Source organism: Methylocystis heyeri, assembly GCF_004802635.2.
Taxonomy (GTDB): Bacteria; Pseudomonadota; Alphaproteobacteria; order Rhizobiales; family Beijerinckiaceae; genus Methylocystis; species Methylocystis heyeri.
This window is the reverse complement of sequence record NZ_CP046052.1, coordinates 3,237,266-3,292,257: the sequence shown is the minus strand read 5'-3', so window position 1 is coordinate 3,292,257 and position 54,992 is coordinate 3,237,266. Positions and strand designations below refer to the sequence as shown.

At 63.7% G+C, this 54,992-nt stretch carries 55 protein-coding genes and 1 tRNA gene (1 of these 56 cut by a window edge); 40 read left to right on the top strand and 16 right to left on the bottom strand.

What is annotated here, in order from left to right; translation table 11 throughout:
• A protein-coding gene (locus H2LOC_RS14980; RefSeq protein ID WP_136497780.1) for an SH3 domain-containing protein crosses the window boundary here: on the bottom strand, positions 1-74 show its beginning. The gene continues 469 nt to the left of window position 1, outside the view; 74 of the gene's 543 nt are visible here — the first part of the coding sequence; its start codon is at positions 72-74; its stop codon lies beyond the left edge, outside the window.
• Positions 75-382: 308 nt separating this feature from the next.
• On the opposite strand from H2LOC_RS14980, the gene H2LOC_RS14975 reads away from it, so the two are divergent.
• The 8 genes from H2LOC_RS14975 (at position 383) to smbP (ending at position 5,399) form a co-directional block, all read left to right on the top strand.
• Positions 383-1,378, top strand: coding sequence for a 2-hydroxyacid dehydrogenase (locus H2LOC_RS14975; protein ID WP_136497779.1), 996 nt, complete (start codon positions 383-385; stop codon positions 1,376-1,378).
• 57 nt (positions 1,379-1,435) lie between these two features.
• Complete coding sequence (locus tag H2LOC_RS14970; RefSeq protein ID WP_136497778.1) at positions 1,436-1,918, top strand: META domain-containing protein; 483 nt, start codon at positions 1,436-1,438, stop codon at positions 1,916-1,918.
• Positions 1,919-2,010: 92 nt separating this feature from the next.
• Positions 2,011-2,352 (top strand): hypothetical protein, encoded by a 342-nt coding sequence (locus H2LOC_RS14965; protein WP_136497777.1) that lies wholly within the window; start codon positions 2,011-2,013, stop codon positions 2,350-2,352.
• 260 nt (positions 2,353-2,612) lie between these two features.
• Positions 2,613-2,951, top strand: coding sequence for a cupredoxin domain-containing protein (locus tag H2LOC_RS14960; protein WP_136497776.1), 339 nt, complete (start codon positions 2,613-2,615; stop codon positions 2,949-2,951).
• Between the two features lie 19 nt (positions 2,952-2,970).
• Positions 2,971-3,813 (top strand): FTR1 family iron permease, encoded by an 843-nt coding sequence (locus H2LOC_RS14955; RefSeq protein WP_136497775.1) that lies wholly within the window; start codon positions 2,971-2,973, stop codon positions 3,811-3,813.
• Between the two features lie 230 nt (positions 3,814-4,043).
• Positions 4,044-4,475 carry a hypothetical protein gene (locus tag H2LOC_RS14950; protein WP_136497774.1) on the top strand — a complete coding sequence of 144 codons (432 nt, stop codon included), beginning with the start codon at positions 4,044-4,046 and terminating at the stop codon, positions 4,473-4,475.
• 64 nt (positions 4,476-4,539) lie between these two features.
• Positions 4,540-4,938: a DUF6460 domain-containing protein gene (locus tag H2LOC_RS14945; protein ID WP_136497773.1), complete on the top strand. Its 399-nt coding sequence runs from the start codon at positions 4,540-4,542 to the stop codon at positions 4,936-4,938.
• Between the two features lie 122 nt (positions 4,939-5,060).
• Positions 5,061-5,399, top strand: a complete 339-nt coding sequence (gene smbP / locus H2LOC_RS14940) for a small metal-binding protein SmbP (protein WP_136497772.1) — start codon at positions 5,061-5,063, stop codon at positions 5,397-5,399.
• A gap of 222 nt (positions 5,400-5,621) precedes the next feature.
• Here smbP and H2LOC_RS14935 read toward each other — a convergent pair whose 3' ends face one another.
• Positions 5,622-6,101, bottom strand: coding sequence for a hypothetical protein (locus tag H2LOC_RS14935; RefSeq protein WP_136497771.1), 480 nt, complete (start codon positions 6,099-6,101; stop codon positions 5,622-5,624).
• Between the two features lie 107 nt (positions 6,102-6,208).
• Positions 6,209-7,477, bottom strand: a complete 1,269-nt coding sequence (locus tag H2LOC_RS14930; protein ID WP_246206846.1) for a TIGR03808 family TAT-translocated repetitive protein — start codon at positions 7,475-7,477, stop codon at positions 6,209-6,211.
• A 103-nt stretch (positions 7,478-7,580) separates the two neighbouring features.
• Here H2LOC_RS14930 and H2LOC_RS14925 point away from each other — a divergent pair, with 103 nt between their 5' ends.
• Complete coding sequence (locus H2LOC_RS14925) at positions 7,581-8,045, top strand: GIY-YIG nuclease family protein (RefSeq protein ID WP_136497769.1); 465 nt, start codon at positions 7,581-7,583, stop codon at positions 8,043-8,045.
• A 70-nt stretch (positions 8,046-8,115) separates the two neighbouring features.
• Positions 8,116-9,600: a histidine--tRNA ligase gene (gene hisS / locus H2LOC_RS14920; protein ID WP_136497768.1), complete on the top strand. Its 1,485-nt coding sequence runs from the start codon at positions 8,116-8,118 to the stop codon at positions 9,598-9,600.
• On the opposite strand, the gene H2LOC_RS14915 is transcribed toward hisS, so the two are convergent.
• The 3 genes from H2LOC_RS14915 to H2LOC_RS14905 form a co-directional block, all read right to left on the bottom strand.
• On the bottom strand, positions 9,597-10,625 hold the full coding sequence (locus H2LOC_RS14915) for a hydantoinase/oxoprolinase family protein (protein ID WP_136497767.1): 1,029 nt from the start codon (positions 10,623-10,625) through the stop codon (positions 9,597-9,599). The two genes, hisS and H2LOC_RS14915, sit on opposite strands and share 4 nt — an antisense overlap.
• Positions 10,626-10,764: 139 nt before the next feature.
• A complete protein-coding gene (gene fae / locus H2LOC_RS14910; RefSeq protein WP_136495176.1) occupies positions 10,765-11,274 on the bottom strand; it encodes a formaldehyde-activating enzyme in 510 nt (169 codons plus the stop codon).
• Positions 11,275-11,363: 89 nt separating this feature from the next.
• A complete protein-coding gene (locus H2LOC_RS14905; RefSeq protein ID WP_136497766.1) occupies positions 11,364-12,257 on the bottom strand; it encodes an NAD(P)-dependent methylenetetrahydromethanopterin dehydrogenase in 894 nt (297 codons plus the stop codon).
• Positions 12,258-12,674: 417 nt separating this feature from the next.
• On the opposite strand from H2LOC_RS14905, the gene rpmB reads away from it, so the two are divergent.
• Together rpmB and H2LOC_RS14895 are read left to right on the top strand one after the other, a co-directional pair.
• Positions 12,675-12,971 (top strand): 50S ribosomal protein L28, encoded by a 297-nt coding sequence (gene rpmB / locus H2LOC_RS14900; RefSeq protein ID WP_136497765.1) that lies wholly within the window; start codon positions 12,675-12,677, stop codon positions 12,969-12,971.
• Between the two features lie 287 nt (positions 12,972-13,258).
• A complete protein-coding gene (locus tag H2LOC_RS14895) occupies positions 13,259-14,038 on the top strand; it encodes a cellulose biosynthesis protein BcsS (protein ID WP_136497764.1) in 780 nt (259 codons plus the stop codon).
• Positions 14,039-14,074: 36 nt separating this feature from the next.
• On the opposite strand, the gene H2LOC_RS14890 is transcribed toward H2LOC_RS14895, so the two are convergent.
• A complete protein-coding gene (locus H2LOC_RS14890; RefSeq protein WP_162009780.1) occupies positions 14,075-14,719 on the bottom strand; it encodes a TetR/AcrR family transcriptional regulator in 645 nt (214 codons plus the stop codon).
• A gap of 175 nt (positions 14,720-14,894) precedes the next feature.
• On the opposite strand from H2LOC_RS14890, the gene H2LOC_RS14885 reads away from it, so the two are divergent.
• From H2LOC_RS14885 to H2LOC_RS22020, 12 genes are all read left to right on the top strand, one after another.
• Positions 14,895-16,010 carry an HlyD family secretion protein gene (locus tag H2LOC_RS14885; protein WP_136497762.1) on the top strand — a complete coding sequence of 372 codons (1,116 nt, stop codon included), beginning with the start codon at positions 14,895-14,897 and terminating at the stop codon, positions 16,008-16,010.
• Positions 16,007-17,590, top strand: a complete 1,584-nt coding sequence (locus H2LOC_RS14880; protein ID WP_136497761.1) for a DHA2 family efflux MFS transporter permease subunit — start codon at positions 16,007-16,009, stop codon at positions 17,588-17,590. Before H2LOC_RS14885 ends, H2LOC_RS14880 begins: the two co-directional genes overlap by 4 nt.
• Before the next feature lie 26 nt (positions 17,591-17,616).
• Positions 17,617-19,098: an efflux transporter outer membrane subunit gene (locus H2LOC_RS14875; RefSeq protein ID WP_136497760.1), complete on the top strand. Its 1,482-nt coding sequence runs from the start codon at positions 17,617-17,619 to the stop codon at positions 19,096-19,098.
• A gap of 668 nt (positions 19,099-19,766) precedes the next feature.
• Positions 19,767-20,801, top strand: a complete 1,035-nt coding sequence (locus tag H2LOC_RS14870; RefSeq protein ID WP_246206845.1) for a D-alanine--D-alanine ligase family protein — start codon at positions 19,767-19,769, stop codon at positions 20,799-20,801.
• Positions 20,798-21,883: an ABC transporter substrate-binding protein gene (locus H2LOC_RS14865; protein WP_246206844.1), complete on the top strand. Its 1,086-nt coding sequence runs from the start codon at positions 20,798-20,800 to the stop codon at positions 21,881-21,883. The genes H2LOC_RS14870 and H2LOC_RS14865 overlap by 4 nt, the downstream gene beginning before the upstream one ends.
• Positions 21,871-22,569 carry a GTP-binding protein gene (locus tag H2LOC_RS14860; protein ID WP_136497758.1) on the top strand — a complete coding sequence of 233 codons (699 nt, stop codon included), beginning with the start codon at positions 21,871-21,873 and terminating at the stop codon, positions 22,567-22,569. Before H2LOC_RS14865 ends, H2LOC_RS14860 begins: the two co-directional genes overlap by 13 nt.
• Complete coding sequence (locus tag H2LOC_RS14855) at positions 22,566-23,588, top strand: ATP-binding cassette domain-containing protein (protein WP_136497757.1); 1,023 nt, start codon at positions 22,566-22,568, stop codon at positions 23,586-23,588. Before H2LOC_RS14860 ends, H2LOC_RS14855 begins: the two co-directional genes overlap by 4 nt.
• A complete protein-coding gene (locus H2LOC_RS14850; protein WP_136497756.1) occupies positions 23,570-24,127 on the top strand; it encodes an NAD(P)H nitroreductase in 558 nt (185 codons plus the stop codon). The genes H2LOC_RS14855 and H2LOC_RS14850 overlap by 19 nt, the downstream gene beginning before the upstream one ends.
• A gap of 34 nt (positions 24,128-24,161) precedes the next feature.
• Entirely contained in the window at positions 24,162-25,634 is a 1,473-nt protein-coding gene (locus tag H2LOC_RS14845; RefSeq protein ID WP_136497755.1) for a Rossmann-like domain-containing protein, read from the top strand.
• A gap of 146 nt (positions 25,635-25,780) precedes the next feature.
• Positions 25,781-26,173: a hypothetical protein gene (locus tag H2LOC_RS14840; RefSeq protein ID WP_136497754.1), complete on the top strand. Its 393-nt coding sequence runs from the start codon at positions 25,781-25,783 to the stop codon at positions 26,171-26,173.
• Positions 26,174-26,739: 566 nt separating this feature from the next.
• Positions 26,740-27,057 carry a hypothetical protein gene (locus H2LOC_RS14830; protein ID WP_136497753.1) on the top strand — a complete coding sequence of 106 codons (318 nt, stop codon included), beginning with the start codon at positions 26,740-26,742 and terminating at the stop codon, positions 27,055-27,057.
• Between the two features lie 37 nt (positions 27,058-27,094).
• Positions 27,095-27,547 (top strand): glutaredoxin family protein, encoded by a 453-nt coding sequence (locus H2LOC_RS22020; RefSeq protein WP_343040032.1) that lies wholly within the window; start codon positions 27,095-27,097, stop codon positions 27,545-27,547.
• Positions 27,548-27,871: 324 nt separating this feature from the next.
• On the opposite strand, the gene H2LOC_RS14820 is transcribed toward H2LOC_RS22020, so the two are convergent.
• Both H2LOC_RS14820 and H2LOC_RS14815 read right to left on the bottom strand, forming a co-directional pair.
• On the bottom strand, positions 27,872-28,069 hold the full coding sequence (locus tag H2LOC_RS14820; RefSeq protein WP_136497752.1) for a Nif11-like leader peptide family natural product precursor: 198 nt from the start codon (positions 28,067-28,069) through the stop codon (positions 27,872-27,874).
• A gap of 284 nt (positions 28,070-28,353) precedes the next feature.
• Positions 28,354-28,428: transfer RNA gene (locus H2LOC_RS14815), tRNA-Gly, on the bottom strand.
• Between the two features lie 227 nt (positions 28,429-28,655).
• Here H2LOC_RS14815 and rplS point away from each other — a divergent pair.
• Entirely contained in the window at positions 28,656-29,042 is a 387-nt protein-coding gene (rplS, locus tag H2LOC_RS14810; RefSeq protein ID WP_136497751.1) for a 50S ribosomal protein L19, read from the top strand.
• A gap of 175 nt (positions 29,043-29,217) precedes the next feature.
• On the opposite strand, the gene H2LOC_RS14805 is transcribed toward rplS, so the two are convergent.
• Positions 29,218-29,703 carry a bactofilin family protein gene (locus tag H2LOC_RS14805; protein WP_136497750.1) on the bottom strand — a complete coding sequence of 162 codons (486 nt, stop codon included), beginning with the start codon at positions 29,701-29,703 and terminating at the stop codon, positions 29,218-29,220.
• Positions 29,704-30,212: 509 nt separating this feature from the next.
• On the opposite strand from H2LOC_RS14805, the gene H2LOC_RS14800 reads away from it, so the two are divergent.
• The gene (locus H2LOC_RS14800) at positions 30,213-31,661 is read left to right on the top strand and encodes a DegQ family serine endoprotease (RefSeq protein WP_425487343.1); all 1,449 of its coding nucleotides are present in this window, start codon (positions 30,213-30,215) and stop codon (positions 31,659-31,661) included.
• An 82-nt stretch (positions 31,662-31,743) separates the two neighbouring features.
• Here the strand turns inward: H2LOC_RS14800 and H2LOC_RS14795 are convergent, their stop codons facing one another.
• The 3 genes from H2LOC_RS14795 to H2LOC_RS14785 form a co-directional block, all read right to left on the bottom strand.
• Complete coding sequence (locus H2LOC_RS14795) at positions 31,744-32,454, bottom strand: DUF1345 domain-containing protein (protein ID WP_136497749.1); 711 nt, start codon at positions 32,452-32,454, stop codon at positions 31,744-31,746.
• Between the two features lie 14 nt (positions 32,455-32,468).
• Entirely contained in the window at positions 32,469-33,401 is a 933-nt protein-coding gene (locus H2LOC_RS14790) for a polyprenyl synthetase family protein (RefSeq protein WP_136497748.1), read from the bottom strand.
• 497 nt (positions 33,402-33,898) lie between these two features.
• Positions 33,899-34,645 (bottom strand): YebC/PmpR family DNA-binding transcriptional regulator, encoded by a 747-nt coding sequence (locus tag H2LOC_RS14785; protein ID WP_136497747.1) that lies wholly within the window; start codon positions 34,643-34,645, stop codon positions 33,899-33,901.
• Positions 34,646-35,200: 555 nt separating this feature from the next.
• Between H2LOC_RS14785 and H2LOC_RS14780 the strand changes: the two genes are divergently transcribed.
• The 8 genes from H2LOC_RS14780 to H2LOC_RS14745 all read left to right on the top strand — a co-directional run bounded on the left by H2LOC_RS14780 (position 35,201) and on the right by H2LOC_RS14745 (position 43,061).
• Positions 35,201-35,533 carry a YidB family protein gene (locus tag H2LOC_RS14780; protein WP_136497746.1) on the top strand — a complete coding sequence of 111 codons (333 nt, stop codon included), beginning with the start codon at positions 35,201-35,203 and terminating at the stop codon, positions 35,531-35,533.
• Between the two features lie 396 nt (positions 35,534-35,929).
• Entirely contained in the window at positions 35,930-36,928 is a 999-nt protein-coding gene (gmd, locus tag H2LOC_RS14775) for a GDP-mannose 4,6-dehydratase (RefSeq protein WP_136496784.1), read from the top strand.
• Between the two features lie 11 nt (positions 36,929-36,939).
• Positions 36,940-37,929 carry an NAD-dependent epimerase/dehydratase family protein gene (locus H2LOC_RS14770; RefSeq protein WP_136497745.1) on the top strand — a complete coding sequence of 330 codons (990 nt, stop codon included), beginning with the start codon at positions 36,940-36,942 and terminating at the stop codon, positions 37,927-37,929.
• Positions 37,926-39,347, top strand: coding sequence for a glycosyltransferase family 4 protein (locus H2LOC_RS14765; RefSeq protein ID WP_136497744.1), 1,422 nt, complete (start codon positions 37,926-37,928; stop codon positions 39,345-39,347). The genes H2LOC_RS14770 and H2LOC_RS14765 overlap by 4 nt, the downstream gene beginning before the upstream one ends.
• 188 nt (positions 39,348-39,535) lie before the next feature.
• A complete protein-coding gene (locus H2LOC_RS14760; RefSeq protein ID WP_136497743.1) occupies positions 39,536-40,072 on the top strand; it encodes a hypothetical protein in 537 nt (178 codons plus the stop codon).
• A gap of 225 nt (positions 40,073-40,297) precedes the next feature.
• Positions 40,298-41,206, top strand: coding sequence for an outer membrane protein (locus tag H2LOC_RS14755; RefSeq protein WP_136497742.1), 909 nt, complete (start codon positions 40,298-40,300; stop codon positions 41,204-41,206).
• 216 nt (positions 41,207-41,422) lie between these two features.
• Complete coding sequence (locus H2LOC_RS14750) at positions 41,423-42,424, top strand: adenosine kinase (RefSeq protein ID WP_136497741.1); 1,002 nt, start codon at positions 41,423-41,425, stop codon at positions 42,422-42,424.
• A 181-nt stretch (positions 42,425-42,605) separates the two neighbouring features.
• On the top strand, positions 42,606-43,061 hold the full coding sequence (locus tag H2LOC_RS14745; RefSeq protein ID WP_136497740.1) for an FKBP-type peptidyl-prolyl cis-trans isomerase: 456 nt from the start codon (positions 42,606-42,608) through the stop codon (positions 43,059-43,061).
• Between the two features lie 172 nt (positions 43,062-43,233).
• Here H2LOC_RS14745 and ubiB read toward each other — a convergent pair whose 3' ends face one another.
• The 3 genes from ubiB to H2LOC_RS14730 all read right to left on the bottom strand — a co-directional run bounded on the left by ubiB (position 43,234) and on the right by H2LOC_RS14730 (position 47,199).
• Entirely contained in the window at positions 43,234-44,799 is a 1,566-nt protein-coding gene (gene ubiB, locus H2LOC_RS14740; protein WP_136497739.1) for a 2-polyprenylphenol 6-hydroxylase, read from the bottom strand.
• Positions 44,800-44,929: 130 nt separating this feature from the next.
• Positions 44,930-45,703 (bottom strand): bifunctional demethylmenaquinone methyltransferase/2-methoxy-6-polyprenyl-1,4-benzoquinol methylase UbiE, encoded by a 774-nt coding sequence (ubiE, locus tag H2LOC_RS14735; RefSeq protein ID WP_136497851.1) that lies wholly within the window; start codon positions 45,701-45,703, stop codon positions 44,930-44,932.
• 83 nt (positions 45,704-45,786) lie between these two features.
• Complete coding sequence (locus H2LOC_RS14730; RefSeq protein WP_136497738.1) at positions 45,787-47,199, bottom strand: L,D-transpeptidase family protein; 1,413 nt, start codon at positions 47,197-47,199, stop codon at positions 45,787-45,789.
• Positions 47,200-47,404: 205 nt separating this feature from the next.
• Between H2LOC_RS14730 and H2LOC_RS14725 the strand changes: the two genes are divergently transcribed.
• From H2LOC_RS14725 to H2LOC_RS14700, 6 genes are all read left to right on the top strand, one after another.
• The gene (locus tag H2LOC_RS14725; protein WP_136497737.1) at positions 47,405-47,743 is read left to right on the top strand and encodes a hypothetical protein; all 339 of its coding nucleotides are present in this window, start codon (positions 47,405-47,407) and stop codon (positions 47,741-47,743) included.
• A 387-nt stretch (positions 47,744-48,130) separates the two neighbouring features.
• The gene (ychF, locus tag H2LOC_RS14720) at positions 48,131-49,228 is read left to right on the top strand and encodes a redox-regulated ATPase YchF (RefSeq protein ID WP_136497736.1); all 1,098 of its coding nucleotides are present in this window, start codon (positions 48,131-48,133) and stop codon (positions 49,226-49,228) included.
• Positions 49,229-49,426: 198 nt separating this feature from the next.
• On the top strand, positions 49,427-51,034 hold the full coding sequence (locus H2LOC_RS14715; protein ID WP_136497735.1) for a L,D-transpeptidase family protein: 1,608 nt from the start codon (positions 49,427-49,429) through the stop codon (positions 51,032-51,034).
• Positions 51,035-51,333: 299 nt separating this feature from the next.
• The gene (locus tag H2LOC_RS14710; protein ID WP_136497734.1) at positions 51,334-53,145 is read left to right on the top strand and encodes an ABC-F family ATP-binding cassette domain-containing protein; all 1,812 of its coding nucleotides are present in this window, start codon (positions 51,334-51,336) and stop codon (positions 53,143-53,145) included.
• A complete protein-coding gene (gene mutM, locus H2LOC_RS14705) occupies positions 53,145-54,005 on the top strand; it encodes a bifunctional DNA-formamidopyrimidine glycosylase/DNA-(apurinic or apyrimidinic site) lyase (RefSeq protein WP_136497733.1) in 861 nt (286 codons plus the stop codon). The genes H2LOC_RS14710 and mutM overlap by 1 nt, the downstream gene beginning before the upstream one ends.
• 270 nt (positions 54,006-54,275) lie before the next feature.
• Positions 54,276-54,935 (top strand): hypothetical protein, encoded by a 660-nt coding sequence (locus H2LOC_RS14700; protein WP_136497732.1) that lies wholly within the window; start codon positions 54,276-54,278, stop codon positions 54,933-54,935.
• Positions 54,936-54,992 lie beyond the last annotated feature (57 nt).

The window sequence follows — 54,992 nt, the reverse complement described above, 5'->3', positions numbered from 1 at the left end:
GGAGCGACGAGGCCCGCGCCGAGAATCAGAGTGGAGAGGAAGGCCCTGGCGGCGCCCGTTGCCTGCGCGAACATGTCGTCTGATCCTTATATGCAGCGCCGGCCGGCGTCCGGGCGCTCCGGCTGCATGCGCCGGCGTTGGTCGGGCGGTCTGTGGGACCGTCTTGTGGGCGTCGGCCGCCTTCCGCGAACAGGGCGAAAGCGGAGCGGCGTTCAAGCTCTTTCTTTTTCGCCCATCGCAGTTAAGGCAGGGTTGAGACGGTCCTGTCGGGCAGGGGCGCGACACCCCCGAAGCGCCGCCGCGGCCCGGAAAATTGGCGTATCGGAAACGCAGGTTTCCTGATACGAGAAGAAAGAAACTCATCTGGGAGACGGACGCGCAGATGGCGAAGAAGAAGCCGCTTGTAGTTGTGACACGTCGACTCCCCGAGGTCATCGAAACCCGCATGTGCGAGTTGTTCGACACCCGCCTCAACGTGACCGACCGGCCAGCGACCCATGAAGAACTCGCCGAGGCGATGCGCACGGCGGATGTGCTGGTTCCGACCATCACCGACCGCATCGATTCCGGTCTCATCGCGCAGGCCGGCGAGCAGATGAAGCTGATCGCCAATTTCGGCAATGGCGTCGATCACATCGACGTCGCTTCGGCGCTTCGCCGCTCGATCACGGTCACCAATACGCCAGGAGTCCTGACCGAGGACACCGCCGACATGACCATGGCGCTGATCCTCGCGGTCGCGCGCCGGGTGGTCGAGGGCGCCAACGCCATCAACGACGGCAGCTGGTCGGGCTGGTCGCCGACCTGGATGCTCGGCCGGCGCATCACCGGCAAGCGCCTCGGGATCGTGGGCATGGGACGAATCGGGCAGGCTCTCGCCCGCAGAGCCAACGCCTTCGGGCTGTCGATACATTACCACAACCGCCGCCGCGTTCCCGTCGAGATTGAAGAGCAGCTCGAGGCGACCTATTGGGAATCGCTCGACCAGATGCTGGCGCGGGTGGATATCGTCTCGATCAACTGTCCCCATACGCCGGGGACCTATCATCTTCTCTCGGCGCGGCGGCTGAAACATCTGCGCCCCCACGCCATTCTGGTGAACACCGCGCGCGGGGAGATCGTCGACGAAAACGCGCTGGTGCGCATGCTGGAGACCGATGAACTCGCCGGCGCGGGACTCGACGTGTTCGAGCACGAGCCCGCCGTATCGCCGAAGCTGCTCAAGCTCGCCAGGGGCGGAAAGGTCACGCTGCTGCCCCACATGGGCTCGGCCACGATCGAGGGCCGCATCGACATGGGCGAGAAGGTCATTATCAATATAAAGACTTTCATGGACGGGCACCGGCCGCCGGATCGCGTCCTGCCGAGCATGTTGTGACGCCCGCACGATTTTTAAGAAACTGATCGCCGATCCTCGGCCAAAAGGGACCCCCTGATGAAAAAACTGCCGACAGCGCTCGCGGCGCTCGCCTGTGTTCTCGTCTTTTCCTTCCCCGCCGAGGCCAAGAAAAACAAGCCGGCGCAGGACGATCAGGGACAGCAGAAGGACGAAAACGCGGAGAGCGGCGCCATTCCGCGTTATCAGCCCTTCCCTCATAATCAGAGCTTCACGCTCACCGACATCAACGGTAAGGCGCCGCCCAAGGAGATCTGGCTGCGGATCGACTCGACAGGGCGCGCCACGGGCTCTTCCGGATGCAAGAATTTTTCGGGCATTTTCGTCATCGGCCCCAACCGCCTCGGGCCGCGCGCCATGCCGGCCTTCACCGAGTTGACCTGCGACCAGTCCGCGCAGGCCTATGAGCGCGAATTCTGGGGCATCCTGCTCAGCGGCCCCTACTGGGACACCAAGGGCGACGATCTGATCATGAAGGCGTTCAAGGGCGGCGGCTCGATGCGCTTCACCCGCTCGATGTGATTTGTCTTCGCCGCAAAAGCCGGCCTGCTTTTGCGATGAGAACGCGCGCCCCGCGATTTCGCGCCGGGCTGCAGGAATTCGAGGAGTTGTCGATGAGGCTGCGCGAAGGGGCTATGCTGGCGGCGGCGTTTTTTTCCTGCGTCCTCGGTGGCTGCAACAGCGCCAACCGGCCCGAGCCCGGCCCGGCCCCGGCGAGCCCGAGCGCAACGCCTTCGGATTTGAGGCTGCCTGAGGGGGCGGGCTGCGGCGGCGCCATAGCGCGCTATCGCGCCATCATGGACAACGACCTCTCCATGGGCCATGTCGACAAGAGCGTCTACGACAAGATTCAGAGCGAAATCGGAGAAGCCCAGTCCGCCTGCGCCGCAGGGCAGGACTCGAAAGCGGCTGCGCTCCTGCGCGCGAGCAAGGCGAGGCACGGCTACCCTGCCTAGCTTTTGGGCGAACGACTCGCGCTGGAAAGATGCGCGATAAGTCGAGACGAAAAGATTGCAGTAAATCAGATTGGAAATCGTCCAGATTAGATTCGTTGACCGCTCTGTACGGCCTGATAGCTTTCGACCGTGAGCCGGTCGAGCCCGCGTATCGTCCGGAAAGCTTCGGGCCTTGCGACGCCCATGCTCGCGATCTTAACGATTTCACGCCTTAAATGATCGGCATGGGCGTGGATTCTCAGCCTTTGGAGAGCGCAAAGATGTCATATTTGGCGAAAATATATTTGATCGGCGCGGGTCTTGCTTCGATGGCCTTCGGATCGGCGCTCGCTCAAGAGGCGAGCTTGAGCGTTTCGATCAAGGACCACCGTTTCTCCCCGGCGGAAATCCATGCTCCCGCCAACACGCCGATCGTGCTGACCGTGAAGAACCTGGACCCGACCCCGGAAGAATTCGAGAGCAAGCCTTTGCGCGTCGAGAAGGTGATCGCGGGGGGCGCTGCGACCGCCATTCGCATTCGCCCGCTCGGTCCCGGCAAATATCGCTTCTTCGGCGACTATCACGAGGACACGGCGGAAGGTTTCCTTATCGTCGAATAACCGCAGGACAGGAAGGCCAATGCTGGGTGCGCTCATAATCGTCTTTCGCGAGGTCATCGAGGCGGGCCTCATCGTCGGCATCGCGCTGGCGGTCACGCGCGGCGTGGCGGGTTCGCGAAGCTGGATCGCGGGGGGCGTCGCCGCGGGCGTCGCCGGCGCGCTTCTGGTCGCCGTCTTCGCGGAGCAACTCTCCGCCGCGGTCGCGGGCCGCGGGCAGGAACTGTTCAACGCCACAATTCTCGGCCTCGCGGTTCTGATGCTGGCCTGGCACAATATCTGGATGGCGCGCCATGGCCGTGAACTGGCGCAGGAACTCTCCGACGTCGGCCGCGCCGTGGCCGCGGGCGACAGAACCTTCGTCGCGCTGGCCGTGGTGGTGGGCGTCGCGGTGCTGCGCGAAGGCGCCGAGGTGGTTCTGTTCCTTTACGGCATTCTGGTTTCGGGCGAATCCGGCATGAACGTCGTTCTCGGGGGCTTCGCCGGGCTTGGGCTCGGGGCCTTGCTCAGCGTGCTGACTTTCTATGGATTGGTGGTCATTCCCCCGCGCCGCCTGTTCGCCGTGACTTCGGTGCTGGTGACGCTGCTGGCGGCCGGCCTGGCGTCGCAGTCGATTTCCTTCCTGCAGCAGGCGGGCGTCGCCACGGCCCTGTCCCAGACGATGTGGGACACCTCGTCCATTCTCCCTGACAACAGCCTGCTCGGGCGGGTGCTGCATACGCTCGTCGGCTATTCTGACCAGCCCTCCGTGATGCAGGGTCTCGTCTATGCGGGGACTGTCGCCGCGATCGTGTTCGCGACCAGATTGGCCGCGCCCGCTCCCCGTCCGCGCCCGCCGGCCGCGATAGGAACCCCCGCGGAGTAGAGTGTTTTCGAGCGGAGCGGATGCCGGTTCGCGCGAAGAAAACGCCATCAAAAAACAAAACCCGGAGTCTTTCCGGTTCTCTCTGAACCGAAAAGACTCCCGGCGCCGACCCGCCATTGACGAGGCTGGAGGCCTTCCCCATCTTTGCTGCTGCTGCGTTGGAGCGCGTTCGGATCCATCCAACGCGCTCCTGGGCCGCCACATGCTCCAGCCGGGAAAGGATCGCCGTCATGCAGAGGTGGCTTCTTGCGTTGCTCTTGGCTTTTCTCATTTGCGGCGCCGAGGGAACCGCATTGGCCGAGGCGCCTTCGCCCGCGCCGCAAGCTTCCGCGCCCTCGCAGGAGGGCCGCTTTTCGATGAGTCCTACGCAAGGGGGCTTCCTGCGCCTCGACAAGGAGACCGGCGCGGTTTCCTTCTGCGCCGTGGAGAACGGCCTGTCCCTGTGCCGGATCGGCGCCGACGAGAGAAGCGCGCTCGAAAACGAAATCGCAAAGCTGCGTCGCGAGAATGCGGAACTCAAGGCTGCGGCAGGCCAGGGCCAAGGCGGATTTTCGCCGCTGCCGAAAGAAGAAGATTTCGAGCGCGCGATGTCCTTTACCGAGCGCTTTATGCGTCGCATGATGCGGCTGTTCAAAGAAGAATCGAACGGCGAGAAAAGCTGAAAGCAGCGCTCGTCTTCAAAAACGAATTCCAGGTGAACCATTCCCTTGGCCGGCAGGAGCCTCGATGAGCGATCCCAATCCTTTCGCCAACTGGCCGCATATCGACCCGCCGCATCGGGACGCCGGCGCCGAGGACGGCCGCAGGCTTCTCGAAGACCATCCCAGGACGGAGAGAGACGACGAAATGGCGCGGAACAACGCATTTGAAGATTTCCTCGGCGGCTCGCCGGGATCCGTCTTCGCCAGGCTTTTTTTCGTTTCCCTCGTCGTCGGCGCTTTGCTGATGTGGCTGGACATCCGCCCGATGGACATTCTTCGCGGGGTTCAGGATTTCTTCAACCGCATCGCCGCGCTCGGTTTCGGCGCAGTTCGGGAACTGCTGAATTATCTGCTGGTTGGAGCGGCGATCGTCGTGCCGGCCTGGTTCATTCTCCGCCTGATGAGCATGGGTTCGCGGCGCTAGGCAGGGCTTTCCCACGCAACTTTGGCTGCGTTCGCGCGTTCCGTCTTCACCCTCGCCGCTTCGGCGGCGGGGAAGAAGAAGATGCGGCGGGCGTCGTCGAGCGCCCGCATTGGGAGAGAACCATGAATCGTAGATCTGCCGTTTTCGCCTTCGCCCTTGGACTGGCGTTCGTTTCAGCTCCTCGTTTGAGTCTCGCCGCGGAAGACCACGTAGCCGAGGCGATCACCCATACCAAAGAGGCTATTTCCACCGGCAAGGCCGGCCATGCGGATCAGCTGGTCGCTCACGCCAAGGCCGCATTGACGCACGCCGAAGCCGCGGAAAAGGCCAAGGCCAATCCGCATGTCGCCGAGGGCATAACCCACCTCAAGGCGGCGGTCGAACATGGTGAAATGGGCCACGCCGATATCGGAACGACCCATGCCGAAGAGGCGCTCAAACACCTCGAAATGGCGAAGTAATACGAAATCCGCTCGTTTGGAGCGGCATTTCGTATTCGTTCGCCGCAAAAATCGATGCCGATCGGTGATTTTTGCGGCGGTCGCTTTTGCGGATCGCGAAGCGATCTCGCGGAAGCCGTATAACAGGGTTTCCGGCCGATCTTGCGCCTCATCCCAGAGGCGCTTGTCGGGTCAGCTGCAGACGCTGGACGAGCCGGGCTCTTCCAGCGTCATCCGAAAGCTTTAGCCTCTCATGGAAAGCTTGCGGAACTCGTTGTCGGCGTTGGTCACGAAAACATGGCCGAACTCGGACTTCGTCCACTCGACCTTTTCGGCCGGAAGCGAGGCCGCGATTTTCACGACGTTCAGCGGAAAGCCGGCGGTCGCGGACACGCTGTCGAGCTTGATCTCTCCAGAGCCGGGGCCGATCGAAAAATCCACCACGGTCGCGCCGTCGGCGGAGGAGGCGCGCGCCCAGCCCGGCGTTCCGACATTGACGGCCAGAACCGGGGCCTCGGCGAAAGCCGGCTTCAGCGCCCCGTCGGCGTCGTCGGGAGCGAAGGCGGGCGCAGCGAATGTGAAGGTCGCGAGCACCGAGCTGCGAGTGACGGCGTGGTCGGCGCTCGGCGGCCGGCCGGTCGAATAGATCACGAGCTTCCCGCCGTCGAGCGCGGCTTTGATCTGTTCGATGGTCGCCGAAGCGAATTGTTCAGATAATCTCATTGACGTTCTTCCTGCACTTGCGAATGCTGCCTTTGCGACAAATTTCCTCGTCGCGAGGGCGTCGCAACATAAAACGCAAGCGCTGTGCCGTCGGCTTCCTGACGAAATCACTCCACGCTGTTGTCCCGCAGGATCAGGCCGGGCCAGATTTTGTCGCCTTTTGGACCAAGAAGATCGTCGCCGATGAAGCTCGGCCCCGCCATGGCGCAGATCGCGGCCTTGCGCGAGGCCGTAATCTTGTTGCGCACGATCATGCCGGTTCCGACGTTCCGTCCGGTGGCGAAGCCGACGCCGTAATCGGCGCCGACGACTTCATTGTCCTCGACCCGGATATTCTCGCGATAGCCCCCGAGAACGATCCCGATCCAGGCCGGCCCACGCACCAGATTTCCCGAGATCGAGCAGTTTTTTTCAGCCAATATCCCCACCTGCCAGAACATCTCGGGGCCGAATTCCCTGTCGGGATGGGTTTCCTTAAGTCCGAAGATGCGGTTGCCCGAAACGACCGCGACGTCGGTGCCCTTTTCGGCGTTGGCGACGGCGATGCCCCCGCCCGCGTCCTCGATGAGATTGTTGCGGAACTCCGAGCGTTTGGCGCCGAATTCGGCATACATCGCCTTTTCCCCGAAGCTCCTGCACTGATTGCCGACCACGACGACGTCATGGCCGGCGTTGTTGCGCACGGCGGTATAGGCGCAGCGATCGATCCGGTTGTTTTCGACCCGCACCGATCCCGAGCCCCAGATGCTGACGCCGTTGCCATAGGGGCCGTCGCCGCCCGAGAGGTTATGGATGTCGGCGATGGCGTTGTCGCGGATGCGCGAGCCTTCGAAACTTCCCGCCTGCGTGGTCCAGACCATCACGCCATTGTCGCCGCATTCGCGGACCTTGTTGCCGGCGATGTCGACGCCGAGGCCGTCGAGCGAATGATAGCCCGCGTCGCGCACGCGCTCGATGAGGTTTTCTTTGAAAATCCCGCCGCAGCGCAGCAGATTGACGCCGTGGCGGGAGGAATTGCGGATCGCGCAGCCGGAAACGGAAAGGCGTACGACATCGCTGAAATCGAGCAGGCCCCGGCCTTCTTCGAGGGACGCGCCGCCCCCGTCGAACGAGACGGCTTCGAGCGTGAGACGGTCTGCGTCTCTGCAATAAAGCAGGGGGCCGGGGCCGACGAGCCGCAGCGTCGAGCCGCCGCGGGCGCCGATCAGGATCGCGCCCGCCGGCAATTCCAGCGAGCGGATCGTCGTGACGCCGGGAGGAAGGCGCACGGCGCGGCCCAAGGGAGCGGCCTCCCGCAGCCGCGCTGCGAGGTCTGCGGTCGCCTCGGCGGCGCGGGCGGCGACGGGCGCGGCGACGACGCTCAGGGCTCCGCCCAAGAAGAGGCGCCGGTTAAGGCAAGTTGGGGTTTGCTCCATCGAAGGATTGTATCGGCGCGCTGCAAGGCGTCGAGACCCGAGCAAGGTTAAGGTGAACGGCCAAATGCTGAGCTTCCTCACTCCTGCCTGCGCCCCGACCGAAAAAGGCGCTTATGCGCTGCTGATCGTCCTCGACCAGCCCCTGCTCGCGCGCGCCGGGGGACGTAGCGAGCGGCTTGCGCCGGGACGCTATATCTATTGCGGCTCCGCCAATGGTCCTGGCGGCCTTCGGGCGCGAATCGCCCGCCATGCGCGCAAGGAAAAGCGCGCCCACTGGCACATCGACCAGCTCACTGCCGCCGGCGATCTTCTCGGCGCCTGGGTCGCGCTCGGGGGTTTTGAGTGCGTCCTCAACGCCGAGCTCGGCGCGCTGCCGATCCCTTTCAAAGGCTTCGGCAGTTCCGATTGCCCGCATTGCGAAAGCCATCTGCGATTCTGGCCCGCCGGCGCGGCGCTTCCTTCACATTGGCAGCGCTCCAGGAGCAGATTCGTCGCCAGCGTGATTCCATGCGAGGGCAAAGCGCGGTAGGAAGAGCGCCAATTCATGGCTCGCCTTTAAAGCGGCGAGCCGAGAGGCCATGACGCTCTGGAACCAAAGAATGTCCGACGCAAAGCAAAGAGTGGAAGCCCGCAGCCCTCGCGGCCTCGCCGACCGCGACGCCGGCGAACTCGCCGCCACCGGGAAAATGCTCGAGGCGATACGCTCCGTCTATGAACTCTACGGCTTCGAAGCTCTGGAGACGCCGGCGATCGAATACACCGACGCGCTGGGCAAATTCCTGCCCGATCAGGACCGGCCAAACGAAGGCGTGTTCTCCTTCCAGGACGACGACGATCAGTGGCTCTCCCTGCGCTATGATCTGACCGCCCCGCTCGCGCGTTATGTGGCGCAGAATTTCGACGCTCTGCCCAAGCCCTACCGCTCCTATCGGGTCGGTCCGGTCTATCGCAACGAGAAGCCGGGGCCGGGGCGTTTCCGCCAGTTCATGCAGTTCGACGCCGACACCGTGGGCGCGGCCTCGCCCGCCGCCGACGCCGAAATCTGCATGATGGCCGCCGACACTCTGGAGCGTCTCGGCGTCCAGCGGGGCGATTACGTCATCAAGATCAACAGCCGCAAGGTGCTCGACGGCGTCATACAGGCGGTGGGGCTCGACGGCGAGGCCAACGCCGGGCGCCGCCTCGTCGTATTGCGCGCGGTGGACAAGCTCGACCGCCTCGGCCCCGAAGGGGTGAAGCTACTGCTCGGCCCCGGCCGCAAGGACGAAAGCGGCGATTTCACCAAAGGCGCGGGGCTCGATCCCGCCGCCGTGGATACGATCCTCTCCTTCACCGCCGGCATGCAATATAAGGACGGCAAGCCGAGCTTCGATCTGTTCGGCCTGCTCGGCAAGAGCGATGTCGGCGCGCAGGGCGCCGAGGAGCTGATGGAAATCGAGGATCTGGTGCGCGACGCCGGCTATGGCTTCGATCGCATCCGCATCGACCCTTCGGTCGTGCGCGGCCTCGAATATTACACCGGCCCGGTGTTCGAGGCCGAACTGACCTTCGAGACCCGTGACGAAAAGGGCAATCCGGTTCGCTTCGGCTCGGTCGGAGGAGGCGGCCGCTATGACGGGTTGATCGGCCGCTTCCGAGCCGAGAACACCCCCGCGACCGGCTTCTCCATCGGCGTCTCGAGGCTCTATGCGGCCCTGAAACTCGTCGGCAGTCCGATCGTTTCGACAGCCGAGCGGGTGGGGCCGGTGGTGGCGCTGCTGCTCGATAAGGACCGCGTGGCGGATTACCAGCGTATGGTGGGGCAGCTTCGCGCCGCGGGAATACCGAGCGAGCTCTATCTCGGCGCCTCGGGCATGAAGGCGCAGATGAAATATGCCGACAAGCGCAACAGCCCGCTCGTCATCATCCAGGGTTCGGATGAAAAGGCCAGGGGCGAAGTCCAGATCAAGGATCTGGTCGCGGGCGCCCGGGCGGCGGCCTCGATCGCCACAAACGAGGAATGGAAGGCGCAGCGCCCGGCGCAGATTTCCGTTCCCGAGACTGAACTGGTCGAGCGCGTGAAGGAGATTTTGGCCCGGCGCTAAAATTCACCCGCCAGCAGCGCCACCGCGCAGGCCGGCGCGCAGTCGCCGGCCGCGGCTTTCGCCTCCGGCGTCGCCGGAACGAACTCGTCGAAGCTTCGATAAGCGCGTCCCGTCCGCTCGGCCCAGCCCGCGACGAGGCGGCGGCCGATCCCTGCGCCCACGACAGGGGCGCCTTCGACGAAAGTCGCGCGCGAGGCGAGCAGCACGATCTGATCCTCGATCCTGCGCATTTGCACGGTGGCGAAAAAGCGCGCCAGCGCGTCCCATTGGGCGGGCGAAGCGTCGGCGAGGTCGAGCCCGACGAGACGCGCGAGACGCGCCCGGCTGGCCTCGACCGATTTGGGACGCCCGTCGACGGTCGCAACGGTGTCCAGGCCCGGGGGAATGTTTCCGAGGATGCGATGCACGTCGGCGATGGTGGCGAAGCTCTCGTCTACCAGCGCCGTCCAGCGTCCCGCAAAAGGCGCCTGCGCCACTCCCGTCGCAGGGGCGCCGCGCAGCAGTCCGGCATAGGCGAGTTCGCCATGCTGGAGGCGGGTGGCGTCGCTGTCGCCGAGGGCCGAAATCGCTTGGTCGCGGATCGGAATAATGTCCGTGGTCGTCGAGCCCATGTCGATGAACAGGGCTTTTTCGCAATGGCGCGCGACCAGCTCCGCGCTGGCGCGCCAATTGGCCGAGGCGACGGCCGCCGCGGCTTCCGCAAGCTGCGCCTTTGCGACGAAGCCTTTTGCGCCGGCGTAAAAGCGGATTTCGGCGCCGCTCAGCTCATGCGAGAAAATGGCGGCGATAGAGGCGACGCCGCGGGCGCGATTCTCGAAGGCGTCGGAAAGCTCCGCCGTCATGGTGACGGCGTGGCGGGGCGCGGCGCCTATCGTTTGTGCGGCGGCGCGTATCGCCTCTTCGAGATGGGCGAGGCCGAGATGAGGGGCGCAAGGTCGCTGCGTGACGGCCACGATGACGCCGTCCTCGGCGCGCGCGGCCTTCAGATTGGCGCCGCCGATATCCCAGCCGACCACGCTGCTCATGGCTGAACGCTCCCTCTGTTCGCGCGGGCTGATCAAGGAGTCGAAAGAGCAGCCGGGCGAACTAAAAGAAAAGGGGAGCCGGCAAGGGCTCCCCCATAAAATCTCTCGCTCGAGCGATTCCGTTCGAGCGGGAAGCGCCTTAGTGGGCGGCGAAGGGGTGCTTGGCGTCGTTGCGCTTGGCGACGACTTCAGCGGCCTTCGGCTCGCCGCGAACGGCGCGGGCGAGGGCTTCCTTGGTGGCCTGGTAGTTGTAGTCCTGGATCTTGGCGTCGTCGTTGGCGTCCCAGTGGATGAACACGCCGACCGAGATGAACAGGTCGTCGGCTTCCTCGACCGGGATCACGCCTTCGGCGACCGAGTCGGCGACGGCCTTGGCGACGCCGGCCTGGGCCGGTCCGAACATCTGGACGGCCTGCTTGGCGCCCTTGATCGTGACCTTGTTGAACAGGATGGTGTTCGGCTTGGCCAGCAGGTTCGGGGCGACGACCGCGAGAAGGGTCGTGAAGCCGTCCTTGTTGTTCACGAGAGCGTTGGCGAAAGCCAGCTCGGCGGCCGAGCCGCGCGGTCCGATGATCAGGTCGATATGAGCGACTTCGTTGCCTTCGCCGACCAGCGACTCGCCGACCAGCATCTTGTTGATCTTCGCCATGTGCGTTTCCTTTCGAGAACCTCCCGGCCGGCGTTTGTCCCAGCCGGGGAACGCGCCGCAGGACCATCCTGCGACGCGAATCCTTCAAATCATACGAGTTCGCGCGCGAGCGCGAAGGCGTCGCGGAAATCGAGGCAGAGCGGCTTGTCCGAGGTGGTCATTTTCTTGAACAGGCCCGACTGCGCTCCGTATTTGACGTTGCCGATCGCCAGCGCGCCGATGCCGAGCGCGCCATGCGACGAAATCACCTTGCCGTTGTCGTGCAGGCCGCAGCCCTCGACGCCGAGCGGGGGAACGGCGTTCACGTCGGCGGCGATGAGCAGGTTCTTGGCTGCTTCGAGGTCGTCCTTCGAGAGCACCTGCACGCCCGCGCGGGCGGCGCAAAGGGCGATTTCATGGTCGAGCAGCAGCCTGCGCACATGTTCCTGGGTGCTGCCGTCGGCGGCCTTGACCTTCACGCCGAAGCGCGCCTCGATCTCCTCGGCGAGCTTCTGCACGCGCTCGAGGCCGCTATAGCCCACCATGGTCACCTGCGCGCCTTCGAGCGCGGCGATCACGCCCGAGGAATAGCCGACCACGCCGGTCGCGCCGTAGATGACGATGCTGGCGCCCTTGAGGTCGCGCTGCTTCTTGTCGCGCAGCAGCTTCTCGACGCAGGCCACCATGCCGCCGGCGGTGGTGAAGGAGCCGTAGGGATCGGCGAAGAGCGAGACCTCGAAAGGCTTGAGCAGCGCCTTCTTGGCCGCATCCATCATGTCGAGGGCGAGAACGGCGTCGCGGCCGGCGAAGAAAATGCCGGTGCGGAGCGCGGCCGAGGGAGCGCGGGAGAACATGGCGTCCTGCACCAGCGGCACGACCTCGTCGAGCGTCACATTGGTGTAGGGGATAGTGACGTCATAGCCGGCGTCGACCGCCATATTCACGTCGAAGGGGCTCATATGCTTCAACGTGCTGAGCATATGCAGGATAGCTTTGGCGGCCATGGAATCCTCAACCTTTCTGTCGTCTTCGCATCGCGTCCCTTCGCGGCGCGTCGGAAATCTCAATTGAAACAACGCCAAAAAACGCCAATGCCGTCCTTTGGCGCGATGCGGTCATCTGAGCGAAGCTAAGGGCGCCGGGAGCCGATGCCTCGCCCCCCGTATGACGAGGAGGCATAGAACAAAGAACCGCGCCAATGTCCAGAGGATTGTCTCCCGATGTCCGCGTTCCTTCGCCTATGCGCAAAGAAACCGGGCGGGGCGGTTGACGATCCTTCTCTTTGGCGCCTATAAGCCTGCCGCAAAGAGGGCTCTGCTTAGGGCCGGGCGCCCTGTTTCCAGAATTCTACGCCGGACCGGGTGAAAGCGCGTCGCCGCGCCGCCTCTTCCATTGGCGCTATAGACCGAAAGGATAAGAATATGTCCCGTCGTTGCGAATTGACCGGCAAGGGAGTCCAGACCGGCAATCTCGTCAGCCACTCCAACCGCAAGACCCGCACGCGGTTCCTGCCGAACCTCGTCAATGTCACGCTGACCTCCGACATTCTGGCCCGCGCCGTCCGCCTGCGCGTTTCGGCGGCCGCGCTTCGATCGGTCGAGCATCGCGGCGGCCTCGACGCTTTCCTGGCCAAGGCCCGCGACGAGGAGCTCTCGCAGAACGCGCGCGAGCTCAAGCGCGACATCGCCAAGAAGCAGGCGGCCGCAGCTCAAGCCTGACCGCACGGGGCCGCAGGCCTCCGCATGCGGATGATCGACAGGGCCTCGCAGCTTTGAGGAGCGGCGAGGCTCGAGTCGTTTATGGCGAACAGCGCCGAAACGCTTTTTTAACGACGTCCGGCTTTCCGAACAGCGGAAATTAAACCCGCGGGCGCCGGCTTAGTCGAAATTTTACCGCCGAACGCCAATTCTTCCGCCACGGCAATGGGTCGGGCGGCATGCGCCGACGCGCCATGCAGCCGGCTTCGTTTGCGTGCGTTTAGTTTTCCGAGTCGGCGGTTGCTGCGATGAAGGGATTGCCTGGCCTGCTCGCCATCGCCTTTTGCGTCTGGGCCTCTCCAGCCGCTTCTGGAGGCGCCGCCTCATCCCTCGAGATTTTCGATAGTCCGCCGCCGTTGCGGCCCACGCTGGCGCCACAATCCGACCCGGTGCGAGAGAATAGCCGGGCCGAGGCGAAGATCGCTGCTGCCGTCGTCGCGCGCCTAGATCCCGTGAGGCTTCGCACACGGATCCAGAGCCTCGACGAAGCGATTGCGCGGGCGAGCGTCGCGCCGGGGCAGCCGGGCGGTGTCGGAACGGGAGGCCAGGGCCTTCCAGGGGAGTTTTTCACCCAGACCCCTGCGATTTTCGATGCGAACCGTTTTCGTGGCCTCGCCGACCTCGGCGCAGCGCTCGGCAGGGCTTTCAAGGCCGATCCGGAACTGTGGCGCCTCAAACAATATTGGGCCCTGAAAAGCGGCTTTGAAGTCGATTACGCGCCGAGCGCCGAAACATTATTCTATCTGAAGAGCCTCTATTCGCCGGCCTACCACGCCAGTTTTGCGGAAATCAAGCCGGGGTTCTCTCCGTTGGACGGGCTTTTGCCGGCGCCGCCTCTGGGGAAATTCTATCTCGGGCCTTTCGCCGTGCTCGCCGGGCTGAGGCGCGATCAGCCGATGAAGCTCGGGCTTCATTTAACCCTGAGCGAGATCGGATCTTTCCACGTCACCATGGCCTGCGGCTACGCCCGCGACAGGCTCATGGGCTCCGGGGCTTTCGGCTTGATGGAAACGTCTTTCAAATTTTGACCGACGCAGTCCGGCGGCGATTTTTCGGGCGCCCGCTCAGGCCCTTGTCCCGAAATAGCAAAGAAACATGTCGACCGCGGCGTTGACATGAGCCTGCAACTCTTCCTCGCTCGGCCTCGCCATCGAGGGATCGAGGAGGCTGACCAGCCTGTAGTTGGTTGCGACGGCGCCGAGAAAGAGTCTCGCCGCCTCTTTTGGATTCGGGCATTTCAGTTCGCCTCTCCCGGCGGCGTCGTGCAGATAATCTGCAAGCCGATTGAGAGTCGTTCCCGGCCCTTTTTCATAGAGGATCGCGCCCAGGCCGGGGTTGCGCGGCGTTTCGGCGATGGCGAGGCGCACGAGGGCGAGAGTTTCCGGCTCCACCATTCGCCTCGCCAGGTTCAGGCCCAGGCTGAATAGTATTTCGCGGGGAGGGCCTTGCTTTTCAAGGCCGCTTTCCGGGCCGGAGATTCGCGAGGCTTTTCGGCTGACGACCTCGGCAAAAAGCGTCTCCTTGTTCGCGAAATGCCGGTAGAGCGTCTCCTTGGACGCGCCCGCCCGCGAAGCGATCTGTTGCATCGTGCTGTTGGAAAAGCCATGCTCCAGGAAGACCTCTTCGGCGACGACGACCAGCTGGGAGCGTCGCTCCTGGCCCCGTGGGATGCGCCGCGGACCATTATCTGTGGCGAAGGATGCGCTCATGGGCGATCGTTGTTGACTCCAGCGTAACCTATTAGTAAACGAACTGCCTCGTTCGGTTAAGCCCCGTCGCGGCCACTTCAACCGAGAGGGCGTCGTCATTGTGTCGAATTGTCGTTTTGCTGGCAACACTTGGTATTGGAACCGCGGTCCGTTCCGCGGATGAGGCGCATGGTCGATGAGCGAAGCGGGAGCTTCCGATAATTCTCACTCTTCCGCGCCCCTACAGCCGAAAAGCGGGGGCGCCGGGGGCAATGGGGCGCGTCGCCCCCTGGCCCTGACGATCGGTTTCGCGGTCCTCGCCGCCATGGCGGTCGCGGGCCTGTGGTACTGGCTTACGCATCGCAATATCGAGAGCACGGACGACGCCTACACCGACGGCCGCTCGGTGATCATCGCGCCGCGCGTCGCCGGCAATGTGGTTTCGCTCGACGTCGTGGACAACCAGTTCGTCAAGGCGGGCCAGCCGCTGGTCCATATCGATCCGCGGCAATATCGCATCGACCGCGAGCTGGCGGAAGGTCAGCTCGAGACCGCAAGAAATCAAAACGAGGGCCTGCGATTCGCCGCCGAGGTGGGCCAGAAGAACTTCCCCGCGCAGCTCGAGCAGGCGCAGGCCCAGCTCGCCAACGCCAAGGCCGTTCTCGCCCGCGCCCAGGCCGATTACGAACGCCAGCGCAGTCTCTCGAAACAGGCGACCACGCAGCAGGACGTCGACGCCGCGCTGGCGGCGTTCAAACAGGCGCAGGCGCAGGTCAATCTGGCCAACGCCCAGGTCGTGCAAAGCTCGCCCGTGCCGCAGCGCATCGGCGAGACCGAAGCGCAGGTCGGACAATCCAAGGGCCAGATCGAACAGGCGCAGGCGCGCCTCGATCAGGCCGATCTCAATCTGGCCTGGACGGTGATCGAGGCCCCGCAGGACGGCTGGGTGACGAAGCGCAGCGTCGAAATGGGCAATTACGTGTCGCCGGGCCAGCAGCTCTTCATCCTGGTTTCGCCACAGGTCTGGGTCACGGCCAATTTCAAGGAAACCCAGCTCGCGCGCATGCGTCCGGGCCAGAGCGTCAAAATAAAGGTCGACGCCTATCCTTTCCTCGACCTGCGCGGGCATATCGACAGCATCCAGCTCGGTTCGGGCTCGAAGTTCGCCGCCTTTCCGGTGGAGAACGCCACCGGCAATTTCGTCAAGGTGGTGCAGCGGGTGCCTGTGAAAATCGTCATCGACAGCGGCCTCGACCCCCGGCTGCCTCTGCCGCTCGGGCTCTCGGTCGTGCCGGAAGTCTCCTTGCGATGAGCGTTTCCGACGCCACGGGCGCGGCGGGCGCCGCCTGGAAGCCGGCCTATAACCCGTGGCTGATCGCGATTTCGGTGACTTTGCCGGCTTTCATGGAGGTGCTGGACACCACCATCGTCAACGTGGCCCTGCCGCATATCGCGGGCAGTCTTTCGGCCAGCGCCGACGAGGCCACATGGGCGCTGACCTCTTATCTCGTCGCCAATGGCGTCGTCCTGACCATTTCGGGCTGGCTGGGAGACCTTCTCGGCCGCAAGCGCTACTTCCTGATCTGCATCGCCATGTTCACCGTCTGCTCCTTCCTGTGCGGAATGGCGGACAGCCTGGCGCAGCTCATCCTGTTCCGGCTGGCCCAGGGTTTCTTCGGCGGCGGCATGCAGCCGAACCAGCAGTCGATCATCCTCGACACTTTTCCGCCGGCAAAACGCGGCGCGGCTTTCGGCGTCGCCGCCATCGCCACGGTGGTCGCGCCGGTGCTGGGCCCGACGCTCGGGGGCTACATCACCGACAATTCGAGCTGGCGCTGGATTTTCTTCATCAACGTGCCGGTGGGCCTCGCGGCGGTCTTTCTGGTTTCGGCGGTGGTGGAAGATCCGCCCTGGGAGAAAAACAAGAAAAAGCGCGGCATGGACTTCATCGGCCTCGGCCTCATCACCCTCGGGCTCGGCAGCCTCGAGGTCATGATGGACCGCGGCGAGGACGCCGGCTGGTTCGAGTCCGACATGATCAGGCTGATGGCCCTGCTCGCCTTCCTCGGCATTTTCTGCGCCATCATCTGGCTCCTGATCGCAAAGAAGCCGATCGTCCATCTCGCCGTGTTTCGCGACCGCAATTTTTCCGCGGGCTGCGTCATGATGACGGCGATGGGCGGCATACTTTACGCGAGCGCGGTGATCATTCCGCAATTCGCCCAGCAGGTCCTGAACTACACTGCGACCTGGGCGGGGTTGATACTCTCGCCGGGCGGCGTCGTGGTCATCCTGCTGATCCCGGTGGTGGGGCGGCTGATGACGACGATGCAGACCCGTTACGTGATCGCGCTCGGATTCGTGGTCATGGGCTTCGCATTCATTTTTTCGAGGAAGCTCACCCCCGACATCGATTTTGAGACGCTGGTGATGATGCGCATGGCGCAGACGGCGGCGCTGGCCTTTCTGTTCGTTCCGATCACCACCGTGACCTTCTTGACCCTGCCGCGGGAGCTGAACGGCGACGGCGCGGCCCTGTTCGCGATGTTTCGCAATGTCGCGGGTTCGATAGGGATTTCGCTGGCGACCTCTCAGGTGACCGAGAGATCCCAGGTCCATCAGACCTATCTTTCGCAATGGGCGACTCCGCTCAATCCGTCCTACAATGCGCTGATCGCGGGCTATGAGGCGACGCTGCGGGGAATGGGCCGCGCCGCCGCTGTGGCGCATGGCGACGCCATCGGTTACGCCTATCGGAGCTTCCGCCAGCAGGTGGTCATCATGGCTTACTCGGATATTTTTCTCTATTGCGCCGTCGCGGCCTTTCTCGTGGTTCCCCTGTGCTTTCTCATTTCCCCCCAAAGGGCCGCCGCCATGGGAGGAGCCCATTGACGACTCCGGGGCCGGCGAAGCTTCGAATGTTTTATGCCGCGGCCGGCTGCGCGCTCCTTTCGGGCTGCGCCCTCGGCCCCGATTTTGCGCCGCCCGATCCGCCGCTGCCCGACTCTTCTTTCGAGCGCAGCAACGCCTCGCCCCCCGACGCCATTCCGGCCCCGCCCGATCCGCAATGGTGGCGGGCGTTCTGCGATCCACTGCTCACGCGTCTCGAAAAGCGCGTGGCGCAGGACAATCTCGATGTGCAGACGGCCACCATCCGCCTCGCCGAAAGCCGCTTCGAGCGCAATGTCGCGGCGGCGGCCCAGTTTCCCGGCGTCAACGCCAGCGGCAGGTTCCAGCGCGAGCTCTATAGCGCCAACGGCATAGCCAGCCTGCTCGGCGCGCTCATCCCGGGCAACCAGAGCAACGGCGTGAATATCCCGCCGATCAGCGATTACACCGTGGGGCTGGACGCTTCCTGGGAGCTGGATCTCTGGGGCCATGTCAGGCGCCAGGTCGAATCCGCGGAGGCTCAGGCCCAGCAATCGGAAGAAATGCGCCGCGACGCCCTGGTCTCGTCCGAGGCGGAACTCGCCCGCGACTATATCCAGCTTCGCGGCGTGCAGACCCAGATCAAAATCGCCGAAGCCAATCTGAAGGTCAGCCAGGAGATCCAGAGGGTAGCCGAGGAGCGGCAGGCCAAGGGAATCAGAACCGGCTATGAGGCGCAGACCTCGGCGGCCCAGACCGAAAGCGTGCGCGCTCAAATTCCGGCGCTGGCGAGCGACGAAAGCCGTTATGTCAACGCCATTGGGTTCCTGCTCGGCGAGCCGCCCGAAACGCTCAAAGGCGAGCTCGGCGCCGGCAAGCGCGTTCCGCTGGCGCCGCCCCGGACGCCGGTCGGCCTTCCTTCCGAGCTTGCGCGCCGGCGGCCCGACATCAGGGCCGCGGAAGCGCAGCTGCATTCGGCCACGGCCGAAATCGGCGTCGCCGTGGCGTCCTTCTACCCCACGGTGAAGTTGAACGGCACGATCGGCTTCGACGCGCTCAACCTCAAAAAGCTGTTTTGGGGCAGCTCGCTGCAATACAACGCCGGACCCAGCGTCTCGCTACCGATCTTCGACGCCGGCAGGCTGAAGGGAACGCTGGAGCTGAGAAAGGCGCAGCAGCAGGAAGCGGCCGTCGCCTATCAGAAGACCGTGCTGCAGGCCTGGCGCGAAGTGGTCGACGCGCTGGTCGCGCATCGCGAGGAGCTGCAGCGGCGCGCCCGTCTCAAGGCGCAGTTCGACCATGCGCGCGCGGCGCTCGGAATCGCCAAAGACCGATACAAGCAGGGGGTGGGCGATTTCCTGAGCGTCCTCGACGCGGAGCGCTCCATGCTGCAGGCCGCCCAGCAATATGAGACCAGCGCGACCAACGTCTCGCTCGATCTGGTGCAGCTCTACAAGGCGCTCGGCGGCGGCTGGGAGGAAGTCTACCCGGAGGCGCCGTCGCCGGAGCCGGAGATTGTCTCGGCGCTATAGGGCGGATCACACCGTTGGCGGGGCCGGCCCCTGGGTCGTTTTTGCGAAATGGAGCCCGCGCTGCTTCGGCCGCGGTAGAGCCGCGGATCATCATGCGCGACATCGGGCTGTATCCACCCCATGACGTCAGCGATGAGGCGGTCGGATTGGTCATCAGGGCGTCGCCGGCCGAATGGGCGTTGGCGTTCTCGATGAGCTGTCCGGGCGTGGCGTTGAGCGAGCAGGGAATGTCATGAGGAGGCGGCTTGCCCATCGGCCCGAGCGATAACACCTATGGGTTCGATAGCCGCTCTCCTCGTACGTGGGCGTACCTTTTTGAATTCGAAGTTCTCGAAGGAGCATGCGGCGCGAGCGAAGCGCCATCGCCGGCATCGGGCGTCGCAGGCGCTCGCGGCTCGCTCTCCCGTTACGGCGCGAAATCGCTCAAAGCCAAGTGCAGCGCAGAAGTCTCGTCGTTCGCGCCAGAGCGTTTCCATCCGAAGTGGGCGCCGGTTCGGCGTGGGAAACGCGTCAAAACAAAAACTTGGAGTCTTTTCATGTTTCCCGGAAACATGAAAAGACTCCAGGCCGGAGCGCTCGACGCGGGACACCGGTGAAGCGATTCTTCCAAGGCTGGCGCCGCCCTTGCTGTGGTTCGGAGACGTCGAGGCGCAGTGGAGAGGCCGCAAATGCGTGAGCAGCCAACGCCTGATCAACTCTTGCGCCCGCCTCCCGCGCCGAGCACGCGCATTTTTCTATTGGCGCGCTCGGCGCCGCTCGCGCCCGAATATGCGCCTGCGGCTCACTCGGGCGACGGCGGCTATCCCGCCTACTATCATCGCGTTTGGACTGTGCTGAGCGGGCTGGGCTACCGCGTGACCACTTCGAACCATTTTCGCGACCTCTACACGCAGGCGCAATCGATCGATCTCGTTTTTTCGCTCTATAACTGTGCGCCTTTCGACAATCCGGAAATCTTCGTCGCCTCGACATGCGAGTTTCTGCATCTGCCGCATATCGGCGCCAAGCCCAACATCCGAGCGCTCGCCGAAGACAAATGGCTCTCCAAAAATTTTGCGCGCGCCATCGGCATGCCCGTGACGGAAGGCGCGATCTTTGCCCGCCCGCAGGACATGAAGACCGAGCCGCCGTTTCCGGGGCCCTATTTCATAAAAAGCCGCTTCGGCGCGGCCTCGGAGGGCGTGTCGGAACAATCGATGCAAGAAGACTGGGCCGGGGCGAAGCGCGTCGCCGGCGCGTTGTTCGAGCGCGGCGCATCGGTTCTTGTCGAGCAGTACGCCGAAGGCCTGGACGTCACGGTGCCCGTCTTGGGCGGTGCGACTCCAATCTTGCTCGGACTGGTTCATCCGCGGTCGGACCGCCTCGGCGCCATCATCACAGAGGAGCTGAAGCGCGACGATCCCCTGGGTTACGAGCTCTTCGACGCCGGCAAGAAGACAATGAGCTTCTTCGACGACGCACAAAAACTTTGGTCCGCCGCCGGTCCCATGGACTACTTGCGGCTCGACTATCGCTACGATCCAAAGACAGGCAAGCGCGTTTTTCTCGAGTTCAATCTCTGCTGCCACATAGGCCGCAGCGGCGCCATCTGTCTTGCTGCTTCCCGTTGGGGGCTCTCACAGGAAGATGTCCTCGGCCACGTCATCGAGTATTCTCTCGGTCGGCAGGCCCGCCAAGTGGAGACACGGCGATGGGCGCTATGACGCGCGTTCTTCCCGAGCTCGATCTCGATCCGGCGCGACGGATTTTCGGTGATCCGTTCGCGACCGGAAAAAGCCCCCGCAGCCTGGATCTCCTCGCTTCCTCTCCTGTGCCGTTGCGTATGCAAATGCGGGATGATCTAGCGCAGGCGATCGGCGCTCATGTCGCGAACGGCGGCGCGCCCTTCAAATGCTTCATGCCGCTCGGGCAGGGCGGCAGAACGCCGATGGAAGAGCTGCGTTTCATCCGAAAGCTCGATGAATTTCCGAAATTGCTGGTCTCCTCGGAGAACGGCAACGCCTTCAATCGTGCATTCCATGCCGAGCACGTCGAGCAAGACGCCTTCTGCTCGATGCAGCCGGAGGGCGCGGCGCACACCTTCGTCGAGGCTGGACTGATCGACCCGCGCGGGTGGATCGGCGTGTATGCCGTCGCGCCGTTCGTCCTTCTGATCGACCGCCAGCAGCTCGGCTCGCGACCGGTTCCGCACAGTTGGGCGGAGCTCGCCGATCCTCTCTACCGAGGCGCGATCGTCTTTCCGGGGTGGCGCCGGGCGGACGCGCAGGGCTGGCGGACATACAATCATCTCTTCTTGCTCGTGATGCTTCGTCTTTTGGGCGAGTCCGGCTTCTGGAGCCTGCTGACGAACGCGCCGACGCTGATGCATTCGGCGCAGATGCCTCGCCTTGCCGGAAGCGGCGCTTCGCCGGGGGCTGTCTATGTTCTTCCCTGGGCTCAAGCGGCGCTCTGTCCACGTCGCGATCGAACGCAGATCATCTGGCCGCGAGAGGGCGCAATGGCGTTTCCGCTCTGGATGACCGCGCAGCGCGCCCATCGCGATCGAATCTTCCCGCTCGCCGATTATTTCTTCGACCCGGCGACGGCGGATTGGCTCGATCAAAATCTTTATCCTTCGCTTGCGCCACATCGTGGAGCAGGCGTTCCAAGCGGTGAAGGCCTGATTTTTCCTGGTTGGGACTATTTGCGTCATCGCTGCGCCGCGGAGGACTTGAAGAGGGCCGTGGCCCGATTCCATCGGAGCCGTGAGTTCGTCGAACGCGAGGGCTGCAGATGCGCGTCATAACAGTCTCGGGGCCGCCCTCGGTGGGCAAGACCTCGGTCGTGCTGAAAACTGTCGCGGGTCTCGCCGGACGGGCGGGGCCGATCGGCGTCGTCAAATTCGACTCGCTTTCGACCTCGGACGACGCCATCTATGCGAAAGCCGGCCTGCCCGTCGTCACCGGGCTGGCCGGAGGACTATGCCCGGATCATTTCTTCGTCAGCAACATCGACGATTGCTTGACGTGGGCCAAGAAGAAGGAGCTGGGCGTCCTCATCGCCGAAAGCGCGGGACTGTGCAATCGATGCTCGCCTCACATCCAGGGAATACTCGGCATCTGCGTCGTGGATGCGCTGTCCGGCATTCACACGCCGCGCAAGATCGGGCCGATGCTGAAATTCGCCGACATCGTCGTGATCACAAAAGGCGATATCGTCAGTCAGGCGGAGCGAGAGGTCTTCGCTTTCAATGTCCAGACCGCGAATCCGAATGCAATCGTGGTGTCGTTCAATGGCCTGACGGGACAAGGCGCCGCCGAACTGGGCTTTCACCTCGCCCAGGCTCCCATGGTCGAGGGGTTGGAAGGAAGCCGCCTGCGCTTCCCGATGCCATCTGCTGTCTGCCCCTACTGCATCGGCGAGACGCTGATCGGCCCCGATCATCAAAGAGGGAATGTTCGCAAAATGTCGTTTGGAGACATTGCGCAATGAACGACGGACTGCGGGAGCGTCGCGTCAAGGAGCTGGAGGCTCTGCATCCGGAAATTCGCCATCTTTTGAACCGGGCGGATCCCCTTGCGGAAAAGCTCGAGCTGCCTTTTGGCCGTTGGCTCGAGAGCCTCGACCCGGGGCGGCTGAGCGAAGCGGGCCTTGACGCCGAGCAGCTTCGCGCTCGCGTGGAAGCGATACTCTCGCAGGCTCAGGCGTCGCGCCCCGATGCACATGCGGCCTTGTCGTCCCTGACATTGAAGGGGGGTGTCGACAAGGCCGGAAAGCGCGAGGCGCTCGATCTCGAAATCAAGGTCGGCGAAGTGATATGTATCGTCGGCCCCACTGGCTCGGGCAAGAGTCGTCTGCTGGGGGATATCGAATCTCTCGCCCAAGGCGATTCGCCTTCCGGCCGGACCGTCCTGGTGAACGGCGCGCCGCCCGATCCGTCCACGCGGTTCGGGTCGAATCGCCGCCTGGTGGCGCAGCTTTCTCAGAACATGAATTTCGTCGTGGATCTCTCTGTGCTGGAGTTTCTGACGATGCACGCGGCTTGCCGCAGCGTCGGTTCCCCCGCGAGCGTCGTCGCGGAGGTCATCGCCTGCGCAAATGAATTGGCCGGCGAACGCTTCGCGCCGGAGACGGCCGTGACGCAACTGAGCGGTGGGCAGAGCCGCGCTCTGATGATCGCCGATACCGCGCTGCTGTCTGCTTCTCCGATTGTGCTGATCGACGAAATCGAGAACGCGGGGATTGATCGAAGTCGAGCCTTGCAGCTCTTGATCGCGCGTGAAAAGATCGTTCTGATTTCGACCCATGATCCGATATTGGCGCTGATGGGGAACAAGAGAATCGTCGTCGGCAATGGGTCGGTCGTCGACATAATCGAAACGAGCTACCTCGAACGTTGGCGCCTCCAGGAACTGCAGAGGCTGGACGCGTGCATCATGGATGTGCGACGCCGCCTTCGTGAGGGGAAGCGTATCGAGGACGTGGATAGCTCATGGGGACCCCCGTTTTAAACCTGCTTTTGGAACGGCGTTCCTGCTCTTCGCTCGGCGAACCGGCTCCGGACGAGCAGGCTCTCGACGTCATCTTTCGCGCGGCCCTTCGGGTCCCGGATTTTCAACGGTTGCGCCCATACCGTTTTTTAGTCGCCTCGGGCGATGGCCTGCATCGTCTCGGGGCGTTGATGCAGGACGCGGCTCGTCAATCCGGACTTGCCGACGAGATCGTCGACCGGGCCCTTGGCATGCCCAAACGGGCGCCGATGGTCGTGGTGGTGGCGGCAATTCACCGCCCGCATAAGGTCGTGACGCCGTTCGAACAACAGCTCACAGCCGGCTGCGCCGTGATGGCCATGCAGATGGCCGCCTTTGCCCAAGGCTACGGCGGCATATGGCGCTCCGGCTGGCCCATGTTCAACCGAACGCTGCACTCGGCCCTCGGTCTCGCCGAGGCCGATCAAATCGTCGGGTTTCTCTATCTCGGCACTCCGACCGCGGAACCGAAAAACCCATTGCCGGGCGCCGAATGGGCGAGTTTCGTTCAATGGTTATGATTCCGAACTCCCCGAAGGCGGCTATCGCCATCTCATGGACAGCTGCCGAGCGCCCGATCTGAAAACCGATCGCATAGGCGACGGCGAGCTGAAGATCATCACCGAAGTCCGTTCTCTCGATGGAGCGAACGAACCGGCGCCGTCACGTTTGGGAGCAAAGAGCGGTTCGGTTCGGCGCAACCGCATTGGCTCGACGCTTGCTTCAGCTTGCCGGGAAGAGCGTTTCGAGCAGCTGTCGTCGAGCGAAACGGCCCATCCTCGCGCAGCAGCAGGCGAGCATATCATGCAAGACGTCAACGTCTCCCGACGCTCGGCCGTGGAATTTAGGGCCGTTCCGACGCCTTGGATTCGCCCGGGGGTGGTGGTGCACGACGCCGGGCTGCTCGTAGATGCGCTTCTCGAGGAATTTTCTCTTGTATTGCGTTCGCGCGGATTCGACGTGCACGGATATGTGCAGCGTAGCGATCGCGATTGCACCAGGAAGGGCGACGGCTGCTCGATACGCGTGAACTATCGAGATGTCGGATCCGAGAAGATCCTGTCCCTCGAGCGCGGGGCGGTCGCCGCTCTCTTGCGTGAGGCGCGTTCCCGCAATTCCGACCTTGTCGTCTTCAGTCGCTTTTCCGCATGCCTTCCACTCGATGAGGGCGTCGAGCCCGCATTCCAGCTGTTTTCAAAGGGGCCGCCGATTCTGACGTCCATCGCCGGACAGTGCGTCGAGAAATGGCATAGCCGGACGGGGCATGAAGGCGCGCTGCTCGCTCCGGACATCAAATCTCTATGGCGGTGGTGGGGGCCCGAACGTCTCTATCGCGATCTCATTCTTGGAGTCGATGAAAGCGAGGTGCGACGTATCGTCTGCGGCGCGCGCTGGATCATGGTCGAAGGACCGTCGGGAACAGGGCTCGCTTATTTGCCGAAGCATCCCAGAGAACTCGCGTCCCGTCTTCCGCGTCACGCTCGCGAGAGTCTGAGAACCCTCGCGGAGTTGGCTCAGTCCACGGATCCGCTCGACACCGCTCTTGGAGTCGCCGCGATCAATGCGCATTACAATCGAGTCGGTCTCGACGCCAAAGCGGGCAACGGAGCCAAAAAGCTCCGCGATGTTCCCGGCAGGCCGGTGGCGATCGGCGCCTTTCCCGGAATTGACGGGATATTTCCGGATTGCACGGTTGTAGAGACGGATCCTCGTCCCAACGAATATCCATTGGCGGCTTTGGACGCCCTGCTGCCGGGCCGTGGGGCGGCGGTCATAAATTCTTCGGCGCTGATCAATCGTAGCTTGTCGCGCATTCTTCGGCTCGCCGCCAGCCGGGATGTCGCGCTGATCGGACCGTCGACGCCGCTTACGCCCAGGCTCTTCGATTATGGCCTCCGTGTTTTGGGAGGGCTGATCGTCGACGATACGGACGGGCTCGCGAATGCAATCGCATCCGGCGCGCTGCCCCGGGAATTTGGCCGCTTCGGTCGATTTGTCCATCTCGACTGCAGCGAGTCGAGCAAATAAAAGAGGCCCCGCACTCATTCGCATTGGCTGAGCAAACAAATTCGACGGCTCACTTATAAGGGAGTCGCCCGATACGGCATGAGCCGCTTCCAAATCCCCAAACCGAGGCGCTTCGAGAAGGCGCAATCGAAACTATGGAGGACGGCATGCCGCGTTGTCACGAATCGACTTTGCATGGCCTCGGCGGCGAGACCAGGAACGAAGACATCTCGCTCTCAAGATATGTGATCGGGTTACGCCTGCTCGGTCACGATTTCGAGGCGATAGCGCTCGCATTTGCCGACGGAGCGGTCGAAGCCTTGGCGGCTGCAGGATTTCGAGGTCCCATGCTCGACCGCGCTCTAGGGACGTTAGCCGAAGCGATGCAGGAACATGCCGGGGAGCTAGCGAAGGTTTCGGAGAGATCGCCGTCCGTCAAAGCTACGCTAAAGGCTGCGATCGCAGCTGCTGGTCGAACGCGAATGACGCCTGAAATCACCCGGGACGACCAACCGCCGACGCCCGCAGTCAGCCTCGAGGAGTTGACGGTGAAACGGTGAAGTGATCCGAAAGCCGCCGCTCGACGCCACCCCGCTCATCGACGTGGCGATTGGGCGTCGTGCGGCGACTTGCGTTTGGAATCTGTCGGGAGGCGAACGACAACGTGTCGCTATCGCGCGCACTGGCGCGTCGTCTTCGCCTTCTTCTCGGGGATGAGCCCTTCTCTTTCGTCGATTCGGCCTTGGCCGGACGCCTCGGCGAAGAGATTCGTCAATTCGTCTCGCAGGATTTCAACGAGACTGGAAACCATTTGAATGGCCTCTACAGCTTGAGAAGAGCCAAATGGCGTCGGCGCCGCGGGGCGCCTGACGCGCGCCTTCAACTGCCTCAAGCCGCATTCAAATGAAACGCAGCGATGAACTGACAGCCGAGGCGGGACCGAAGCGCAGCCTGCGCGGGCGACGTGTCGGTTCCGAAGGACGGCGCTGAAGCCGAGCCGCATGGCAGGAATTTTGATGAGTTTGAGAAGACCGCAAAAATATAGGCTCTCATGCACAAGCACGACAACGCTCGGCGCGCAATTCCCATACCTCCCATCCGGGCCCGCCCAGGAGAGGCGCTGGCGTTGGATGCTGGCAAAACATTCGATGTGTCTTCGGCGGTCGCCGAGATCTTGGCGCAGCCCGTGCGGTTCGAGCATGCCGAGATCGACCTCGCGTCTTTGTCGTCGCAGATCAGAGGCCGAAGCAAATTGACGTTCCATTACGTCGCCGCCATGACGCGGGCGAACGCCAGGCGGCCGCTGCTTCTGGCGCGGCAGAGCGACGGAAGCCTCATTCTTCTCGACGGCAGACACCGGGCCGCCCGGTCGTTGCAACTCGGATACGTCCAAGCGGCGGCCTGGATATTGTCGCCGGATCAGCTTTCCAAATTCAGCCGCTGAGCTTCGAGCCTCGTCGGGCGTGAGGCGCCGCTTTTCGGTGGGCGACACGGCGTCGAGGGATGGCCCCAGCATTGCTGTTGAAGCGACGGCGCGAATTCTCGTCGCGCGTCCTACCGCCCGCACAGTCCGGGCGCAACGCAGAAAGGTCGAACCCGTGGTGGAAACCGCGTCCAGCTTCATCAAATCACTTATCGACGGCAACGATGTCGTTCTGTTCATGAACGGGGTTCCTTCCCAGCCGCAATGCCCTTCCTCGTCCGCCATGGTGTCGATTCTCCACCGCCTCAACGCGCCCTTCAACCCCGTGAATTTGCTTTCCAACCCGCGCATTCGCGACGGCCTAAAGGAGTTGTCGGACGGATCGGCCCTTCCGCGCCTCTATGTCAAAGGCGACTTCGTCGGCGGCTCCGAGATCGTCAAGGACATGTACGCCGCCGGAGCGTTGACCAAGCTTCTCACCGACAAGGGCATTGCGCATTACCCTGTCTGATCGGGATTCGGCTCGTCGCCGCTCAGGGCGAGCCAGACGGAGCCTGGAACGGCGAGCCCGGGCGCAGCGGACGAAATCGTACGATCGGTTTACGTATCCGTCAGGTTCGCCAGCCTCCGCAGCGCCCTTCGCGAATGAAACCGGTCGGACGGGCGTCATGAGGGATCGCCAATGCGGGGACCAGGCTTGCGTCAGGCGGTTTCTTCGACGCCAACCCGAACGCGCCCGAGGAAGTCACGCTTCCTCATCGCATAGGCGGCGAGACTTGCGCATCCGGGGGGCGTCATTCCAATTCCGTATTTTTTGGGAAAGCGGGGCCGCGCCCTATTTCTCGATCAGATCGTTTTCCCGACAATAGGCTTCCTGACCCCGTTTGAACTCGCTCAAGGTGAATTCGAAGCCTTCTTCGCGCATGGCGGCCCAACTCGCCTCTTCGTCATCGCTCAAAGCGGTCATGCGGGCGCGAAACTCTTCGTCCGAATGCATGCGCTTGATATAGGCGAGAGCGGATTCGACGGACATGTTCAGGCTTCCAGAAACCCACGCGGGGATGATCCTTAAATGGAGCAACATCCGGGCCGCGATCGGAAATGGCGTTTCCAGGACGGAGTCGAACCGTTCTTTCGCTGGGCCGGGCGACCCCTCGAGATCAAGCGTTTCCTCGACAGCTGCGAAAGCGCCGTCCGCGTTCAGCTCGCTGTGGTCGAAGGCGACATCGGAGCCCGATACGATGGCGCATCACGGCAGAAACGACGAAGGCCGCCTCGCGGCGGCCTTTCGTAAGCGCTTGATTCTTTTTTCCGAACTGGAGCGGGCGAAGGGATTCGAACCCTCGACCCCAACCTTGGCAAGGTTGTGCTCTACCCCTGAGCTACACCCGCATCCGTGTCCGGCGCTTCGCCGAAGCGACCGTGGCCGTCTTATGGCCTAAACGAATTTGCTTTGCAACAGGCCGAGCGCAAGTTTTGTGAATTTTATGACGCGGGTCCCCGCTATCGACTTTTCCCTCGGCTTCGTGTAGGGGAGCCCTCTCAACTAAAACAGCGTCCCGAAACGCTCGTCGCCGCGGCTCCGCTGCGGGAAAGACGAAACGGCAGGAGTTGAACTCATGAACATCATCGCCCAGCTCGAGGCCGAGCAGGCCGCAAAACTGCTCGAAGGCAAGACCATTCCGGAGTTTCGCCCCGGCGACACCGTGGTGGTCAATGTGAAGGTCAAGGAAGGTGAGCGCACCCGCGTCCAGGCCTATGAAGGCGTCGTGATCTCCCGCCAGGGCGGCGGCCTGAACGAGAGCTTCACGGTTCGCAAGATTTCCTATGGCGAGGGCGTCGAGCGCGTCTTCCCGATCCATGCCCCGCTGATCGATTCGATCAAGGTGGTCCGCCGCGGCAAGGTCCGCCGCGCCAAGCTCTATTATCTGCGCGATCGTCGCGGCAAATCCGCCCGTATCGCCGAACGCGTCGAGTCCAAGCCGAAAGACGCGGCCAAGAAGTAAAATTTGCGAAAAGCGAAATTTGCGGGCGCGGCGGTTTTCGCCGCGTCTTTTTTTTTGCAAAGCCCGCGGACTTCGCCGGAAATTCGGGCTGCGCGATTTACCTGCGAATTGGGCGGTCCCTTTCGATCGGAAACCGCCCTCATTCACCAGAACTCGATCCAATTCCGCCGTGCGATCAGGCTCTCCTGCGTCGCAGCAGAGCCCGGCTGGTCAGGCTCGCGACACGGTCGCCGCCCTGCGCGGGAGCTTCGTCCTCTTCGATGTCAGCGACGAATTCGGGTTTGCCGACCGGCGGGCGAGAGGAAGCGGGTTTTGTTTCAGCGCGAATTTCCGCCGCCTCCGCCACCCCCGAAAGCACGCCGCCCTTTTCGACTTCGATCTCGCCGTAAACCCACTTGCCTTCGACGCGTCCGGAGGATCTGACGATCAGCAATCCCCGCACGGTGATATCCTCGCCGATCTTGCCGTAGATGTCGGCTTCGGAAACGGAAATCGAACCCGTTACGACGCCCGACGGCCCTACGATCAGCCGGCTGCAGGAGATTTCCCCCTCGACGGCGCCGTCGACGACGACGATATCCTCCGCCTCCACCTTTCCGCTCAGCGAAGCGCCTTCGCCTATGTGGACGACGTTCTTTTCTTCCGGCCTGAATTCCTTCATCTGGATTGATCCCTGTCCGATATGGGTTGGCGTCTGGCGGGCTGCCGCAGCGACGACGGCGCTGTCCGGGCAATGATTTTTTCTTGCGAATCGCCAATCAACGCGACGACGCCGGCGGCCTGACGAAAAGACGACAGCACGGGCTCCGCGCCAGAAACTCTATATATGGCGCGGTCTTACTGCACACACTCGCCCCGGTTCGGGACAATAATATTGCTCTTCGAACCCTGTCAAACCGACGGCCGTCGCCTTCTTTGCGAAGGGATTTTTCGCCCGATTCGGTCGGCTGCGCTCGCAATGGAAGAATGGCCGCCGCCGAAGGCTTTTTTGGGACGCGCCCCGGCGCATTTTCCGCTCCAGCGGCGGCGAGAGACGTGAAAACCAGGTGGGGCGCGCCTTCGACGATCGACCCTGTTCTTATGCGTTGGCGAAGGATTATATAAATGTCGCTTGCGCCGCGGCGCCGCCTCCGCCGGCGACGGGCCGCGAGCTTTCGTCATGGAGCCATGATGCCACCGATTCAGCGAATTGCAGCGAGCGCCGCCCTGATGGCGGCGTTGGGGTTCTTTGTTCTTGCGCCCGTTATGTCGGCTCCCGTCTTCGCGCAGGCGGCGCCCGCGTCGGAACGGACGGCGCCGCAATCGCGCACCGAGATTCTCCTTTCCTTCGCTCCGGTCGCCAAAAAGGCGCAGCCCGCCGTCGTGAACGTCTTTGCCTCGCGGGTCGAGAAAATGCCCACCAATCCACTGTTCGACGATCCGATCTTCCGCCGCTTCTTCGGCGAGGGCGGAGGACCCTCCGGCCGCAACACGGCGCAGTCGCTCGGCTCCGGCGTCATCGTCGATCCTTCGGGACTCGTCGTGACCAACCATCATGTCATCGAAGGGATGACCGACGTCAAAGTCTCCCTCTCCGACAAAAGGGAAATCCCCGCGAAGATTCTGCTGCGCGATCCACGGACCGATCTCGCTGTGCTGAAGCTCGCCGAGGGCGACAATTTTCCGGTCATGGAGCTGGGCGATTCGGACGCCATCGAAGTCGGCGATCTCGCGCTCGCGATCGGCAATCCTTTTGGCGTCGGCCAGACGGTCACCCAGGGCATCGTTTCGGCTCTGGCGCGCACGCAGGTCGGCATTTCCGACTACGGCTTCTTCATTCAGACCGACGCGGCCATCAATCCCGGCAATTCGGGCGGCCCGCTGGTGGACATGAACGGCCGCGTCATCGGCATCAATTCGGCGATCTTCTCGAAATCCGGCGGGTCGGTGGGCATCGGCTTCGCGATCCCCGTCAATATGGTCAAGATCGTCATTGCGGCGGCCAAGGGCGGCGGCAAGCAGGTGCGGCGTCCCTGGCTCGGGGCGACGCTTCAGGCCCTGTCCAGGGAGATCGCCGAGAATCTCGGATTGGAGCGTCCGTCCGGCGCGCTCCTTGCGGACATAGACGCGAAGGGTCCGGCGGCTGATGCGGGTTTGAAGCGCGGCGACGTGATCGTTTCGGTCGACGGCCAGGCCGCCGACGATCCGGAGGCGGTGGGCTACAGGCTCGCCACCAAGCCCGTCGGCGGGGTCGCAAGCCTCGGCGTGCTGCGCGGGGGCAAGAAGATAGTCGCGCCGATGAAGCTCGTCGCCGCGCCCGAGGTTCCGGCCCGCGACGCCATCAAGATAAAAGGGCAGAGTCCCTTTGCCGGGGCGACGGTGGTGAACATCTCGCCCGCAGTGATCGAGGAGCTGTCGGTGCAGGGCGCTTCGTCCGGCGTCGTCGTCGCCGACATCGAGGAAGGCTCCTTTGCGCAGCAGCTCAATCTCCAGAAAGGCGACATCGTGATCGCCGTGAACGACCGCAAGATCGGGGCGACGCGCGAACTCGATCAGGTCGCGAACGGCGGCCGCGCCTATTACTGGAAGATCACCCTCGCCCGCGGCGGACAGGTTTTTACGACGGTGGTGGGGGGATAGCGTCGGCGGTCCGGCGCTATTCTCGGAGGGAGCGGGGCTTTTCCTGTCGCTCGAGGGCTTTTGGGCGGCAGGCGCGGCGCGTTCAGACGATTCCGCTCGCGATATTGACCGTCAGGCCGATGATGGCGAGATTGTAGAAAAACGCCAGACCGCCATGGACCGCCGTCAGCATCCGCATGGAGCGCGAGGTCGTGGCGACGTCCGCGGTCTGAGAAGCAAGGCCGATGACATAGGCGTAATAGAGAAAATCCACATAATTCGGCGGCTCTCCGCCCGGAAAGACGAGCCCGCCGCGCTCCTCGAGCTTCTTGGCGGGATTGGCTCTCAGCTCGTCGTAATATTCATGCGCGTAATGAATGGCGAAAGTCAGATGCATGAACATCCAGCTGTCGATCACGGTCAGCACGGTGAGGCCGAGATGCAGCGCCTTGGGCCAGCCCTGCATGTTCTTCACCGGACCCAGCTCCAGCACGATCGCGCCCATCGACGCGCAGGCCGCGCCTATGGCGAGCATGAGGATCAGGAGGCGGCCCTCGTCCTGGAAGCGCGCGCGGCGCCTGACCGTCTCCTGGTCGGCGCGCGCGATCATGACGAAGGCCGAGGCCAGATAGCCGAGAACGGCGGCGTTCCAGGCGATCAGCGCTCTCGTCGCAGGGCGCAGATAATGGGGCAGGGCGAGGCCCAGGACGACCCCGATGGCGACACAGACGACGAGCCGGGGCCGCGAGCGCAGCACCCGGAAGGGCTTCAGCAGCGGCGAACGCATGCGTCTCAGAGAAATCCCTTCCGTCATCGCCCGCTCCGCCGTCAGCTGTTGCGAAGCGCCACGAAACGCGCGGCCTCCGCCAGCGTCGCCGTGGCGTCGCCGAGGCCGGTTTCCTCGAGGGCTGCGATCGCCTCCTCGACCAGAGCGTCCCGGCGGGCCTTGGCGGCTTCGAGTCCCAAGAGGCCGACGAGCGTCGCCTTGCCGCGTTCGGCGTCTTTTCCGGCGCGCTTGCCCAAAGCCGCGGCGTCTCCCTCGGCGTCGAGGATGTCGTCGGCGACCTGAAAAGCGGCGCCGAGCGCGGCGCCATAGCGCGTAAGCGTCGCCGCCTGCCGTTGATCGGCGGCGCCGAGAATGGCGCCTGCATCGACCGCAAAACGTAGCAGGGCCCCCGTCTTCATCGCCTGCAGGGTCAGGATTTCCTGCTGGTTGAGGGGTTTTTGCGCGGATTCGGCGGCAAGGTCCAGCGCCTGTCCGCCGACCATGCCGCCAAGACCCGCGGCGCGGGCGAGGGCCAGAACGAGATTCGCCCTGACCGCGGCGTCGGGGTGGGTGGCGGGGTCGGCCAGCACATCGAAAGCGTAGGTCAGCAAGGCGTCGCCGGCCAGGATGGCGGTGGCCTCGTCGAAAGCCTTGTGGGCGGTGGGGCGTCCGCGTCGCAGATCGTCGTCGTCCATGGCGGGGAGATCGTCATGCACGAGCGAATAGCAGTGCACCATCTCGAGCGCGCAGCCGGCGCGCAGCGGCCCTTCGCCGGAAAGGCCGAAAAGCGCGGCCGATTCGATCACCAGAAAGGGACGCAGCCTCTTGCCGCCGCCGAGAGTGGCGTAGCGGATCGCTTCCAGCAGACGGGCGGGCCGTTCGATTTCCCCTTTGAGCGTCGACGGCGCGAGCAGGGCGTCCAGCTTTTGCTCGACGGCTGCTGCTGCTGCGTCCAGCCGGCCGATGAAGTGATCCGCGCGATCTTCGGCGTTCATGGTGGGGGCCTTTCCTAAAATGACTTCAGCGGCCCTATGGCGCGCTTTTTGGGGTTCGCTCGCAGCTCGCGGCGCGACAGGGGCGGCCCGCCGCAGGCCTCCGCGTCGCAGGAGGCCGTTCGCCCCCTGCAAGGACGCGCTCTAGCAAATCCCTTGGCGATTCCCAACCCGCCCGCTCGGCTGGCATTAAGACTGCATTAACATTTTGGCGGCGGCTAGCGTCTCATGCTCGACGAGAACCTCAGAGCATGAAGACATCTTGTTGAATCGGCGGGTCGGAGCGCGTTCTGATCGCGAAGGCGATGCGCTCCAAAGGCTCTGCGAGCTGAGGGAGCAGGAAAATGGCGAACAGCCAACTGGTCGAACTTTGCGCGGCTCTGGCCGCATTTATGGTCACCGGCGCCGCGGTGTTCGGCGCCTGGTGAGGGCAAATCGGATTCCCCGGGCTGGAGCGCATTCCCGTCGCAACAGCATATAGGCTCTTGCGACGAGGCGCTTCAGGCCGACATCTTGGCGACGAGGGCGTCCGAGAATTCGGCGTTCACATAGACGTTCTGGACGTCGTCGTTGTCCTCGAGCGAGCCGATCAGACGCAGGATTTTCTCGCCGGCTTCGTCGTCGACCGCGATCGTGTTCTGAGGCCGCCAGATCAGCGCAGCTTTCCTCGAGTCGCCGAACTTCTCCTCGAGCGCCTTGGCCACGTCGCGAAGGCTTTCGACCGAGGTGACGATCTCGTGGGTTTCCTCGTTCGAGGAGACGTCGTCGGCGCCGGCCTCGATGGCGGCCTCCATCATGGCGTCCTCGGAGGCGGCCTTGCGGTCGAATTCGATCTGGCCGACGCGATCGAACATGAAGGACACCGCGCCGGTCTCCGCCAGCGATCCCCCGGCTTTGGTGAAGTATGAACGCACTTCGCCCGCGGTGCGGTTGCGGTTGTCGGTCAAAGCCTCGACGATCAACGCCACGCCGCCGGGCGCATAGCCCTCGTAGCGCACTTCGTCGTAGTTCTCGGCGTCCGCGCCGGAGGCTTTCTTGATGGCGCGCTCGATATTGTCCTTGGGCATGTTCTCCGCGCGGGCCGCGAGAACCGCCGCGCGCAGGCGCGCGTTCATATTGGGGTCCGGCAGGCCCATTTTGGCCGCAACGGTGATTTCGCGGGCGAACTTGGAGAAGAGCTTGGAGCGGATCGCGTCCTGCTTGCCCTTCTTGTGCATGATGTTTTTGAACTGACTATGTCCCGCCATCCTCGTCGCCCTGCCGTGTGTCCGATATTGTTCCGCGACCGGCGAGGAAGCGCTGCAAAGCCGCGCCCGCCGCCGCTGTGGCGAATTCTCGAAAAAGTCGAATTCGCCGCCGATTATCTTTCTGGCGCGATTTCTCGCTCGCCCGATTCCCTGATCGGTCCCGGACGCGCGACGCAGCGCGCTATGGGGCCTTCGGGAAGCCGGTCGCATTGCGACAGGCGAAGCGCAAAGCGCGCCGATGCGCCCATATACGCCGCCCGGGGCCGGAAATAAAGGAAGGCCCGCCCTCGGACGGGGCGGGGAGCGAAAAAAGCGCCGCCGGCGGCGAAGGACGTCCACGCCGCCTTCACGGGTTCCGGCGAGGACGCCGGGACCGCCGACGGGTTGGAATGTCGCACCGGGGAAAGACAGCGGCTCAAGGCGTTGATCTGACGCCATAGTTTAGGTTCCGGCCGTCAATTCAGGGCTTTGGGCGTTTTTCCCGGTCTTTCAACCTTGGTCCGAAGCTGGTTTAAAGAGGCTGACGCGCAGCGTCGTTCAGTGCGGGAGATTGAAATGGGCTTGCTTGATGGAATTATCGGCGGCGTGATCGGCGCCGAAGCCTTGTCTCTGGTCAAGGGATATGTCGACAAACACGGCGGTCTCGACGGCGTGGTCGCCGAATTCGAAAAATCCGGCTATGGACAGCAGGTGAAATCCTGGATCGGGACCGGTCAAAATCTGCCGGTGTCCGCCGAGGACGTGAAAAAAATCCTCGGCTCCGAGAAGATCAAGGAATTGGCGGCCGCCACCGGCATCCCGGTCGACAAGGCCGCCGAATATCTCGCCGAGCACCTTCCGACCGCAGTCGATAAATCCACCCCCGACGGAACCCTGCCGCCGAAGTAAAAGCCGCGCCGAGATTAGGCTTTCGGCGACTCGCGCCGGGGCGCCGGGAATGCGCCCGGATCTCGGGCTTTCCGGCCGGATGATTCATCCGGTCGGAGACCCTCCCGCGCGCTCGGCCCAAAAGAGCCGCCCGATCCTCGCTCACGCCATCTCTGAGCCCTTGCCAGGCTATGGGCGTTTTTGTATGTGGCGAAGAGGCTCGGCGTCTTTGTTTCGGAAAATTCGGCGGCCTTCCGGAAATACTGAAGAATTTGGCGGCGAAACGTTATCGGAGACATCGCCGCATATTTCGATCGCGCCTTCCGGCCCGCCTTCGGGGCGATCGGCCATGGCCGGAGCCGGTCGATCTGCGCAGGGCCGAAGCGGCGGCGCGCCTACAGCATAATGAGGAATGGAATGTCGAAGCGGGCGTTGATTACCGGCATCACGGGTCAGGACGGAGCCTATCTCTCGCAACTGCTGCTGGAGAAGGGCTACGAGGTTCACGGGGTGATCCGGCGGTCGTCGCACCGCGGGGTCGAGGATCACCGGCTGCGCTGGCTCGGCGTCGCCCACAAGGTCAAGCTGCACGACGGCGATCTCGGCGACCTCTCCAGCCTGCTGCGGATCGTGCAGGACACCCGCCCGGACGAGATCTACAATCTCGCGGCGCAGTCTTTCGTGGCTTCGTCGTGGCGCCAGCCGGTGCTGACGGCCAACATCACCGCGGTGGGCGTGACCAACATGCTGGAGGCGATGCGGATCGAGGCCCCGCAGGCGCGGTTCTACCAGGCTTCCTCCTCGGAGATGTATGGCCTGATCCAGGAGCCGATGCAGCGTGAGACGACGCCGTTCTATCCGCGCTCGCCCTATGCTGTGGCCAAGCTCTACGGGCACTGGATCACGGTGAACTACCGCGAGAGCTTCGGGCTTCACGCCTCCTCGGGCATATTGTTCAACCATGAGAGCCCGCTGCGCGGCATCGAATTCGTGACCCGCAAGGTCAGCGACGGGGTGGCGCGGATCAAGCTGGGGCTGGCGCAGGAGTTGCGGCTCGGCAACATCGACGCCAAGCGGGACTGGGGCCATGCCCGGGACTACGTGCGGGCGATGTGGCTGATGCTGCAGCAGGAGACGCCGGACGATTATGTGGTGGCGACCGGGGTGACGACGACGGTTCGCGACATGTGCCGGATCGCCTTCGATCACGTCGGGCTGGACATGGACAAGCATGTCGTGATCGACCCGGCGTTCTACCGGCCGGCGGAGGTCGACATATTGCTGGGCGACTCGTCCAAGGCGCGCGCCAAGCTTGGATGGGCGCCCGCGACCGAACTCACCGCCCTGATCAAGGAAATGGTCGACGCCGACCTCGTGAGGGTGAAGGCCGAAAACGCCGCCGCCGCGAAGGCTTGACGGGAGAAGGGATGGCGGGCTTCCAGAGGATATTGTTGACCGGCGGCGGGGGGTTCGTGGGCTCCTATCTCGCCCCCCTGCTGACGCAGGCCTATCCGGATGCGCAAAAGGCGATGCTGGCCCTGGGCGAGGACCGGGTGGCCGCGGCTCCTTGCGGCGGTTGGACCCTTGCGCGCGGCGATCTTCTCGACGCCCCGGCGATCGAGGCGATCGTTTCGGCCCTGCGCCCGGATCTCGTGGTGCATCTCGCCGGACAGGCGTCGATCGGCACGGCGCTGGGCGCAGCCGAGCAGACCTGGCGCGCCAATCTGCACGGCTCCTTCAACCTCGCCGCCGCGCTGGCGCGCCACACCCCCGAAACGACGCTGTTGTTCGCCTCCAGCGCCTCCGTCTACGGCGCGAGCCTCCTGGACGGACCTGCGACCGAGAACGCGCCATTGCGTCCGCTCGACGCCTATGGACGCTCCAAAGTCGCGGCCGAGGGCGCGCTGGCGGATGTTCTCGGGCCGCGGTCGCGCCTGCTGATCGCGCGGCCGGTCAACCATTCCGGCCCCCGGCAAAGCGAGAAATTCTTCGTGCTCTCGTCCTTTGCAGCGCAGATCGCCGCAATGGAGTCCGGTCGGGCTCCGCCGCTCCTGCATGTCGGCGATCTTTCCAAGACCCGCGACTTTCTCGACGTCCGCGACGTGGTCTCGGCCTATATGGCCATGATCGACAACGCCGCGAAAATGCCCGAGCGGGTCAATTGCTTCAATGTCGCTTCCGGCGAACCCCATCCGATCGGCTATTTTCTCGACGGCCTTCGCCGGGAGTCGCATACGGCTTTCGAGACCGTGGTCGAGGCCCATCTGCTGCGGCCCTCGACCATAGACATCCCTGTCATCTCCTGCGACGCCACCAAGCTGCGCAAGCTCACGGGATGGCGCCAGCGCCATTCCGTCGACGACATGCTGAAATCCTTGCTTGATTATTGGCGCAGCGTCGAAAGCGCGCGCGCATGAGCGCCGCGCCGACGCCGACCGCCGACGAAAAAGACGAACAGATCAGGCTGCTGCGATATCAGCTCGACTTTCAGCGCGCGGAACTGCTCCATCTGACGCATGAACGGGACAGAATGGTCTATTCCGCGGCCTGGCTCGTCTTCAGGCCGCTTCGCGGTTTAGAGGCGAAGCTGGTCGATGCTGTCGGCGGGCTGTTCAAGAAAAAGGCGCTGCAGCGGGGCGTGGCGGGCGCCGGCCCCGCGTCGGCGCCCGAATCCCCGGTCCGGCATGCGCCGGCGGCCCGCCTTCTCGTCGACGTCACCGGCGCCGTCAAGCGCGACGCCGGAACCGGCATCCAGCGCGTGGTGAAGAAGGTCGTGGAAGCGCTCTATGGCGGCGAGCGCTACGAGATCCCGGCCATCGCGGTGCGCAGCGTCGAGGGTCGCCTGTTCTCGGCCCACGCCTACGCCGCCTCGCTGGCGGGGAAGGCCCCGATCGCGCCCGACCAAGAAATCGACATCCGTCCGGGCGATCGTTTCTTCATGCTGTCGGACAGCTGGAACGCCTTCGAGGAGCTTGCGCCTTTGTTCGCCCGCATCAGGGCCGAAGGCGGCGAGGTGATCTCCTGCATTTTCGATCTCATCCCCGAACTCCATCCGCACGCCTGCCATGAAGTGACGCCGCCGCTCTACGACGCCTGGCTGCGCAAGGCGCTTTTGGAGAGCGACGGCTTTCTCGCCATATCGAGAACCGTGGCGCAGGAGCTCGCCGATTTCGTGAAATCGCGCGGCCTCCCGCACCGGCCGGGCCTCAAGATCGGCTGGTTCCATTGCGGATGCGACATCGCATCCGGCGGCGACGCCCCGATCGCTCCGCAGATCAAAGAGGCGACCGCGGGGTCCTGCCCCGCGTTCCTGTGCGTTTCCACCATCGAGCCCCGCAAGGGCCAGCGCGTGGCGCTGCGGGCGTTCGAGAAGCTTTGGGGAGAGGGCGTCGAGGCGCGGCTCGTCTTCGTCGGCCGGCGCGGCTGGTTCGACGAGGCCATCGCCTATGAACTCGAAAACCATCCCGAGAAAGGCCGGCGCCTGTTCTGGTTCGGCGACGCCGGCGACGCCGATCTCGCCTATCTCTACGACCATGCGCGCGCTTTGGTGCTGCCGTCCTTCGCCGAGGGCTTCGGCCTGCCGATAGTCGAGGCCGCCTGGCGCGGCAGGCCGGTGCTCTGCAGCGACATTCCGGTGTTCCGGGAGGTCGGCGGCGAAGGCGCGATCTATTTCCGGGTCAACGACCCGGAGGCTCTCGCCGGGCGGGTCGAGGATTTCCTCGCCGGAAGGATCGCGGGCGATCCGACCAGGGTGCTGCGGGCGAGCTGGGCGGACGCGGCCCGGCGCATAACCGAGGTCGTCGCCAGAGACGACTGGAGCGACCGCCTGTCCTGACGCCGCCACGGCGCGAAAATGGATCGGCCCCGGCGCTTTTCGCGCAAAGAAAAACCATGGTATGGAAGCCGCGCAGGCTGCAGCCAGGCGGGTTCCTGCGCGCTTGAAGCGGCCTTTTGTCAACGGTTTTTCGTCCCTTTTCGGCAAGGCCGGCGGGAGGGAGGCCTCAACCTGTCAGGTTAGTCTTCATGGCGATCAAGCTACCCGGGAGCTGGGCGGAGTCCACGCCCAAAGCTCTGTACGACATCATCGCGCTCGAGGGCGGGCAGAAGAAGCTGCCGGCCAGCGTCCCGCTCATGGGCGGCTTTCTCTTGGCCTATGTGGTCGCCCAGGCGCTGGTTCATTCCGTGCACGATCACGGCGTCATCGGATCGCTCGGCTTCGGCATCGGCTCCGCCGCGCTGGTCGGCGGCCTCACCGCGGGCGCGCTCGTCTCCTACAAGCGCCGCGAGCTGATCGTCCAGACGGTGACCGCGCTCGCGGCCACGGGAGTCGCGATCGCGATCTCCTCCATCCTGCTGCATTTCCTGTTCGCGGTGGCGCTGCCGCCGCCCCTGCCGACCCAGCGGCTGGTGGGCTTTCTTCTGTTCCCGATCGCGATCTGGAACGTGTTCGCCTTCGCCTGGATCTATCGCCATGCGGCGATCCGGACCATTCCGGCTTTCGCCTTCGCGGTCGCGATCGTGATCATCATCTATTTCATCATGGCGACGCTGATTCACTGATTCGGCCTTTGGGGAGCGCATGCCGATGCGCTCCCGTTTGGCGCGCACGGTCTTCTCGCGCGCCGTGGCGGCCCGATTTCGGGTTAAAATTTTGATCTTCCGGCGCAAGAATTCGGAAACCATTCCGGCGAATTAAGCCGACATTAAGTATAATCGCTCATCTTTGCTTCATTGACGCGTCGGGAGCGGAACGGCCCGACCGGCGCGAAGCAAGGACGAGAGCAAATGGCTTTGAAGATTCTCCGCGCCCGCATGACCGCACTGGCGGCGCTTCTCGGCGCGTTCGTCGCTCCGGCCGCGATGGCCGCGGACATGCCCTTCCTCTCGGAGCCGGCGCCGGAACCGGTCAATCAGCAGCCGCTGGAATTCGGTTCGGGCTGGTATCTGCGCGGCGACGTCGGCTATTCCAACATGGCCCTTCCCGCGGTGTTCGCGGATTTTGCGAATTCGATCGGCCGCACCGGCGCGGTCACGGGCGGCGTGGGCGCCGGCTATCAATACAACAACTGGCTCCGCACCGATTTCACCATCGACCGGGGCGTGTTCCAGCCCCAGAGAACCGGGGCGCAGACATGGTGTCCCTATGGCAATGTGGTGGTTGACCAGACCACCAGCCTGCCGTTGGGGTATGCCTATAGTCCTAGCCAAACCTGCACGCCCTTGCTGAAGGCCGATCTCAATCGCACCTCTTTCCTCGCCAACGCCTATGTCGATCTCGGCAATTGGTGGGGATTGACGCCCTATATCGGCGCCGGCCTCGGCCTGTCCTATCTGCAGATGAGCGGCAGCGACGTCTGGTATAATTCCGCGACCGGCGCAGTCTGGTCAGCCGATCTCGGTCAAAATGGCGTGCCGTGGATCTGGAAAGGCGGCATCCCGCCCTACGGCTTTGCCTGGGGAACCACGAACTCGCACGCCAACTATCTGCAGAAGAAATCCTGGAAATTCGCCTGGAACGTCATGGCGGGCGTGAGCTACGATATCTCCCAGAATCTGAAGATCGACGTGCATTACCGCCTGCTCGACGCCGGCAGCTACACCAGCTTCCCCAACTCGATCACGGGCGCCGGCGGCGGCACCAAGGACCTCATCTCGCAGGAAGTGCGTCTCGGCTTCCGTCTCGTCGCCGACTGATCGGGCGATCGCAGCAATCAATGTTCTGGACAGGGGGCGCTCTCGGGGCGCCCCTGTTTATTTGCGCGCCGCGGTGGTAGTAACCGGCGCGCTTTCCGCCCGCGCGGCGTCGTTCGAGCGACCGGAAATCGCACGCAATTAAAAAGTTCCCTCAACGCCCGGCCCCGCGCTCTGGCGCACTTCCGCCGGCTCCATTCCATTCGCGGAAACTTGCTCATGGCTGAAACAATCGACGTGCTCGGCATCGGAAACGCCATTGTCGACACCCTTTCTCCCGCTCAGGACGACGCGCTGGTGCGGGCGGGGCTGCACAAGGGCGCCATGCAACTGGTCGACGAGGCCCGGGCCGCCGAGCTCTACGCCGCCATGGGCCCGACCACGATCGCCTCGGGAGGCTCCGCCGCCAACACGATGGCGGGCCTCGCCAGCCTCGGCGCCCGCACCGCCTTCGTCGGCAAGGTCAAGGACGACGAAGCCGGCCGCGAATTCGCCCATGACATCCGCAAGGCGGGCGTGAGCTTCGATACGCCTTTCGCGGCCGACGGCGCCGCCACCGCGCGCTGCCTGATCTTCGTCACGCCCGACGGCCAGAGGACGATGAACACTTTCCTCGGCGCCTGTCAGGCGCTCGGGCCGCAGGACATCGACGAAAATCTCGCGGCCAAAGCCAAGGTTCTCTACATGGAGGGCTATCTCTGGGATCCGCCGGGCGCCAAGGCCGCCTTTCTCGAGGCGGCGAAGATCAGCCGCGCCCATGGCCGCAAGGTGGCGCTCAGCCTCTCCGACGCCTTTTGCGTCGATCGCTACCGCGACGAGTTTCTCGGCCTCATCCGCGACCACGTGGTCGATATCGTGTTCGCCAATGAAAGCGAGCTGCATTCGCTCTACCAGACCGCGGATTTCGACACCGCGCTGAAAGCGCTGCAGGCCGAGAAAGACCTGCTCGGCGTCGTGACCCGCTCGGCGCAGGGCGTCGTGGTGGCGCAGGGAGCGAGCGTGGTTTCGGCTCCGGCTTTCCCGGTCGAGGAAGTGGTCGACACCACCGGCGCAGGCGATCTCTTCGCCGCCGGCTTCCTCGCCGGCTATACAAGGGATATGTCCCATGCGAGAAGCGCCGCGCTCGGCGCGCTGGCGGCGGCGGAGATCATCTCCCACTATGGCGCGCGGCCGCTGAAGGACCTCGCGCAGCTCGCCCGCGACAACGGGCTGCTCGGCTAAAGCGTGTTCCCAAAAAGTGCGAAGCGGTTTTTGGAAAAGAACACGCTTAATCAAGGATATTTGGAGCGCATTCGGCTCAGCTTAAGCCGAGCGCGCTCTAAATCACATGGACTTTTCGAGCGCGTTCGACACTGAAGGGGCCGAACGCGCGCCGGTCGAAAACCTGACAGGGAGCAACAGAATGAAAGCCAGTTCACGCGCGCGGGTTTTTGGCTCCGCGATTCTAGCGGCCGTGGCCGGCGTGGCGCTCGGCGCCAAGGCCGCTTCGCCGATCGACGAGAGCAAGGCGACCGTCACCGTCAGCGGGCTCAAGATCATCGACACCAAGGAAGGAACCGGCGAGCAGCCGAGGCCCGGCCAGCTCTGCAAGATGCATTATACCGGCTGGCTCTATGCCAACGGCGCCAAGGGCAAGAAATTCGACAGCTCGCTCGATCGCGGCCAGCCTTTCGAGTTCACGCTGGGGCGCGGCCAGGTCATCGCCGGCTGGGACGAGGGCGTCGAGACCATGAAGGTCGGCGGCAAGCGCACGCTGATCATTCCGCCGGATCTCGGCTATGGCGCGCGCGGCGCCGGCGGCGTCATCCCGCCCAACGCCACGCTGATCTTCGACGTCGAGCTCCTGGGCGTGCAGTAACTATTGTCATCAGTTGTCGCTGGAAGGCGTCATTGCGAGCGCAGCGAAGCAATCCAGCAACAATCTATGCAAAGTCAAAGTAATAATGGCGCTGGCGTGGTTCTGGATTGCTTCGCTGCGCTCGCAATGACGTGATTGTATTACGCGCGCCGTGGTGGCGGAGATCCCTCGCCTATCGCTTCAATAACCAGACCGCTGTGAAGACGATAGCCGCGATCCAGAACAGGAACCGGTTCACAGCCGCGTGGCGCTGGCGCGACAGCTCCTCGAGCGAGTGGGCCGAGAGCTCGACGCCCCGCGCCGCCTGATTGGAAAGATGCGCCAGCGCGGTCTCGGCGTCGTGAAGCACCTTGGGCAGGCGGGTTGCGAGCTTGACTGTCTCCACCGCGCTTTTTCCGGCGTCCTCGACCTTGGCCATGGGGCCGAGATTGCTCTCGATCCAGTCGCGCACTACCGGGTCGGAGGTCTTCCAGATATTGAGCTTGGGGTCCAGCGTGCGGGCGACGCCCTCTGCGACCACCATGGTCTTTTGCAGCAGCACCAGCTCGGTGCGGGTGCGCATGTCGAACAGCGCCGTCACCTCGAAAAGCAGCGTCAGCAGCCGCGCCATCGAAATGTCGGAGGCGTTGACGGTGTGCAGCGGCTCGCCGATGGCGCGCAGCGCCTGGGAGAACTCCTCCACCGAATGGATCGGCGGCACATATCCGGCCTCGAAATGAACCTCGGCGACGCGGCGGTAGTCGCGGGTGATGAAGCCGTAGAGAATTTCGGCGAGAAAGCGCCGTTCCTTGAGGCCCAGCCGGCCCATGATGCCGAAATCGATCGCGACGATGCGGCCTTCCTTGTCGACGAACAGGTTTCCCTGATGCATGTCGGCGTGGAAAAACCCGTCGCGCATGGCGTGGCGCAAAAAGGACTGCAGGACCGTGCGTCCGAGCTCCTTCAGATCATGGCCTTCCGCCGCGACGCGGGCGAGATCGGAAAGCGGCGCGCCCTCGATCCATTCCAGCGTCAGCACATCCTTGGCGGTGCGGTCCCAATCCACATGGGGGGCGTGGAAATCGGGATCGTTCGCCACATTGTCGCGGAATTCGGAAGCCGCCGCCGCCTCGAGGCGGAAATCTGTCTCCAGCTTCACCGTGCGAGCCAGCGTGTCGACCACCTCGACCGCGCGCAGCCGGCGCCCTTCCGAGGAATATCGCTCCGCAAGCCGGGCGACGAGATACATGTCGGCGAGGTCTCTGGCGAAATGCGCCTCGACGCCGGGGCGCAGAACCTTGACCGCCACTTTGCGCTCGCCATCCGGGTAGCGCGCAATGGCCATATGGACCTGCGCCACGGAAGCTGCGGCGACGGGCTCGCCGAGGCTGACGAAGAGCTGGTCGATCGGCCGGCCCAGCGATTTTTCGATGATGGCGACCGCGGCCTCGCGGCCGAACGGCTGCATGCGATCCTGCAGCGCGGTGAGCGCATTGGCGATTTCGCCGCCGACAATATCCGGGCGGGTGGCGAGAAACTGGCCGAGCTTGACGTAGGACGGGCCGATCTGCGCGAAAGCCCGCACCAGGGCCGTTGCGCCGCCGCCGACGTCCTTGCGCGCGATGAGATTGGCCAGCCGCACCGGCAGTCCCGCCGCCGGCGGCAGCAGGGCGGGATCGAGACCGGCGAAGACGCCTTCGCGCGCCAGAATATATCCGGCGCGCGCCAAACGCAGAAAATGCCCCAGGCCGAAAAACACGAGGAACCGCCGTTTCTATATTGATCGAACATGATCCAGCAGAACCGTCTCGCCGGTTCTGCGGGCGATATGTTCCGCTGGTTTTTTGAAGGCGCGGAGCGCCGCGCCGTTCGAGCGGAAGACCGCAGAATTAATAGGGCTTCCACCCCGAATGGATCGCCACCACGCCGCCGGTCAGACGCTCGAAGCCGGTGCGGCGGAATCCCGCCTTGCGGATCATGCCTTCGAAATCGTCGGCGCGCGGGAATTTCTGGATCGATTCGACCAGATAGCGATAGGGCTCGGCGTCCCCGGCGACGAGCTTGCCCACCGCGGGGATGACATTGAAGGAATAGGCCTCGTAGATCTTGTCGAGGCCCGGAACCGCGACCTGCGAAAATTCGAGGCACAGGAACCGGCCGCCGGGCTTCAGCACGCGGAAGGCTTCGTTCAGCCCGACCTGAATCCGCGGCACGTTGCGGATGCCGAAGGCGATGGTGTAGGCGTCGAAATGATTGTCGGGGAAGGGCAGGCTCTCGGCGTTGGCCTGGACGAATTCGACGCGGTCGTCGAGCCCGCGCTCGCGCGCCCGGTCGCGGCCGACCTCCAGCATGTCGCCGTTGATGTCCAGCACCACGATCTTGGCGTCGGAGCCGGCTTTCTGGGCGACGCGGAAGGCGATGTCGCCGGTTCCGCCCGCAACGTCGAGATGGCGGAAGCCGGCCTGGCTCCGCGTGTTCACCTTGCCGACGAAGACGTCCTTCCAAAGCCGGTGCATGCCGCCCGACATCAGGTCGTTCATGATGTCGTAGCGGCGCGCGACCTTGTGGAACACATTGTCGACCAGCCCCTGCTTTTCCGAAAGCGGCACTTCGGAGAAGCCGAAATGCGTGGCGTCGTCTTGATCGGAATGGGGATGTGTCATCGCAGGCCCGGGTTCGAGATAGAAGTCGGGGGAGGTATAGCCGCTGCCGGCGCCCATGGCTATATGGGCGCGAGCCTTCGTCCCTACCTCGATATCTCGCCGCCCACCTCGTCCACGCCATAGACGTCGTCGCGGAAATGCACCGTGCCGTCGGACGAAGCCCAGCCCGTCATATAGACCCAGATCACCGGGACGACGTGGTTCAGCTTGACCTCCTCGCGCTGGCCGGCGGCGATTTTCGACATGATGGCCTCCTTGTCCCAGTGGCCGGGGGCGTCCTGCAGCAGCCAGGCGGCGAGATCATAGACGCCCTGGACCCGCACGCAGCCATGCGACAGGAAGCGATAGTCGTTGGCGAAGAGATTCTTGGTCGGCGTGTCGTGCATATAGACGGAATGGGGATTGGGCATCGAAATGCGGATCGAGCCCAGCGAATTGCCGGCGCCGCTGTCCTGGCGCAGGGTGTAGTTGAGCGCTTTTTCGCTGCTCCAGTTCACCGCGCGGGGATCGATCTCGTCGCCGCGATTGTCGAGCACGCGGATTTTCGCCCGCGCCAGATAGCCGGGATCGCGCTGCATCTTGGGGGCGATCTCGTTCTTGATGATCGAGCTCGGCACCGTCCAGGTCGGATTGATGTTCACCGCGACGATTTTCGCGGAGACTTCGGGCGAATGATGCTCGACGTCGCCGACGATCGCCGTATAGCGATGGACGACGCGATCGTTCTCCACGGCGTCCACGGCGGTCGAGGGAATATTGACGACGACATAGCGCTGGCCGAAAGGGAAATCGACCCCGGCGAGCCGCTGCGCGCTGGAGGCGAGCTGGCGGAAGCGCACCGTTGCGGGAATGTCGAGCGCGCGCAGGGTCGCCCCGGCGACGACGCCGGTCTGGCGCAGGCCCATGCGGAACTGAAACCGCTTCACCGCCTCGGTGAGGCCGGCGTCCCATGCCGGGCTCGCACCAGAGACGGCGTCGTCCTCGGCGGCGAGGCGCCGGCGCAACGCCGACACCGCAGGCCCCTTGGCGCCGGGCTGCAGGGCAACTCCGACCTTGGGCCAGCCGCCCTGGTCGACGATGGCGGCGTAGCGCTCCGAAGCCTTGGAGGTGGTGAAGAAGGTTTCGGGCTGCAGGACCGGGGTGGGATCGTCGGAAAGCGCAGTCTCGCGCGGCGGGGCTGGCTTCGGCTTGGGTTTAGGCTTCGGCTTGACGGGCTCCGCCGGCGCGGTCGTCTGCGCCGCCTCGGGGGCGGGCGCGGGAGCCGGCGTCGCCGGCTGAGGCGCAGCCGGGGCCGAAGGCGCGGCCGGAGCCGGAGATGCGGTTGGCGCAGGGGGCGCCGCGCCGATGGGAGGCGAGCCTTTGGGAACGGCCGGCGAGGCTTCCTGCCCGCAAAGCGGGCTGGCGAGGCCGAGCGTCAGGGCGCCGGCCAGGGCGCAAACGACGGGGCCCGGCGCGACGTGGGACCGCGGCCTTTGCGTCGCGCGGTTTTTTCTCATGCTGATATCCGTGAACCTGATCTTAGGTTTCCGATGCGGGATGGGCGCCGCGGGCGGGCGCTTCGCCTGTTGGCGGTCTTTTTCGGCCGGGCTGACCCGGAGGTCAACTCCATTAACGAGCGGATTCAAGGGAAAGACCGGCGATTTTTGCGCCGCAGGACGTAAGATGCCGTCATTCCAAAGCTATTGCCGCAAGGAGTTTCCCATGCCGATGTTCAAGCTGCCCTTGTCCGGGGACGTCGCCCAGACCATCAATCCCTGGCGATTCGCATTCGACCCGATCGGCGGGCAATACGGCCTCGTCAACATCACGCTCGGCCAATCGAGCGCGCCGGAGGTCGAAGCCGATGTGCTCTCGGACGTCGCCGGCTATGGCAAGCAGCTCGGCCGGATCGGCGACGCGCTTCTGGTGCTGCTGAAATATCTGCCCCGGGACGCGGACCTCGCCCCGGAGGACGCCGCCGCGATTGCGGCTCTTCACGCCATGCTGGCCGATATCGAAAAGGTGAAAAAGCGCCACGCCAGGCGGCGGGCGCACAAATAGCGCCGGGCCAGGACGTTCGAGCGAACCCTTCAGCCTCCGCAACCTCATCCTGAGGGCCCGCCAGCGCGCTTTCCGTTCGAACGGAAACATTCGAGCGATAAGAAATCGCGCCAGAATTAATTAGCAAAAGCGCATTCTTGTCGCAAAAGTCAGTCGACTTTTGCGGAATGCGCTCCTGCGGGCGTCTCGAAGGATGAGCAAAGAGAGATACCATAGGCCCGGCCAAGACGGCCTCCTGGAGATGCGTGACTCCCTTAGCCTCGGAATGAGGAAGTTGGAGCTGCTTCATCCGTTCGCCCGAGCGCGGCGGCGCCTGCACTTGCCTTTTCCGCCCGGCCCGCCCATACCGCGCCGCAACCATATCTCATTTTCCAACCGGGACCGGCCATGGGCTTCAAATGCGGCATCGTGGGTTTGCCGAATGTCGGCAAATCCACCCTTTTCAACGCGCTGACGCAGACCGCGGCGGCGCAGGCGGCCAATTATCCTTTCTGCACCATCGAGCCCAATGTCGGCGAAGTCGCCGTGCCGGACCCGAGGCTCGAGGAGCTTTGCAGAATTGCGGGCTCCAAGCAGATCATCCCGACGCGGCTGACCTTCGTCGACATCGCCGGCCTCGTGCGCGGGGCCTCCAAGGGCGAGGGGCTCGGCAATCAGTTTCTCGCCAATATCCGCGAATGCGACGCCGTGGCCCATGTCGTGCGCTGCTTCGAGGACGGCGACGTCACCCATGTCGAGGGCGGCGTCGACCCCTTGCGCGACATCGAGACCATCGAGACCGAATTGATGCTGTCCGATCTCGAAAGCCTGGAAAAGCGGGTCGTCGCGCTGGAGAAGAAAGCCAAGGGCGGCGACAAGGACGCCAAGGAACTGCTCGACCTCATGAACCGCTGCCTCGTGCTGCTGCGCGAAGGCAAGCCGGCGCGCATGGTGGAGATCAGGCCGGAAGAGCGCGTCATGCTCGCCGGCCTCGGCCTTTTGTCTTCCAAGCCTGTGCTCTATGTCTGCAATGTCGAGGAAGCCGCCGCCGCCGAGGGCAATTCCAACTCGGAAAAGGTCGCCGCGCGCGCGGCGCAGGAGGGGGCCGCCTGCGTGGTGGTGTCCGCGAAGATCGAAAGCGAGATCGCGGTCCTGCCTCCCGAGGAGCAGAAGGAATATCTCGAAGCCGTCGGACTCGACGAGCCGGGACTGAACCGGGTGATCCGCGCCGGCTACAACCTGCTGCATCTGATCACCTATTTCACCGTCGGACCCAAGGAGGCCCGCGCCTGGACCATCGAAAACGGGACACGCGCGCCGCAGGCCGCGGCGGTCATCCATACCGATTTCGAAAAGGGCTTCATCCGCGCCGAGACCATCGCCTTCAAGGACTATGTCGCCTTCAAGGGCGAGGCCGGAGCGCGGGAGAACGGCAAGCTGCGGCTCGAAGGCAAGGAATATGTCGTGGAGGACGGCGACGTCCTGCATTTCCGCTTCAACACCTGAGATTCATTGGCCGAAGCCTGTGGCCGGAAGGCCACAGGCGCTGAGGAATCCCAAAGCGCGCCGCCTTCCGGCGCGCTTCGCATTTGAATATGGCCGCGGCGGCGATAGACTAATTTTTAAATCCGTTAGGGGTAATGAACCCTTATCGAGGCTGCTGGGGCGGCCTTCGCCAAAAAAGGCGCGCCCACGGGAAAAATCATGTCGCTTCGCTCGCGGACCGCTCCGCTTCTTTCGGCTGCGCTGGCAATCTTCATGTATTGCGGGGGCGAAGCCGCGGCCGCGGAGGGCGCGCCGTTTCGCCAAAGTCTCCTCCAGGCGCCGCCGCCGGTCGTGCAGATCGCCAATGCGAGCCCCGCCGCTGCGCCTCAGCCCGATTTCTCTTTGTTCGAGCCCTTCGAGGCCTCGCCTCTGGCGGAGCTGGTCAAAATCACGCCGGTTCCGTTCGACGACAGGCAGTTCGCCTTCGAACTGCTGCGGGACGACCAGCGCGCCCTGGCTCTGGCGCTCGACGACTGGAGCCGCGCGGTCCCGCGCGGAGAGCGTCGCCGCCAGCGCGCCGCCATAGCGTCCCTGTATCAAGCCCATGATTTCTCTCCGCTGTGGCTGACCGGGCACGACTGGAGCCCGGCCGCGGTCGACGCCGCGAAACGGCTTCGCCAGGCCGCGGACGACGGACTCGACCTGCGCTCTCTTCGCATTCCGGCTGTGGAGGCGGGCAGGCCGCAGCTCGCGGATGATTTTTTCCTCTCCGAGGCCGTCGCCGCCTATGTCGCACAGGCTTCGGGCTCGCGCGTCGATCCAAGGCGCATTTCCCGGCTGATCGGGGAGCGTCCGCCTTTGCCGGATGTCGCGGCGTCTCTTGCGCGCGTCGCCGCCGCCGGCGCCGGGGCGGGCGAAGTGTTGCAGGGCTTCAACCCTCCGCATGAGCAATATGCGCAATTGCGCACGAAACTCGCCGAGATTCGCGCCGGAACCGCCCTCAATGCGGAAGACCAGTTCGCTGCGGCCAATCCGCTTGATCCGCTGGAGGATTTCAGCGCCGCCGCGCGCAAGGCCGAGCGGCGCAAATCGCTCTCGGGCAAGGCCCCGGCCTCGCGCATGGAAGCCGAAATCATCGCCAATATGGAGCGCTGGCGCTGGCTGCCGCGCGACCTCGGCGACACCCATGTCGAGGTGAATATTCCCGGATTCGAGCTCACGGTGGTTCGCGGCGGTTCGGTGGCGCATCGCACGCGGGTCATCGTGGGCAAGGAGGAAACCCCGACGCCGGTCTTTTCCAACGCGCTACGCTACATCATCGTCAATCCGTCCTGGAACGTGCCGCAGTCGATCATCAACAAGGAACTGCTGCCCAAGCACGGCGGCGATCTGTCGTCGCTGGCCAAGCGCGGCTGGAAGGTCGGCTGGAGCAACGGCAGGCTGAGCGTGCGCCAGCCCCCCGGCGAAGGCAATGCGCTCGGGCGCATCAAATTCATGTTCCCCAACGATTTCTCGGTCTATCTCCACGATACGCCGTCGCGGGGTCTGTTCTCTTCCCAGAAACGCGCCTTCAGCCATGGCTGCATGCGGGTCGAGGACCCCTTTGCGCTCGCCGAGGCGGTGCTGGGCCCAGGCAGCGGCTGGTCCGAGGAGCGGGTCAAAAAGCTCATCGGCGGCTCCGAGCGCTACATTAATCTCAAAGAGCCCCTGCCGATCCACATCGAATATTTCACCGCCTATGTCGACGAATATGGCCAGCTGAAAATGCGCGACGATCTTTACGGCTATTCCGCCCGCGTGCGTAAGGAACTGGGGCTCGGGGGCTGATCCCGAGCCGCGTTCAAGAGTAACGCGGCAATCAACGGCCGTCGTGGTGAACGAAGCGAAGCAATCCAGAGTCGGCAGGCTTATGATTGCTCTGCTGTTATCAATAAATACTTTTAAGTCGGGGTTGTTGCTACTCTGGATCGCTTCGCTACGCTCGCGATGATGCCTTTTCAGTTGGATATATTACTGCTGAAATGATAGAATTTTCTCCGATTCCGACATGAAACCGCTATGGGTCGACAAGCGGCCCCAAAGCATGGGAAAGCAGGCGTGAAACCTTTGGAAAATCACCAAACCGCATGGCTGCTCCTCCCCTTCTCGCCTTAAACGGCGTCACGCTCACTCTCGGCGGCAAACCTTTGCTCGACGGCGCCGACCTTTCAGTCGCGCCGGGTGCGCGGCTGTGTCTCGTCGGGCGAAATGGCTCCGGCAAATCGACTTTGCTCAAGATCGCGGCCGGGGAAATCGAGCCGGACGGCGGCGAGCGTTTTCTGCAGCCGGGGGCCTCCCTGCGCTACCTGCCGCAGGAGCCGGATTTCTCGGATTTCCAGACCGTGATGGAATTCGTCGAGGCGGGGCTCGGCCCGCTGGACGATCCCTATTTCGCGCGCATGCTTCTCGAAGGGCTGGGGCTGACCGGCGAAGAGAACCCTTCGCGGCTCTCGGGCGGGGAGGGTCGCCGCGCCGCTCTGGTGCGCGCCCTCGCGCCTCAGCCGCATGTTCTGCTGCTGGACGAGCCGACGAACCATCTCGACCTCCCTACCATCCTCTGGCTGGAGGAAAAGCTCGCAAGCCTGCGCTCGGCGCTGGTGCTGATCAGCCACGATCGCCGCTTCCTGCAGGATCTCACCCGCGAGACGGTGTGGCTCGACCGGGGCCGCACGCGACATCTCGACAGCGGCTTCAAGGATTTCGAGGCCTGGCGGGACCGCGAGCTCGAGGAAGAAGAGCGCCAGCAGCACAAGGCCGACCGCAAGATCGTCGCCGAGGAGCACTGGCTGCGCCACGGCGTTTCCGGCCGGCGCAAGCGCAATGTCAAACGGCTCGATAACCTGCGCACATTGCGCGCCGAACGGCGCCAGAGGGTGGCGCCGACGGCGGAAGTGAAGTTCGAAGCCAGCGAGGCGCAGCTCTCCGGCAGGCTGGTCATCGAGGCGATCAAGATCGGCAAATCTTACGGCGAGCGCGTCATCGTCGATGGTTTTTCAACCCGCGTGCTGCGCGGAGATCGCCTTGGAATCGTCGGGGCCAATGGCGCCGGCAAGACGACGATGGTCAATCTCCTGACCGGGGTCCTTGCGCCCGACCACGGCAAGGTGAAGCTCGGCGCCAATCTCGCCATGGCGACGCTCGAGCAAAGCCGCGCCAGCCTGCGTCCCGAAAGCACGCTGCAGGACGTCCTTACGGGCGGCGGCTCGGATTTCGTCGAGATCAACGGCGAGCGCCGCCATATCGTCGGCTATATGCGGGATTTCCTGTTCAAGCCGGAACAGGCGCGCACGCCGGTCGCGCGGCTCTCGGGCGGCGAGCGCGGACGCCTGATGCTGGCCCGCGCTTTGGCGCAGCCCTCCAACGTCCTGGTGCTGGACGAGCCCACCAACGACCTCGACCTCGAAACGCTCGATCTTCTGGAGGAGATGCTGGCCGATTACCCCGGCACGCTGATCGTCGTGAGCCACGACCGCGATTTTCTCGATCGCGTGGCGACTTCCGTCCTGATGAGCGATGGCGACGGCCGCTGGCTGGAATATGCCGGCGGCTATTCCGACATGACGGCCCAGCGCGGCGCGGGCGTGGAAGCGCGCGCAGGCGTTCAGCCCCAGCGCGCCGAACCCAAGGAAAAGCCGGCCCCGCGTGAAAAACCCGCCGGCAAGGCGCGGCTCTCCTTCAAGGAACAGCATGCGCTGACCACCCTGCCGGCCAAAATGGAAGAGCTGCGCGGCAAGATCGGCAAGCTCAAGCAATTGCTGGACGATCCCGAGCTTTATACCCGCGATCCGGCCAAATTCTCGCGCGCCGGGGTTGTGCTGGCGGAAACCGAGGCCGAGCTCGCCCGCGCCGAGGAGGAATGGCTGGAGCTCGAGATCAAGCGCGAGGAGATAGAGGGCTAATGCCCGAGCTGCCCGAGGTCGAGACCGTGCGGCGAGGCCTCGCCCCCGTATTCGAGGGGGCGAGATTTGCGCGCGTCGATCAGCGCCGGGCCGATTTGCGGGTTCCTTTCCCCAAGGATTTCGCAAAGCGCCTTGCGGGGCGGCGCGTCGAGGCGCTGCGCCGGCGAGCGAAATATCTCATCGCCGAGCTCGATGACGGCGAGGCCCTCGTCATGCATCTCGGCATGAGCGGGTCGTTCCGTATCGAGAAGGACCAAATGCCGGCCGAGGGCGGGCAGAACCCGGCTCACGACCATGTTGTGTTCGAGTTCGATAACGGCGCCCGCGTCACCTATAATGATCCGCGCCGCTTCGGCTGCATGGTTCTGGCGCCCGCGGCGGAGCTGGAACAACATCCGCTTTTTGCCGGGCTCGGCGTCGAGCCGCTCGGCAATGAGATGAACGCGCAGACCCTTGCCGATGAGCTCAATGGCCGCAAGACCACGCTCAAAGCCGCTTTGCTCGATCAAAGAAACATCGCCGGACTCGGCAATATTTATGTTTGCGAGGCGCTGCACCGCGCCGGATTGTCTCCTTTTCGCGCCGCGGGAAGCGTGGTCAACGCCTCGGGAAAGCCCTCGCAGGCGCTGGAGCGGCTGGCGCGGGCGATCCGGGAAGTGCTTTTGGAGGCGATCGAGGCGGGCGGCTCGTCGCTGCGCGATCATCGCCAGACCGACGGCTCGCTGGGGTATTTCCAGCATAATTTTCGCGTCTACGATCGCGAGGGCGAGCCTTGCCCGACCAAGGGCTGCAAGGGCGTCATCGCGCGCAAGGCCCAGAACGGAAGATCCACCTTTTATTGTCCGGTGTGTCAGAAGTAGGCTTGGTTGTACATCCGAGATCGCAAGGGTTAGCAAAACGGCTGAGTCACAATGCGTCACGCGCACTTGGGCCGCCATCTCACCCGATCTGACCTAACGAAGATTTTGAAGCGGCCGCTACAGCACTTTTTGGGCTCGCACTGACAGCCGATTCTGGCATAGGCTTGTGCGTCTCTGGAGGGGGTGCTAGCCAGCCCTTTCGAAGCATTTTGCTCCCGCGACGGGACGTCAGCTTCGCTGCTACCAAGCTTTCCTTCGGAAGTTCATTCGATGGCCCCTAAACCGCCTATTCCGCCCGATCGTCCTCGTGCTCCTAGATTCAAGGGTAAAAAGAAGGCCACTCGAAAGAAGGAGAGTATTACTCTACGCGAGCTTTCCAAACAGCTGCCCAACAACGAAGATTTTGAAGCGATAATGGATGAGATTGCGTGTGCAAGCGATAGGAGTGCGGCGATTGTTCTGGCGTCTGTTGTAGACCGTTATCTTGAATCGGCTATAATTGACAGCTTTGTACGCAACGATAGGAAAACAAAAGAAAATCTAACGGCAACTGGAGGGTCATTAGACGGATTTTTCAGCAAAATACACCTTGGTTACGCGATGGGTTTGTACAATCAACAGAAATGCAATGAACTTGAGGCGGTAAGGAGAATACGGAATTCGTTTGCCCACTCGGCAAAAAACATAACATTCGAGACGCCTCAAATCAGTGTAGAGTGCAGCATTTTCAGGCCCTTGCGAAGACTTGGGTCAAATGCTTCTAATAGAGAAAAATATATATCAGCATGCGAACGAATTGCCATGTTTCTAATCGGGATTATGTTTTTGAGGCGTGCAAACAAACTTATTGAGAAGGGCCTTGTGCTTGATGACGAGCTTAAATCGACGATTTCAAATCTTGAAAGTCATTACGATATTTTAAGTGCATGACATTGTTGAAGTACATGCTTGCGATGGGCTCGGGTTCGCCTTGGGAGTTAAGGGGTG

Excerpts from the sequence above, each read along its gene's own strand:
- H2LOC_RS14845 (WP_136497755.1), top strand. The coding sequence starts at position 24,162 with ATGGACAGCTGCCGAGCGCCCGATCTGAAAACCGATCGCATAGGCGAC.
- H2LOC_RS14860 (WP_136497758.1), top strand. The coding sequence starts at position 21,871 with ATGCGCGTCATAACAGTCTCGGGGCCGCCCTCGGTGGGCAAGACCTCG.
- smbP (WP_136497772.1), top strand. The coding sequence starts at position 5,061 with ATGAATCGTAGATCTGCCGTTTTCGCCTTCGCCCTTGGACTGGCGTTC.
- H2LOC_RS14850 (WP_136497756.1), top strand. The coding sequence starts at position 23,570 with ATGGGGACCCCCGTTTTAAACCTGCTTTTGGAACGGCGTTCCTGCTCT.
- H2LOC_RS14725 (WP_136497737.1), top strand. The coding sequence starts at position 47,405 with ATGCCGATGTTCAAGCTGCCCTTGTCCGGGGACGTCGCCCAGACCATC.
- H2LOC_RS14805 (WP_136497750.1), bottom strand. The coding sequence starts at position 29,703 with ATGAAGGAATTCAGGCCGGAAGAAAAGAACGTCGTCCACATAGGCGAA.
- H2LOC_RS14730 (WP_136497738.1), bottom strand. The coding sequence starts at position 47,199 with ATGAGAAAAAACCGCGCGACGCAAAGGCCGCGGTCCCACGTCGCGCCG.
- H2LOC_RS14890 (WP_162009780.1), bottom strand. The coding sequence starts at position 14,719 with ATGAGCGCATCCTTCGCCACAGATAATGGTCCGCGGCGCATCCCACGG.
- H2LOC_RS14710 (WP_136497734.1), top strand. The coding sequence starts at position 51,334 with ATGGCTGCTCCTCCCCTTCTCGCCTTAAACGGCGTCACGCTCACTCTC.
- H2LOC_RS14870 (WP_246206845.1), top strand. The coding sequence starts at position 19,767 with ATGCGTGAGCAGCCAACGCCTGATCAACTCTTGCGCCCGCCTCCCGCG.
- H2LOC_RS14820 (WP_136497752.1), bottom strand. The coding sequence starts at position 28,069 with ATGTCCGTCGAATCCGCTCTCGCCTATATCAAGCGCATGCATTCGGAC.
- H2LOC_RS14760 (WP_136497743.1), top strand. The coding sequence starts at position 39,536 with ATGGCGATCAAGCTACCCGGGAGCTGGGCGGAGTCCACGCCCAAAGCT.
- H2LOC_RS14945 (WP_136497773.1), top strand. The coding sequence starts at position 4,540 with ATGAGCGATCCCAATCCTTTCGCCAACTGGCCGCATATCGACCCGCCG.
- H2LOC_RS14950 (WP_136497774.1), top strand. The coding sequence starts at position 4,044 with ATGCAGAGGTGGCTTCTTGCGTTGCTCTTGGCTTTTCTCATTTGCGGC.
- H2LOC_RS14715 (WP_136497735.1), top strand. The coding sequence starts at position 49,427 with ATGTCGCTTCGCTCGCGGACCGCTCCGCTTCTTTCGGCTGCGCTGGCA.
- H2LOC_RS14865 (WP_246206844.1), top strand. The coding sequence starts at position 20,798 with ATGACGCGCGTTCTTCCCGAGCTCGATCTCGATCCGGCGCGACGGATT.
- H2LOC_RS14880 (WP_136497761.1), top strand. The coding sequence starts at position 16,007 with ATGAGCGTTTCCGACGCCACGGGCGCGGCGGGCGCCGCCTGGAAGCCG.
- H2LOC_RS14960 (WP_136497776.1), top strand. The coding sequence starts at position 2,613 with ATGTCATATTTGGCGAAAATATATTTGATCGGCGCGGGTCTTGCTTCG.
- H2LOC_RS14885 (WP_136497762.1), top strand. The coding sequence starts at position 14,895 with ATGAGCGAAGCGGGAGCTTCCGATAATTCTCACTCTTCCGCGCCCCTA.
- H2LOC_RS14955 (WP_136497775.1), top strand. The coding sequence starts at position 2,971 with ATGCTGGGTGCGCTCATAATCGTCTTTCGCGAGGTCATCGAGGCGGGC.
- H2LOC_RS14925 (WP_136497769.1), top strand. The coding sequence starts at position 7,581 with ATGCTGAGCTTCCTCACTCCTGCCTGCGCCCCGACCGAAAAAGGCGCT.
- H2LOC_RS14750 (WP_136497741.1), top strand. The coding sequence starts at position 41,423 with ATGGCTGAAACAATCGACGTGCTCGGCATCGGAAACGCCATTGTCGAC.
- H2LOC_RS14765 (WP_136497744.1), top strand. The coding sequence starts at position 37,926 with ATGAGCGCCGCGCCGACGCCGACCGCCGACGAAAAAGACGAACAGATC.
- H2LOC_RS14755 (WP_136497742.1), top strand. The coding sequence starts at position 40,298 with ATGGCTTTGAAGATTCTCCGCGCCCGCATGACCGCACTGGCGGCGCTT.
- H2LOC_RS14780 (WP_136497746.1), top strand. The coding sequence starts at position 35,201 with ATGGGCTTGCTTGATGGAATTATCGGCGGCGTGATCGGCGCCGAAGCC.
- H2LOC_RS14915 (WP_136497767.1), bottom strand. The coding sequence starts at position 10,625 with ATGAGCAGCGTGGTCGGCTGGGATATCGGCGGCGCCAATCTGAAGGCC.
- rpmB (WP_136497765.1), top strand. The coding sequence starts at position 12,675 with ATGTCCCGTCGTTGCGAATTGACCGGCAAGGGAGTCCAGACCGGCAAT.
- H2LOC_RS14840 (WP_136497754.1), top strand. The coding sequence starts at position 25,781 with ATGCCGCGTTGTCACGAATCGACTTTGCATGGCCTCGGCGGCGAGACC.
- H2LOC_RS14795 (WP_136497749.1), bottom strand. The coding sequence starts at position 32,454 with ATGACGGAAGGGATTTCTCTGAGACGCATGCGTTCGCCGCTGCTGAAG.
- H2LOC_RS14970 (WP_136497778.1), top strand. The coding sequence starts at position 1,436 with ATGAAAAAACTGCCGACAGCGCTCGCGGCGCTCGCCTGTGTTCTCGTC.
- hisS (WP_136497768.1), top strand. The coding sequence starts at position 8,116 with ATGTCCGACGCAAAGCAAAGAGTGGAAGCCCGCAGCCCTCGCGGCCTC.
- H2LOC_RS14770 (WP_136497745.1), top strand. The coding sequence starts at position 36,940 with ATGGCGGGCTTCCAGAGGATATTGTTGACCGGCGGCGGGGGGTTCGTG.
- H2LOC_RS14875 (WP_136497760.1), top strand. The coding sequence starts at position 17,617 with ATGTTTTATGCCGCGGCCGGCTGCGCGCTCCTTTCGGGCTGCGCCCTC.
- H2LOC_RS14895 (WP_136497764.1), top strand. The coding sequence starts at position 13,259 with ATGAAGGGATTGCCTGGCCTGCTCGCCATCGCCTTTTGCGTCTGGGCC.
- H2LOC_RS14800 (WP_425487343.1), top strand. The coding sequence starts at position 30,213 with ATGCCACCGATTCAGCGAATTGCAGCGAGCGCCGCCCTGATGGCGGCG.
- H2LOC_RS14785 (WP_136497747.1), bottom strand. The coding sequence starts at position 34,645 with ATGGCGGGACATAGTCAGTTCAAAAACATCATGCACAAGAAGGGCAAG.
- ychF (WP_136497736.1), top strand. The coding sequence starts at position 48,131 with ATGGGCTTCAAATGCGGCATCGTGGGTTTGCCGAATGTCGGCAAATCC.
- mutM (WP_136497733.1), top strand. The coding sequence starts at position 53,145 with ATGCCCGAGCTGCCCGAGGTCGAGACCGTGCGGCGAGGCCTCGCCCCC.
- ubiE (WP_136497851.1), bottom strand. The coding sequence starts at position 45,703 with ATGACACATCCCCATTCCGATCAAGACGACGCCACGCATTTCGGCTTC.
- H2LOC_RS14790 (WP_136497748.1), bottom strand. The coding sequence starts at position 33,401 with ATGAACGCCGAAGATCGCGCGGATCACTTCATCGGCCGGCTGGACGCA.
- H2LOC_RS14965 (WP_136497777.1), top strand. The coding sequence starts at position 2,011 with ATGAGGCTGCGCGAAGGGGCTATGCTGGCGGCGGCGTTTTTTTCCTGC.
- H2LOC_RS14905 (WP_136497766.1), bottom strand. The coding sequence starts at position 12,257 with ATGGCCGCCAAAGCTATCCTGCATATGCTCAGCACGTTGAAGCATATG.
- H2LOC_RS14855 (WP_136497757.1), top strand. The coding sequence starts at position 22,566 with ATGAACGACGGACTGCGGGAGCGTCGCGTCAAGGAGCTGGAGGCTCTG.
- gmd (WP_136496784.1), top strand. The coding sequence starts at position 35,930 with ATGTCGAAGCGGGCGTTGATTACCGGCATCACGGGTCAGGACGGAGCC.
- H2LOC_RS14975 (WP_136497779.1), top strand. The coding sequence starts at position 383 with ATGGCGAAGAAGAAGCCGCTTGTAGTTGTGACACGTCGACTCCCCGAG.
- fae (WP_136495176.1), bottom strand. The coding sequence starts at position 11,274 with ATGGCGAAGATCAACAAGATGCTGGTCGGCGAGTCGCTGGTCGGCGAA.
- rplS (WP_136497751.1), top strand. The coding sequence starts at position 28,656 with ATGAACATCATCGCCCAGCTCGAGGCCGAGCAGGCCGCAAAACTGCTC.
- H2LOC_RS14700 (WP_136497732.1), top strand. The coding sequence starts at position 54,276 with ATGGCCCCTAAACCGCCTATTCCGCCCGATCGTCCTCGTGCTCCTAGA.
- H2LOC_RS14745 (WP_136497740.1), top strand. The coding sequence starts at position 42,606 with ATGAAAGCCAGTTCACGCGCGCGGGTTTTTGGCTCCGCGATTCTAGCG.
- H2LOC_RS14935 (WP_136497771.1), bottom strand. The coding sequence starts at position 6,101 with ATGAGATTATCTGAACAATTCGCTTCGGCGACCATCGAACAGATCAAA.